The sequence below is a fragment of the Lysinibacillus cavernae genome (genome assembly GCF_009724685.1).
GTDB lineage: Bacteria > Bacillota > Bacilli > Bacillales_A > Planococcaceae > Lysinibacillus > Lysinibacillus cavernae.
The window spans coordinates 57672-111301 of sequence record NZ_WMEF01000014.1; the positions used below are offsets into that span (position 1 = coordinate 57672).

Annotated in this window: 45 protein-coding genes and 1 tRNA gene (1 of these 46 only partly in view); 19 read left to right on the forward strand and 27 right to left on the reverse strand. The window is 37.4% G+C overall.

The window, feature by feature from the left end:
* The 5 genes from GJU32_RS20215 to GJU32_RS20235 all read right to left on the reverse strand — a co-directional run.
* On the reverse strand, positions 1–500 hold the start of the coding sequence (locus tag GJU32_RS20215; RefSeq protein ID WP_155593723.1) for a YcdB/YcdC domain-containing protein. The gene continues 1708 nt to the left of window position 1, outside the view; 500 of the gene's 2208 nt are visible here — the first part of the coding sequence; it begins with the start codon at positions 498–500; the stop codon falls past the left edge of the window.
* A gap of 128 nt (positions 501–628) precedes the next feature.
* Positions 629–1918 (reverse strand): glycoside hydrolase family 18 protein, encoded by a 1290-nt coding sequence (locus GJU32_RS20220; RefSeq protein WP_155593724.1) that lies wholly within the window; start codon positions 1916–1918, stop codon positions 629–631.
* Positions 1919–2020: 102 nt separating this feature from the next.
* Positions 2021–2575, reverse strand: a complete 555-nt coding sequence (locus GJU32_RS20225) for a hypothetical protein (RefSeq protein WP_155593725.1) — start codon at positions 2573–2575, stop codon at positions 2021–2023.
* The gene (locus tag GJU32_RS20230) at positions 2572–3099 is read right to left on the reverse strand and encodes a hypothetical protein (protein ID WP_155593726.1); all 528 of its coding nucleotides are present in this window, start codon (positions 3097–3099) and stop codon (positions 2572–2574) included. The genes GJU32_RS20225 and GJU32_RS20230 overlap by 4 nt, the downstream gene beginning before the upstream one ends.
* The gene (locus GJU32_RS20235; protein WP_196426752.1) at positions 3099–3596 is read right to left on the reverse strand and encodes an RNA polymerase sigma factor; all 498 of its coding nucleotides are present in this window, start codon (positions 3594–3596) and stop codon (positions 3099–3101) included. The genes GJU32_RS20230 and GJU32_RS20235 overlap by 1 nt, the downstream gene beginning before the upstream one ends.
* 166 nt (positions 3597–3762) lie before the next feature.
* Between GJU32_RS20235 and GJU32_RS20240 the strand changes: the two genes are divergently transcribed.
* Positions 3763–4182 carry a hypothetical protein gene (locus GJU32_RS20240; protein WP_155593728.1) on the forward strand — a complete coding sequence of 140 codons (420 nt, stop codon included), beginning with the start codon at positions 3763–3765 and terminating at the stop codon, positions 4180–4182.
* A gap of 13 nt (positions 4183–4195) precedes the next feature.
* A complete protein-coding gene (locus GJU32_RS20245; protein WP_155593729.1) occupies positions 4196–9286 on the forward strand; it encodes a DUF4132 domain-containing protein in 5091 nt (1696 codons plus the stop codon).
* 35 nt (positions 9287–9321) lie between these two features.
* Here GJU32_RS20245 and GJU32_RS20250 read toward each other — a convergent pair whose 3' ends face one another.
* Together GJU32_RS20250 and GJU32_RS20255 are read right to left on the reverse strand one after the other, a co-directional pair.
* Positions 9322–10053, reverse strand: coding sequence for a hypothetical protein (locus tag GJU32_RS20250; RefSeq protein ID WP_155593730.1), 732 nt, complete (start codon positions 10051–10053; stop codon positions 9322–9324).
* The gene (locus GJU32_RS20255; RefSeq protein WP_155593731.1) at positions 10046–11383 is read right to left on the reverse strand and encodes an AAA family ATPase; all 1338 of its coding nucleotides are present in this window, start codon (positions 11381–11383) and stop codon (positions 10046–10048) included. The genes GJU32_RS20250 and GJU32_RS20255 overlap by 8 nt, the downstream gene beginning before the upstream one ends.
* A gap of 151 nt (positions 11384–11534) precedes the next feature.
* On the opposite strand from GJU32_RS20255, the gene GJU32_RS20260 reads away from it, so the two are divergent.
* The 4 genes from GJU32_RS20260 (at position 11535) to GJU32_RS20275 (ending at position 18267) form a co-directional block, all read left to right on the forward strand.
* Complete coding sequence (locus tag GJU32_RS20260; RefSeq protein ID WP_155593732.1) at positions 11535–12023, forward strand: hypothetical protein; 489 nt, start codon at positions 11535–11537, stop codon at positions 12021–12023.
* 540 nt (positions 12024–12563) lie between these two features.
* The gene (locus GJU32_RS20265) at positions 12564–14312 is read left to right on the forward strand and encodes a methyl-accepting chemotaxis protein (protein ID WP_155593733.1); all 1749 of its coding nucleotides are present in this window, start codon (positions 12564–12566) and stop codon (positions 14310–14312) included.
* A 134-nt stretch (positions 14313–14446) separates the two neighbouring features.
* Positions 14447–17614, forward strand: a complete 3168-nt coding sequence (locus GJU32_RS20270) for a non-ribosomal peptide synthetase family protein (protein WP_155593734.1) — start codon at positions 14447–14449, stop codon at positions 17612–17614.
* Positions 17611–18267 carry a 4'-phosphopantetheinyl transferase family protein gene (locus GJU32_RS20275; protein WP_155593735.1) on the forward strand — a complete coding sequence of 219 codons (657 nt, stop codon included), beginning with the start codon at positions 17611–17613 and terminating at the stop codon, positions 18265–18267. The genes GJU32_RS20270 and GJU32_RS20275 overlap by 4 nt, the downstream gene beginning before the upstream one ends.
* 101 nt (positions 18268–18368) lie before the next feature.
* Here the strand turns inward: GJU32_RS20275 and GJU32_RS20280 are convergent, their stop codons facing one another.
* From GJU32_RS20280 to groES, 5 genes are all read right to left on the reverse strand, one after another.
* Positions 18369–19379 carry an ABC transporter substrate-binding protein gene (locus tag GJU32_RS20280; protein WP_155593736.1) on the reverse strand — a complete coding sequence of 337 codons (1011 nt, stop codon included), beginning with the start codon at positions 19377–19379 and terminating at the stop codon, positions 18369–18371.
* 10 nt (positions 19380–19389) lie between these two features.
* Entirely contained in the window at positions 19390–20151 is a 762-nt protein-coding gene (locus GJU32_RS20285; protein ID WP_155593737.1) for an ABC transporter ATP-binding protein, read from the reverse strand.
* Positions 20152–20155: 4 nt separating this feature from the next.
* Positions 20156–21205, reverse strand: a complete 1050-nt coding sequence (locus GJU32_RS20290; protein ID WP_420798394.1) for a FecCD family ABC transporter permease — start codon at positions 21203–21205, stop codon at positions 20156–20158.
* Positions 21206–21776: 571 nt separating this feature from the next.
* The gene (groL, locus tag GJU32_RS20295; protein WP_155593739.1) at positions 21777–23411 is read right to left on the reverse strand and encodes a chaperonin GroEL; all 1635 of its coding nucleotides are present in this window, start codon (positions 23409–23411) and stop codon (positions 21777–21779) included.
* A 130-nt stretch (positions 23412–23541) separates the two neighbouring features.
* Positions 23542–23826 carry a co-chaperone GroES gene (groES, locus tag GJU32_RS20300; protein ID WP_155593740.1) on the reverse strand — a complete coding sequence of 95 codons (285 nt, stop codon included), beginning with the start codon at positions 23824–23826 and terminating at the stop codon, positions 23542–23544.
* A 183-nt stretch (positions 23827–24009) separates the two neighbouring features.
* Between groES and GJU32_RS20305 the strand changes: the two genes are divergently transcribed.
* A complete protein-coding gene (locus GJU32_RS20305) occupies positions 24010–24762 on the forward strand; it encodes a CPBP family intramembrane glutamic endopeptidase (protein WP_155593741.1) in 753 nt (250 codons plus the stop codon).
* 66 nt (positions 24763–24828) lie between these two features.
* On the opposite strand, the gene tatC is transcribed toward GJU32_RS20305, so the two are convergent.
* The 3 genes from tatC to GJU32_RS20320 form a co-directional block, all read right to left on the reverse strand.
* Positions 24829–25653, reverse strand: coding sequence for a twin-arginine translocase subunit TatC (tatC, locus tag GJU32_RS20310; RefSeq protein WP_155593742.1), 825 nt, complete (start codon positions 25651–25653; stop codon positions 24829–24831).
* Positions 25654–25670: 17 nt separating this feature from the next.
* Entirely contained in the window at positions 25671–25856 is a 186-nt protein-coding gene (locus GJU32_RS20315) for a twin-arginine translocase TatA/TatE family subunit (RefSeq protein WP_010857065.1), read from the reverse strand.
* A gap of 166 nt (positions 25857–26022) precedes the next feature.
* A complete protein-coding gene (locus tag GJU32_RS20320) occupies positions 26023–26658 on the reverse strand; it encodes a redox-sensing transcriptional repressor Rex (RefSeq protein ID WP_004224350.1) in 636 nt (211 codons plus the stop codon).
* Between the two features lie 253 nt (positions 26659–26911).
* Here GJU32_RS20320 and GJU32_RS20325 point away from each other — a divergent pair, with 253 nt between their 5' ends.
* Positions 26912–28855, forward strand: coding sequence for an ABC transporter ATP-binding protein (locus GJU32_RS20325; RefSeq protein ID WP_155593767.1), 1944 nt, complete (start codon positions 26912–26914; stop codon positions 28853–28855).
* Between the two features lie 437 nt (positions 28856–29292).
* On the opposite strand, the gene tsaD is transcribed toward GJU32_RS20325, so the two are convergent.
* The 6 genes from tsaD to GJU32_RS20355 form a co-directional block, all read right to left on the reverse strand.
* Positions 29293–30309: a tRNA (adenosine(37)-N6)-threonylcarbamoyltransferase complex transferase subunit TsaD gene (tsaD, locus tag GJU32_RS20330; protein ID WP_155593743.1), complete on the reverse strand. Its 1017-nt coding sequence runs from the start codon at positions 30307–30309 to the stop codon at positions 29293–29295.
* Positions 30309–30761, reverse strand: coding sequence for a ribosomal protein S18-alanine N-acetyltransferase (gene rimI, locus GJU32_RS20335; protein ID WP_155593744.1), 453 nt, complete (start codon positions 30759–30761; stop codon positions 30309–30311). Before rimI ends, tsaD begins: the two co-directional genes overlap by 1 nt.
* Positions 30754–31461: a tRNA (adenosine(37)-N6)-threonylcarbamoyltransferase complex dimerization subunit type 1 TsaB gene (gene tsaB, locus GJU32_RS20340; protein WP_155593745.1), complete on the reverse strand. Its 708-nt coding sequence runs from the start codon at positions 31459–31461 to the stop codon at positions 30754–30756. The genes rimI and tsaB overlap by 8 nt, the downstream gene beginning before the upstream one ends.
* On the reverse strand, positions 31458–31907 hold the full coding sequence (tsaE, locus tag GJU32_RS20345; RefSeq protein ID WP_155593746.1) for a tRNA (adenosine(37)-N6)-threonylcarbamoyltransferase complex ATPase subunit type 1 TsaE: 450 nt from the start codon (positions 31905–31907) through the stop codon (positions 31458–31460). Before tsaE ends, tsaB begins: the two co-directional genes overlap by 4 nt.
* Before the next feature lie 202 nt (positions 31908–32109).
* Complete coding sequence (locus GJU32_RS20350) at positions 32110–32448, reverse strand: hypothetical protein (RefSeq protein WP_155593747.1); 339 nt, start codon at positions 32446–32448, stop codon at positions 32110–32112.
* A gap of 541 nt (positions 32449–32989) precedes the next feature.
* Positions 32990–33065: transfer RNA gene (locus GJU32_RS20355), tRNA-Asp, on the reverse strand.
* Between the two features lie 149 nt (positions 33066–33214).
* Between GJU32_RS20355 and opp3b the strand changes: the two genes are divergently transcribed.
* From opp3b to GJU32_RS20375, 4 genes are read left to right on the forward strand one after another with little or no spacing between them, the layout of a single operon-like run.
* Positions 33215–34144, forward strand: coding sequence for an oligopeptide ABC transporter permease (gene opp3b, locus GJU32_RS20360; RefSeq protein WP_155593748.1), 930 nt, complete (start codon positions 33215–33217; stop codon positions 34142–34144).
* Positions 34141–35151: an oligopeptide ABC transporter permease gene (gene opp3C, locus GJU32_RS20365; protein ID WP_155593749.1), complete on the forward strand. Its 1011-nt coding sequence runs from the start codon at positions 34141–34143 to the stop codon at positions 35149–35151. Before opp3b ends, opp3C begins: the two co-directional genes overlap by 4 nt.
* A gap of 13 nt (positions 35152–35164) precedes the next feature.
* Positions 35165–37156, forward strand: coding sequence for an ABC transporter ATP-binding protein (locus GJU32_RS20370; protein WP_155593750.1), 1992 nt, complete (start codon positions 35165–35167; stop codon positions 37154–37156).
* Entirely contained in the window at positions 37153–37518 is a 366-nt protein-coding gene (locus GJU32_RS20375; protein ID WP_230875105.1) for a DUF3899 domain-containing protein, read from the forward strand. The genes GJU32_RS20370 and GJU32_RS20375 overlap by 4 nt, the downstream gene beginning before the upstream one ends.
* A gap of 534 nt (positions 37519–38052) precedes the next feature.
* On the opposite strand, the gene GJU32_RS20385 is transcribed toward GJU32_RS20375, so the two are convergent.
* Positions 38053–39735, reverse strand: a complete 1683-nt coding sequence (locus GJU32_RS20385) for a peptide ABC transporter substrate-binding protein (RefSeq protein WP_155593751.1) — start codon at positions 39733–39735, stop codon at positions 38053–38055.
* A 137-nt stretch (positions 39736–39872) separates the two neighbouring features.
* Between GJU32_RS20385 and GJU32_RS20390 the strand changes: the two genes are divergently transcribed.
* Both GJU32_RS20390 and rpoN read left to right on the forward strand, forming a co-directional pair.
* The gene (locus GJU32_RS20390; RefSeq protein ID WP_155593752.1) at positions 39873–40937 is read left to right on the forward strand and encodes a M24 family metallopeptidase; all 1065 of its coding nucleotides are present in this window, start codon (positions 39873–39875) and stop codon (positions 40935–40937) included.
* A gap of 177 nt (positions 40938–41114) precedes the next feature.
* Positions 41115–42401, forward strand: coding sequence for an RNA polymerase factor sigma-54 (rpoN, locus tag GJU32_RS20395; protein WP_155593753.1), 1287 nt, complete (start codon positions 41115–41117; stop codon positions 42399–42401).
* A gap of 70 nt (positions 42402–42471) precedes the next feature.
* Here the strand turns inward: rpoN and GJU32_RS20400 are convergent, their stop codons facing one another.
* Genes GJU32_RS20400 through GJU32_RS20420 form a run of 5 tightly spaced genes read right to left on the reverse strand, consistent with a single transcriptional unit; the run spans position 42472 to position 47982 of the window.
* The gene (locus GJU32_RS20400) at positions 42472–43953 is read right to left on the reverse strand and encodes an aldehyde dehydrogenase family protein (protein WP_155593754.1); all 1482 of its coding nucleotides are present in this window, start codon (positions 43951–43953) and stop codon (positions 42472–42474) included.
* 17 nt (positions 43954–43970) lie between these two features.
* The gene (dapA, locus tag GJU32_RS20405; protein WP_155593755.1) at positions 43971–44873 is read right to left on the reverse strand and encodes a 4-hydroxy-tetrahydrodipicolinate synthase; all 903 of its coding nucleotides are present in this window, start codon (positions 44871–44873) and stop codon (positions 43971–43973) included.
* 26 nt (positions 44874–44899) lie between these two features.
* Positions 44900–45772: a proline racemase family protein gene (locus tag GJU32_RS20410; RefSeq protein WP_155593756.1), complete on the reverse strand. Its 873-nt coding sequence runs from the start codon at positions 45770–45772 to the stop codon at positions 44900–44902.
* A 12-nt stretch (positions 45773–45784) separates the two neighbouring features.
* The gene (locus tag GJU32_RS20415; protein ID WP_155593757.1) at positions 45785–46804 is read right to left on the reverse strand and encodes a proline racemase family protein; all 1020 of its coding nucleotides are present in this window, start codon (positions 46802–46804) and stop codon (positions 45785–45787) included.
* A complete protein-coding gene (locus GJU32_RS20420; protein WP_155593758.1) occupies positions 46801–47982 on the reverse strand; it encodes an NAD(P)/FAD-dependent oxidoreductase in 1182 nt (393 codons plus the stop codon). Before GJU32_RS20420 ends, GJU32_RS20415 begins: the two co-directional genes overlap by 4 nt.
* 153 nt (positions 47983–48135) lie before the next feature.
* Between GJU32_RS20420 and GJU32_RS20425 the strand changes: the two genes are divergently transcribed.
* From GJU32_RS20425 to GJU32_RS20445, 5 genes are all read left to right on the forward strand, one after another.
* Positions 48136–49842, forward strand: a complete 1707-nt coding sequence (locus GJU32_RS20425; RefSeq protein WP_230875106.1) for a sigma-54 interaction domain-containing protein — start codon at positions 48136–48138, stop codon at positions 49840–49842.
* 140 nt (positions 49843–49982) lie between these two features.
* Entirely contained in the window at positions 49983–50252 is a 270-nt protein-coding gene (locus GJU32_RS20430) for a (2Fe-2S)-binding protein (RefSeq protein WP_155593759.1), read from the forward strand.
* On the forward strand, positions 50249–50590 hold the full coding sequence (locus GJU32_RS20435) for a (2Fe-2S)-binding protein (RefSeq protein WP_155593760.1): 342 nt from the start codon (positions 50249–50251) through the stop codon (positions 50588–50590). Before GJU32_RS20430 ends, GJU32_RS20435 begins: the two co-directional genes overlap by 4 nt.
* On the forward strand, positions 50580–51800 hold the full coding sequence (locus GJU32_RS20440; protein WP_155593761.1) for an NAD(P)/FAD-dependent oxidoreductase: 1221 nt from the start codon (positions 50580–50582) through the stop codon (positions 51798–51800). Before GJU32_RS20435 ends, GJU32_RS20440 begins: the two co-directional genes overlap by 11 nt.
* A 285-nt stretch (positions 51801–52085) precedes the next feature.
* Positions 52086–53537: an alanine/glycine:cation symporter family protein gene (locus GJU32_RS20445; RefSeq protein WP_155593762.1), complete on the forward strand. Its 1452-nt coding sequence runs from the start codon at positions 52086–52088 to the stop codon at positions 53535–53537.
* Positions 53538–53630 lie beyond the last annotated feature (93 nt).

Sequence of the window (53630 nt, forward strand, 5' to 3'; positions counted from 1 at the left end):
TTATAATTGAAACCATCATCACGGAGTTTATAGTTCTCTGTATTCTCAAATTTTTTCAGGAAATCTTGTGCAATTTTTTTCGCTTCATTCTCTAAATATTTTGCTGGATATACTGCTTCTGCGATATCAGCTGGCTGATAATGGAAGTTTTCTAACTCTAAATCTTCTCCCTTAAATGTAAAACCACCATAAACATCCTTACCATTCACTGTTTTATGGAAGTTTAGATCATAACGGACAGTTGTGTCTTCTCTATAGAAATGACCACCCCCAGAATTAAATTCATTATCAGCAACAAAATTGAACTCTTCAGGGAATAGTGCACGTAACTTTTTAATTAGCATACTTTTTGTAACTTTTATCTCTGAAGCAGCTAACTGTATTTCAATACGCTCTGAAGGTTCTTTAGCATTTGCTGAAGCTTGCGAAATAGGGGCTAGAACCCCAACAGAAAATGCTGTCGTCGTCAAAATAATACCTAAATTTTTAAACTTACCCAAAATATCCCTCCTAAAATATTATTTACCAGAGTTATAATATACTTTACCATAATTAGATATATAATTTACAGAAAATTACCATTTTAAAGAAAAATAGATTGGGTAATCCTCACTTTTTCTTCCTCTTCTCACTTCTTCACCACATCAAAATTGGCACCAATTAATACCCAATTCTGAGGGAATGGTAGCCCCAACTTCCAATAGCCAATACCACGCAAATTGTATTGTTTAATAAGGTTGAATTTCGCTTGAATTGATCTAGCATCTTCAAACCACACCATATGTGCTCTACCTTGTTCATCATAGTATTCAAAAAATGGTGCTTGGGCTCTCCCATCAAACTGAATCGCTGCATTATAACGTTTAGCAATTTCAATGGCCCTTTGTGGACTAAGTGCTTCTGCATATGGTCCACCCTGTACAAAAGGTAATGTCCAATCATAGCCATATAAATTTTGTCCCAACATAATCTTACTTGCAGGCATTTCGCTAATGGCATATTTTACAACTGCCTCTACTTCTGGTAGAGGTGAAACGGCCATTGGTGGACCTGCAGAATATCCCCATTCATAGGTCATCAGTAAAACAAAGTCTACTATTTCTCCATGTGCCTTATAATCATGTGCAGCCGTCCATGGACCCCGCTCACTGGCACTTGTTTTTGGAGCTAATGCTGTGGACACTGTATATCCTTGAGCATGAAATTTTTCAACAGCTCTTCTTAAAAAATTATTATAGGCTTGTCGCTGATCAGCTGGTAGATTTTCGAAGTCAAAGTGGATATCTTTGACGTCCCCCAGTCGCTTTGCTTCTGCAAGAATATTATCAAAGAGTAAATCCTGAACAGCAATACTTTGAAAAATATCTCTTGCTAATTCTCCACTAAAACTAAAATTCTCCAGATTAGAAACGACCATAGCAAGAGATGCTCCAGTATCATCTGCAATTTGTGTCACACCTTGACTTGGTGGTCTCTTTAGAGTTCCATCCCTTCTTGCCTCATAGCTAAATAAAGCCAAATATGTTAAATATGGACCCGCTTCCCTCGCCTGCTCCAATAGCGCATCACTAACAGATGTCCCTCTCGGCTCTAGATATGCTAAGGTTTCAGCCTTTGTTTTTGGCGGTTGAGGAATATACAATCTCATCCCAACAGCTAATGGCTGATTCGGATTAATACCATTTACTTGAGCAAGCGTTAGATAATTAATACCGAAGCGTTGTCCGATAGACCATAAACTATCTCCTGGCTGTACATAATAAAAGCTCCCGACAATTGGAATTACAAGAGCTTGCCCTACAACTAAACGATTTGGCTCTGGTATTTGATTGGCATCTACAATACTCTGAACCGTAGTCCCATACGCCTGCGCAATACCCCATAAAGACTCGCCAGCCCGTACAACATGTATTTGAATGATTTTGCCTCCTTCTAGCTTGATAAAATCATACCTATAAAGCTTATGAAATCAGAAAAGAAAAGATGTCTTTCAACAACTCCACAAAAAAATCCATCGCTCTTATAGCGAATGGATTTTAGGTTTGTTCATTTTCTGTTCATCTCTCTGACTCGCTCTACAATAGTTCATGAATAATATGAAAGCAAATAATTGTAATAGTGAGCCAATAAAATTAACCGTTTTTTGTATGTGTGCATCAATATTGATGGCAAAAGCATGGAAAACAAATCCACATAGCATACATGCCATAAAGATTTGATAGGTTTTAAAGGTTTTCGATTCTAGAGGTTTTTCTTGATGAATATGCAGCAATAACTGAAAAAGGTAATACATAAAAACGATTAATAGGAACTGTATAAACTGTATTCCTATCTCCCAAAAAGTCTTAACTCCAAGCCATTGAGTTAATTCCAGAATAAAGGATACTACGATTAAAATAATGGCAAAATTCTTCGACCAACGCTTTAAGTTGTGAAAGGATGGTAATAAGTAAATGCCATATGCGAAGAATAGATAGCCCATAAAATCTGGTAAAATATCTGGTATACCAAAAAAGCTTAGATCTAGAAATACAAAACACAATCCATTGGATAATTGTGCATAAGGATTTTTCATTGTCCTTCCTCCTCGCCATCCTGTTGTTGGTCTTGTTTCATCATTAATGGATTCACAATTTCATTATCAAAGGTTTCATTATAACCTGATTGTTCAATTGAATCTTCTTTGTGATCATGCTCTGCATAGATTAGATTCCCTACCCATGCTATAAATGACAATGAAAATGTCAAATAAACGAGTCTGCCCTTGGTAAAGCCCTTAAAGTATATAAACGAAATAAATAAGGACAAGCAAAACATAAGAACGATACACATCGTAGTTTCCAAATATTTCTCCTTATCACTTATTAACTGAGCTGCATGTTTTAATCCAATCGATTGTCCTGTGGTCACCATCACTAGAAATACGAAAACAGAAAGTGTGACTGGAATGGTGAGGATTGTTGCCAATGAAGAACTATTGGTTGTATTGTGCTGACGTTTTATGAGTTTTTGCCGTAATTCGGATGAAAACTCCCGATTAGGATCTATATCAGAACGACTTTTTAACTTCTTCAATAAATCATTATAATGTTGCTCCATCAATTATCCCTCCCCACTTTTTTCCGAAGCCTTGTCATCGCTCGGTGAAAATCAACACGCACCTTCACTTCAGAAATTCCCAATATTTCTGCTGTTTCTTGAATAGTGAAATCCTTTAGCATTCGGCAAATGATAATAGTTCTATCATGGGCTTTTAACGTCATTAATGCCCCCTGGATTATTCGCCATTGTTCATGTTGTTCAACAATTTCCAAAGGCTTCTGAACTTCTTTCAAATTAGGCTGCCATTTGAGTTTCTCTAGTAAAAGACGCTTTATTTTTTGCTTTCTATGTATATCTACTGCAGTATTGCGAGCAATAGATAAAATCCAAGTTTTCACTTTTTCTTCATTCTTCAGATTATCTAATTGCTTAAGTATCTTGAAGAATGTTTCTTGTGTAATATCCTCTGCTTCTTCTCTACTATTTGTATAATAAAGCGCAAAATGATACACATCGCGTTGATATTTATCGTACAAATGTTCTATTTTTGACATATCCTTTGGCAAAGCTTCACCCCACTTTCTACCTTACAAATAAGTCGCAGCTCGCTACTTTTTGTTACACTTTTCCCAAAATATTTTACGTAACTAGCGTCATATGCCTTATTCTTTTAATTGTTTCCACTCTTGTATAATGAAATTAATGTAAGGAGGTGTTAGATTGCGTTTATTTTACCAACAAAAAGTAATCGGTAAGAAATCTCGTAAGCTTCAAAAAGTCCCATTTTCTATCGACGAGCCTGTCATGAATTTACAGGATTTACTAATTCAGCTTGTGACACAAGAGGTACAACAATATAACGATAAAATGGTAGCTATGCCACTTCATCTTTGTTTAACAGATCAGCAATTAGAAGACGCTGCCCAGTATGGCAAAATACATTTTGGAGAGAAAAAAAGCGACTCTTTACAGTCAGTTGACCGAGCTATCTCTACAATGCTTCAAGCTTTTAAAGACGAGCTGTTCTTAGTTCTTCAAAATGAGGAGTCGTTAGATTCGCTTACTACACCATTAACCATACAGGAAAACGATGTTTTTACATTTATTAAACTAACAATGCTTGCAGGACGCATTTGGTAAGGAGGGATTTTTTATGACACTTTCACATGAACAAAAAACAAATTTTCAAAGTAAAATCGATACCGCACCAACAGCTATACAGCCACTAGCAACTGCATTACTAAAATATATGGACAATCGAGATTATGAAATTGAACAGCTAATAACTGCGCACAAAAACGAATCGCTTGAAGAGTTATTTAACGGGCCATTATTTGAAATTCTCACATTATTCTCTTCACAGGAACGTGCATTCAAGATTAAGAAACTAGCATTACGTTTTGATGCTACGATGTTCCAAACTGGTGTTTTACGACGATCATTTCGTTCAGCTCAACCCGTCCAAGACCATCTATTTCAATGCTTACAATTAATAGAGGAAATGCTGACATTTGAGGAAATTGATCTGCAGGAGTTATTGGTTAACCATAGTCAATATGAGCATGGTACTTATCCAAACTATAGCTCCTATGTGATGAAAAATGAAAATGTAAAAGTAATGGGCTTTCATGTCTTTGAGCAGCTACTTGCTGAAGAACTATCCTTAGAAAATCCTTCAATTGAGGAGGCAGTGGAGAGCATTTTATTTGATGAGCATCATAGTAGCTTTTTTGGTCATCCACTAATTCGTGGCATTTTCAAATCAAACAATAGCCGTATGCATGAAGCTCTTGGCAAATTATTGGTAGCAGCTGCACGTCAAGAGGGGCTACGACAAGCGATTGTAGAAAATATTGACCATGGCAATCTTGATGCACAAGTCAAAATGATGAAGCTTATTCAAGAACATCAACTAACACGCTTCTCCTCCGTAATCCGAGCAGTCGATACGTGGATGGGACTTGGCTATAATAGCTTTGAAAATCAAAAAGTAACTGAGGAAATTTTGGCTTTAGCCATTCAAGCTATCGAAGAGGACAACTTTGTCGGGCAGCTTCTAAAAAGTGAACGTACAATTGATATTTACGTTGCATTATGGGCGACTTCTACAAAGGACTATACGAGACTAGATGGAATACTTACAGAACTCTTAAAGCGCGACAAACATATACAACTTACAACGCTTGCCTTTTTGAAAAATTTATCTAAAACCTCCTTTACAGCGCCATTTGTGAAGGATTTAATTTTAACGACGAAAGATATCGAGTTGTTTGCCTTTGCATGGGGCAATTTCCTCTATGCAAATCACTATATTAATAGCGAATATGCTAGCGATAACGAATGGGATAAAAACCTTCAAAGTTTCATGGAAGAAAACGCACAGCTACAAGGCATTGAATATCTTTTATTTGAACAGCTTGACTGGGCAAAGAATGAAATCACTAAAGATGGCTTAATCATCACAGGAAAACCCTTATCCTTTGTCTATGTACATTTGTCATTTGAAGACTTAATTTCAACACAAATTATTTTGGCCCATCATGTACAAGACGAGGCTTTATTCCAACGAATTATTGCACAGGCAGATTCCTACTCACCATCAAGTAGAATCGGCTTACTGAATATTTATTGTCTTGACCCAATTACACAAGGTCAACGTGAATTTCTATTTAATTCTTTACGAGATCGAAGCTCGATTAATCGTTCTCTTGCTTTAAAGAAAATCCATTCTCTAACACCAACCGAAGAAGAAATAGCAAAAATTGAAGATCTTTTAGCAAATAAATCAGGGGCTCTTCGTAAAGAGGCGATTTCGCTTTTGAAAGTTCAGCCACAGGACCATATATTGCGAAGTGCTGAAAAGCTAATAAAAGACAGTAAGCAGTTAAAGAGGCTTGGAGGGCTCGAATTATTGTTAGAAGCCTCTAAGGAATGCGACTTAGCTAGTGAACAAGTTATTGCCTTATGCGCCTTACTACCAAAAGTAACAAAAAATGAACAAGTACTGTTAGATCAATTAGTAGCAAGGGATGTCCCAGAGTATAACGAGGACAACGGCTTTGGCTTATATACGCCGCACCCCCCTATTCAATACGATAGCATCGTCGATGGATCCGTTAAAATGAATGGTGAAGAACCTTGGCAGCAGCTTGTTCCGTTATATGTACAGACACCTACGCCATTTGAAAAATTCTTTCAATATGATATTGAAAATCTATTATCAAAGCTTGAGCAACTCATTCAAATACTTGATAAGCATGCTGAATTTGAGTACGAGACATATCAATGGAATGACACACCCATCGCCACTACCTTGGGGCAAAAATATAGTATTATGGCATCTAAAACGGACAGGCAGCGACATGCTAGTTTGGATGTTTACCCTATTCCAGAAGAAATTGTTCAATGGATCAAGATATCATTAGTTAGCAATGAGGACTTAGCCTATTTTAACTTTTATAATAATCTATCAGAATACCCTGCTGCTCATGATCTTTCAGATGCAGCCCATACGCTTATTGAACCTTTTTTCCAATATGCAAAAATCAAAGCACATGTTGCCCAATTTAATTCCTTGAAATATCACGATACGCTTCAACAAATTTTTTCGGTCCTATCGCAAGATATCGAAAATATTTCTGGCGAGACAGCGTTGCATAAAGAAGCATGCTCATTACTTGAAAAGCATGCACCTGAATTTAATAGCTTTGAACAGGCAATTGGTATAATGCTTCAGCTATTCAATCAAATCCCTGCCGATCGATGGCAAATTAATGTTAGAGATAAAGGTTATTATTACTATTCTTCTACGTCTACAATTATTGATTTAGATATTATCGAGACATTTGTTGATCGATGCTGGTCTGATTATTCAACTTATGGTGAATACGTCAAAATGCTAGCCATTAACGAAGAGCTAACAAAGCGCATGCAAAAAGAAAACTATAGCCCAAATCTATACAATTTATCTATGTTCCAATATTTAGATGCAATGAAAGCTGGCTTATTGACACAGGATCATTTATTTGAAGCAATATTTACAAATACACTTGCTTCAGAAATTTTTAATGAGCCAAATAAATTAGTAGAACGCTATCAACAGTCATTTGAAGATTTAACAGGTTTGCTTGCTATTCGTAAACAAGCTTTTGATCGTATTATAGCCATAGAGCTTAAGCGCGGTGATACACCAACTACTGTTACTAAACTCGCAAGTAGCATTTCTTATTTTGAGGGTATTGATTATTTCTTACAAATTCTACAAGCACTTGATGGAGAAAAGCTTGCAAGAGGCTATATTTGGCAGGCAGAAACGAAAAAGGATGTATTCTCTCGACTGCTAACAAGTTGCTATCCTAAAAAAGAAGAAACGGCACAGCAATTAAAAGAAGCGTGGGAGAAAACGGATATTTCCAAAGAACGTTTAATCGAAGCCATGATGTATAACCAGCATTGGATCGACCTTGTTAGTGAGTTAATTGACTGGGAAGGATTAAAAGAATCTGCCTGGTATTTTATCGCCCATACAACAGATTCTTTATCGGACTTTGCCAAAGATCAGATTGCTCTCTTCTCAAGCATAACCGCTGAGGATTTTAGTGATGGTGCATTCGATTTAGCTTGGTTCCAAAGTGCTTACCAGACACTAGGGGCAAAAAAATTCAAAGTTGTCTATGATGCAGCAAAATATGCTTCAGAGGGAGCCAATCATCGTCGAGCACAGCTTTATGCAGATACAGCCATTGGTAAGCTCAGCCCCAAACCATTAATGACAGAAATTCAAGACAAGCGCAATAAAGATAAACTACGCGCACTTGGTCTTATCCCATTAAAAAAATCGGATGATAAAGACGCCCTAACGCGCTATCAATTCATTCAACAGTTTATAAAGGAAAGTAAGCAATTTGGCGCTCAACGTCGTGCAAGTGAAGCACGAGCAGCAAGTATTGCACTAGAAAATTTAGCTCGCAATGCTGGGGATGGAGAAGCCACTCGATTCACATGGCGCATGGAGTTATCAGCATTTAACGATATCAAGCATTTATTTACAGTACAACACATCGAACAAATTACAGCCCATTTACAAATTGAAGAAGATGCCTCTGTTGTCATTATCGTTGAAAAAGATGGTAAGCGTCTAAAGAATATTCCTGCTGCATTAAAAAAGCATGCTGACATTGTAACCTTGCAAGAAGCACGAAAAGATTTACAGGAGCAATATAAACGAGCTCGTCCAGCACTTGAGAAAGCCATGGAATTGGAAACAGTATTTTCAGCTGAGGAGCTCATTAATTTATTAGCCCATCCGATTCTAGCTCCACTTTTACAAAGGTTAGCTTTTATCAGTGATGAGCACATTGGAATGCTTACACCTGATGGCCTACAGTTACTATCATCTGACATTGTGTCACTTACACCAACGTCAGCCATAAAGATTGCTCATCCTTATCATCTTCTTAAAAGTGGTCAATGGCGACAATGGCAAGCCTATTTGTTTGAGCAAAAAATACAACAACCATTTAAGCAAGTGTTCCGTGAGCTGTATCTCATCAATGAAGATGAAAAGGCACAGAAACAATCATTGCGTTATGCAGGACATCAAGTAAATCCGTCACAAACAGTTGCCTTGTTGAAAACACGGGGCTGGCAAATTAGTTATGAAACAGGACCACGTAAAGTCTATTACAAGGAAAATATTGTGGCATCCTTATATGCACAGGCAGATTGGTTTACACCAGCAGAGATTGAGGCACCCGCAATTGAAGGTGTTTACTTCTATGATCGTTTAACAGGCAAAGATATTGTCTTAGATGACATTCCTGCCGTGATTTTCTCTGAGGTCATGCGAGATATTGATCTCGTTGTCAGCGTTGCCCATGTCGGTGGTGTAGATCCTGAGGCAAGCCACTCTACTGTTGAAATGCGTAGTGTCATCGTAGAAGAATTGGCTAAATTATTGAAGATACACAACGTGGAGGTGAAGAAACAGCATGCCCTAATTGAAGGTAAACTAGCAAGCTATTCCTTACATTTAGGTAGTGGTGTGGTACATCAAATGGGTGGATCAATGATTCCGATAATCGCCGTCCCATCTCAGCATCGTGGACGAATTTTCTTGCCAATGGTGGATGATGATCCACGCACAGCCGAAATCATGTCAAAGCTTTTATTGCTAAGTGAAGATACAAAAATTAAAGACCCAGCTATACTAGCTCATATTCGTAGCTATGAGCAAACACGCTAAAATGTAAAAAACAGGTGACATATTGTCACCTGTTTTTATCGTACATCTGTTTTAATCATTTCAAATAATAGCGGTACATTCGTTCCTCGCTGCAATGAATGGCAGCCTTCCATTAAAAATGACCAACTGCTTTTCATTTTTTCTCTATAGGGTAGCTCTGAACTAACTGGGATATATGCTTTTAAATATTCTTCAACCGTACCTGACAGATTGTCCATAAACTCATCTGCCTTTCGTATTTTCTCTGTCGGGATTTCATTGCGTTCATCCCATAAGACATGCTCTAAATTCGTAGAGAAATAAAATAATTGGTAAGGCACTTTCATGCGGTTAATGGTAAAGTGGTCATTGGCGATTAAAGTTTTAGCATTCTTGGCCTTCATTTCATTTCGTTGTTCAATTTGTTCTTTACGCTTATCTGACTTCACTAAAATAGCATCCTCTGTATACAATAAATTTTGCTCAATATTCTCATCCACCTTGACACATTCCGGTGCAATAAAACAACCATCTGCATCTGTGATATGAACGACAGCAGTTAAGTCATTTGCTAAAAACTTATATTTTTTGAGATAGCTCTGAATTACCCGTAATACACTGTTTTTAATGTTTGGTATACGTTTATTAGCATCCCACTTTGTCAAAATATCCTCACGTTGCACATCAAAACGAATCGTTGAATTCGTAAAATAAGCATCTAGATACTCCTCTAAAATGATTTGCTCCGTCTGCCCCTCAACAATGATTAAAAGCACTTTTTTAGTCATGCTGAACACCTGCTTTACGAAAAGCACGCTTAATTTTGAATGTTTTTGTTTCCTTATATACCTCTTCATCCTGTCCACCAAGCTGAATAGCACGCAGATAGACATCCCTAGCATTATTCACTTCTTTTATACCCTTTAACTGCATATAGCGGTGATTTTCATTTGTTGTCGTGAACCATATGTTTTTAATAGCTAGCACCTCTAACACACGTAGATTATGGGATGTAAAAATAAGTTGTCCTTTTCCATCCTCATCTATCACTGTTAACAACTCACCCAACAAATATTCAAAAACACCCGAATCTAATTCATCAATGACTACACAAGCATTCGGATTATTGTATACAGCAATCAGTACACTAAGAACAGAAATAATTTTTAATATCCCCTCTGACTCTGTTCGTAGCGGTAATTCCTGCGCCCCACGCTGTGACAAAAATTCAAAACGAATACCCTGCTCTCCATTATCCATCGTCTGCTTTGTGATGATATTAATTTTTATGGTCAGACCTGGAATAATAGCCGATAGCACTTGGTTACTTTGCTCAATAACTTCACATAACGCATAGAATGCATCCTCCGGTAATAAAGCTGGACCCTTTAAATCATACGGAATAAGACCCCTCGTTTTCTCCAAATGTATACTAAATGGCATCATCCGTTCTTCAAATAATGGCGCGATATTTTGATTATCTACCACATGTAGGTCTCTATTAAAATCAACTGCAATATTTTGAAGCAGCTGCATTTCTTGCTCAGAAAGTCGCTCCTGTAATAAAGGCTTTACATCTTTATGGAATAGAAAAGACATATATTGCTTTCTTGCTAACTGTTGAATGACAAGTAATTGAATACGTGCCTGTTCACTCAAATCAGCTAATTTTGATTTACGGATTTGGACATCTTTCTCTGTCACAGCAATTAAAACCTTTGACCGCTTCCCTTTTTCATTTTCTCGATAGGAAAGACGTTCCAGCGTAGTATATAGTCGATGCTGATCCTCCTGCAACTCCACATAGTAATCCACAAAAAATGTACCAAATTGATTTTCCACTAAAAATTCTACATCCATACTGGCTGTATGCTCGCCTGCCAATATGAGTCGCTTTTCTTGTGGGGGTAGCTTCACTTCAGCAAACCAGCCTGATATAAGTGTCTTCAATAAACCAAATGCATCTACTATGGTTGTCTTTCCTGAGCCATTTTGTCCATACAGCCCAACAACATTCGCTTGTAGAAATGACTCAAAATCCACCGCGAGAACAATTTCACCCTGTCGTACATTTCGTAAATTTTGTACTTTCATTTTTTTAATTTTGATTATCGCCATATGCTAAACATCCTTTTAGCTCTTTTTTCTTATTATAATGAATTTTGTTATATTTTATAACAATTTCGACCTTAAGTAGCAACTAGCCTATAGCCTATGACAATCATAGCAATAGGCATATGTTAGAAAAAATGAAGAAAGGTGTGTTTCATTGGTTTATCCTAGATTAGCTCCTGAAGATTTTAGCAGTCAATTTCGCCCAGGTATGAAAATATGGGTGACACTCCCTACAGGTACTTATTCAGGTACATTGATTCGAACATTTGGAACGGGAGGAAGAACAGCAGAAATCCAGCTAGATAACGGTCAATTAGTGACTGTAGATGTTAGTCAAATAACTGCAGCAGGTACAGGAACACCGCCTGGTAGTTCCTATCCACCACCTTATCCACCACCATACCCACAACCTTATCCACCACCTTATCCACCACCTTATCCGCCGCAACCTTACCCACCACGTCCTTATCCACCACAACCTTACCCACCGCAACCATATCCGCCACGTCCTTATCCACCGCAGCCATATCCACCGCAACCATATCCGCCACGTCCTGGGGGGCAATATCCTGGTTTTCCACCGCCTTTAATACCAGGACTTCCCAACATTTTACCAGGTATTTTTGGTAATCCAAGACCATAGCAACAAGTAGAAAGGCTTTTTCTTTATTCGGAAATGAACAAAGAAAAAGCCTTTTTTTCATTTTATTCCCATAATAAAAATTATGGACAACCATCGTATTTCCTAGCACGCAACACATGACAAAATAAGTAAAAAGAACTAACACAAAATTGAAAAATGGGATTTCAGCCAAAATTTTAATTCAATTGAAATTGACTCTGTTCTGAGCATACTTCTTTTTTATACTATTAATTGTCTGACTTTTTGTAAAAAAACAACTTAAAATACAAAGTAGTTAGACTAAAAAACTAAATTTCTTCACTTATTCTTATAAATCGAGACTTTAAATAGTAAGTTTTTTGGGTTGTGAATCATTTTTTTTGGCAGTATAGTAGTTTATTGTTAGGGGATAAATAGATTACATTGCATTCATAAATATTCAGAACGCATCAAGACTTCTACGAATAACATAACAATCTTCAATGTATAATTCATTGGCTAAATTATCCATTCCACTTCCTTAACTTGAAATATTTGTTATATCATATTAGGAGGAAAAGCATGAAAAGACGCAAGAAGCAGCATATGTCCATTAGTAAAAAATTAACTGCAATAATGGTAAGTATTTTATTATTATTTGGATTAGTTACTTTAGGACTTTCTTATTATATAGTAAGAAACAGTAATTTAACAGACATGGATCAATCGCTTTATGATAAAGGCATGATCTTAGGAAAAACAATTGATATTGATACATTAAAATCGATATTAGATAATCCAACAGCCAACAATAGTGAAGCCCTTCGATTAACGAGTGAAATGGATGCTATCAATGATAATTCTGATAGCATTACCAATCTATTTTTAATTACGGTTAATGGAGAAAATATTAATGCACCTGTTCTTTCATCTAGCATATTAAAACTAGGGGCTGAATATAACCAAGACATGATAGCTATGGGTTTATCTCCTGATTTCCTTGCAAGAATTAAAGAGATTTTTGAAACAAAAAAAGCAACGGCTACCGATATTTATAGCGATGAGTTTGGTAGCTATAAAACAGGTCTTACACCAATTTTAGATGAAGATGGTAACATGTTAGCGGCTTATGCCATTGACTATGATGTATCGATGGTAACTGGTAAAGCGATGTCTGAAGCTCTCTGGACGTTATTAGTGACCGTTATTTTCTTAATCGGTTCGTCTATTGCTGTGTACACCCTTTTAAGAAAAAAATTAACACCAATTCAACAACTTTCTTTACAGTCTAAAAAGGTTGCTGAAGGTAATTTAGAGCTTGAACCATTGCCAGTTACTTCGACGGATGAGATAGGAACACTCACACAAAACTTTAACTCAATGATTGAAAACTTAAAAAATGTCATTAAAAGTACAACGAACGTTTCTTCCCGAGTTTCAAATACGGCCAATGTACTATCTGCAAACATGCAGGAAGCTTCTGATTCTTACAATAATGTCGCTTCTTCCATGCAAGAAATTGCAAGTGGAGCAGATCTTCAAGTTCAAAAGGCAAAAGAAAGTACAATTACAATTGAAGAAATGAGTATTGGTATCCAACGAATTGCCAGCACATCCAACCAAATTTCCGAATCCTCAATCTTAGCATCAGAGGAAGCTGAAAGAGGCAATGAGTCAACAAATAAATCAGTTGCACAAATGAATGCTATTAGTAAAGCTGTTAACCAATCTGCAGCTTCTGTTAAATTGCTTGGCGAACATTCCAATAAAATCGAAGAAATTGTAGGCATTATTACAGGAATTGCTTCCCAAACAAATTTACTTGCATTGAATGCAGCCATAGAAGCTGCGCGTGCTGGAGAAGCTGGTAGTGGTTTTGCAGTGGTGGCTGACGAAGTACGTAAGCTTGCTGAACAGTCTGAAGCATCTGCAAGAGAGATTTCCACACTTATTTCTCATATCCAGCACGATACAAACGAATCTGTAAATATCATGGTTCACGCTGTAGAAGAAGTGGATCACGGAATTGTCATGATCAATGATTCGGAAAAATCGTTTAGTCAAATACTAACATCCATTCATCATGTGACAGGACAAATTCAAGAACTCTCTGCAACAATTGAAGAAATGGCAGCTGGTATGGAAGAAGTAACTTCTGCGGTTAAAGATATGGAACATTTTTCAGTCAATTCAAAAGACAATACAAGAGCAGTAGCAGCAACTTCTGCTTCTCAACTAAATACCGTACAACGAGTTTCCGAAGAAGCTCAAGTATTATCCGAGTTATCTGACGAATTATTGAATGTTGTCAATACCTTTGTAGTGAAATAAAAAATGAAAGGGCTGCCCTTATTAGGAGATTTATGTCCATTAGCCTCTCACAGATTCATTCATTTCTGTGGAACTAATGGCATAAACACTCCTACATAAGTGTCTGCCCTTTTCTAAAATAGGAGTTGTCATGATTGAATACTAAACGAGAATTTGATGTACATCCATCACAGAATAATACGTATCTTTTTGAGCAACAAACTCTATTATCCAATCGTACACAACTGTTGAACGATGAGGATTTATTAGTATATCAAGCTTTAAATCGCACAATGGCCGACTACAATAAAAACACCACAATTCATGAAGTATTTTATCAGGCAGCACAGCAGTTTGCTGAACGAATCGCATTGTCCTATGAAGGTGGCAAGATGACTTACCGTCAGCTAAATGAACAATCCAATCAAGTTGCCCATATGTTAATTGCCAACGGTCTGCAAAATGGAAACTATGTTGCCATCGTTATGGACCGTAGTAAAGAAACCATCATCAGTTTATTAGGTGTCCTGAAAGCTGGCGGTGTTTACGTACCCATTGATCCGAGCTATCCAAAAGAACGTTGTCAGTATTTATTAAACGATACGGGTGCTGCTTTTATCATTACGAAAAACGAACATACAGCATTACTGAATGACTTCATACATAATGATTTCCAAACGCATACAATGTTAACGATAAACCAATCAGAGCAAGGCTATTCACAAGAAAATATACACTGTGCAGTACGTCCATCAGACTTAGCCTATATCATTTATACGTCTGGTTCTACAGGCAAACCTAAAGGCGTTATGCTTAAGCATGAAGCAGTTATTAATTTGATAACAGACAATCAAAGAATCTACCACTCAACTGAAGAAGATGTTTATTCTCAGTTTATCTCTTATAGTTTTGACCCCTCTGTAACAGAGACATTTACAGCTTTCTTTTCAGGGGCAAGACTTCATATGCTAACAAGTATAGAGCGACTATCAATCGAAGCATTCGCTGATATGATTGCTCGTGAACAAGTAACGACTGCCACTGTACCCAACGCTTTCTTTACACAACTAGCCACACACTTACCTGTTGAATACCGAGAAAAATTAACGACACTAAAATACCTATCTGTCGGCGGTGAAGCCCTATTGCCTGCTGTTGTTCAAAAATGGCATGAGAAGTTTGGTCTATTTACAGAAATTATTAACGTTTATGGGCCGACTGAATGTACAGTATTGTCCTCTTACTATAAAGTAAAAAGCCAGATAACCGACACGCAATCTAATATTCCTATTGGAAGACCTATCGCCAATTATGAAATGTATGTTATCAATGCCGATAATCAGCTTTGTCCAGTCTATGAAACAGGAGAATTATGCATTGCAGGTGCTGGTTTAGCAGCAGGCTATTTACATCAGCCTACAAAAACAGCTGAGGTTTTTGTACCCCACCTGTTTAAGCCCGAACAAAAAATGTATCGAACAGGTGATTTAGTTCGCCTATTACCTAGCGGTGTCATCGAATTTGTTGGACGTAAGGATTCACAAATTAAAGTTAGAGGCTTCCGTATTGAGCTTGGAGAAATTGAAACCGTATTAAGCAATCATTCTAGCATTCAAGAAGTCGTAATCATCGCCAAGAGAATGTCTGATGGTAATAACCATTTATTTGCCTACTTTACGGTGGCAAATGGTATGCAGCTAGAGGAAGATGTTTTAAGAGACTACTTGGCAAATCTTTTACCTGATTATATGGTGCCTGAGCGTTTTATTGAATTGCCTGAAATGCCGTTATCTCCTACGGGAAAAATTAATCGAAAACAATTAGCCTCACTGGAAATAACTTCAGCTCGTAGTAATTCATATGTTACTCCAGAAAATGACACGCAACGTATGCTAACTAGAGCATGGGAATATGTACTTGGCATCGAACCAATCGGCATTCACGATAATTTCTTCCACATTGGTGGACATTCATTAAAAGTACTTGAGATTCTTGTACAAGTAAAAAAGCATATACCATTCTTAAAGATTCAAGATTTTTTCCAATATCAAACGATTGCAGAGTTAGATCAATATATTCGTAGCTATCAGCCTGAAGCTGTTGAAGTTCGGGAGCAACCAGCTAACCTTATCTTCAAGAATTTAATGGAACCAAGCCAACTACAAGTCTTACAAGCAGTAAAGCCATTACCGATGTCGAAGGTACTATTAACAGGTGCTACAGGTTATTTAGGTAGCCATGTATTATATGAACTGTTAGTTACAACAAATGCGCATATTTATTGTCTTATTCGTCCAAGCGCACATACATCTATTGAAGATAAGCTATTGGATAGTATGCAATTTTATTTCGGAAATAATATTGCTCGCCAGATAAAAGATCGTGTAACGGTTATCCAAGGGGATTTAGGGAAACAAAGACTTCATCTATCCAATGAAGATGAACAATTATTAATGGAAGAAATCAATGCCATCATTCATTGTGGTGCAGATGTGCGTCATTTTGGTGCAGCTGATCATTTCAATAATGTCAATGTTAATGGTACGCGCTATTTGCTTGAACTAGCAAAACGAAAACCAGGCGTCCATTTCCATTATGTATCGACAATTGGTATTCCAGAAGAGCTAGCTGCCACTCAGTGGGGCCCCAATGAGGCAAAAGGCGACTTTGACTACAATGTGAAGCTTGATAATGTTTATACTCAAAGTAAGCTAGAAGCAGAAAACCTTGTGAGGAATGCTGTAAATGACGCAATCCCTATTTCCATCTATCGTGTAGGAAATTTAAGCTGTCACTCCGAAACAGGTAAATTTCAACGTAATATCGATGACAATGCCTTTTACCGTATGATTAAATCTATGCTTTATTTAGGTAAAATTCCTACAGCACAATGGCATGTTGATTTTACACCAATTAATTATGCTAGCCAGGCACTTGTTTCTCTAGCAAGTCAACCAACAACAAACGGTCATGTCTTCCATTTATGTAATCCTGTATCGCTCACTTATTTAGAATTAATCGAGATGATAAAGGAACTGGGTTATGACTTAACGATTGTGACACCACAGGAATATTCGAATTGGCTATTGAATGGCGAGCATTCTAAAGATGTACAGGAATATTTATCATTAGCTATTGCGCAGCTTGAAGGTGATGGAGCTAGCGACTCACCATTTATCTTCAATTGCAAAAAAACACTAGAATTTTTAGTGAATACGAAGATTGAATGTGCTGCTCCAAACACAGCCTTTATTCATAAAATGATTCAATTTGGCATAGAAACAGGCTACTTCCCTGAGCCAAGACAAGTTAAGATAAAATGATAACACAGGATATTCAACTATTTGCACTGCCTTTAGGGGAACAGTTAACACCGTCAGAATGGGAAGCCTTAATCAGCGTGCTTCCTTCTGATACCTTAAGAAAGATTAAACAATACAAGCTTTGGCAGGATTGTCAAAGAGCCTTGTTAGGTAGCACCCTTATCAGATGGGCACTCCTCCCTTACTGTGCTGAAGTCTTGTTACACATGACTCATGATGAATATGGTCGCCCATCTATTGCAGGTCATCCTCATTGGCAAGGCGATTTCAATCTTTCTCATTCTGGTGATTGGATTGTATTAGCTGTAACAACTACCGGACGAATAGGCATTGATATTGAAGAAATAAAGCCTGTAAATAAAGAAATTATTCACTATGCACTATCCGAGGCAGAACTACAATTGGTCTCTCACCAGCCTCTACATGTTTTTTATGAGCTCTGGACATTAAAAGAAGCATGTTTTAAAACAGGTCTACTGCCAATCCAATCTCCTCATTTGCTTGATACTATTGACATTAAAAGAACGAGGAAAGATCTTTCTACACAGTTAATTTACCTCGATCAACAACATCCTGTTTCCATCTGTTGGAACAATGAATCCACAGCGATTAACGTTACACTATTAACTAGACAGCAGCTTCTACAGCGATAACGAAAAGGAGGAGAAAATGATATTTTCTCCTCCCTTTTTATGAATATAAATGTGCCTTATCGTGTCATTTATTCGACCTATTGCGATAACGCTATAACCTATTATTTAAATAAATCTGGATACATTTCTTTAGCTAAGGCTTCCATTCCATCAATTGTGTTGTAGCCATAACCGAACATGTAATTGTAATCTACAATATACATTTGTTTATTTTTAATAGCCTTCATGCTTGAAAGTTTAGGATTTGCATAAATTTCCTCACGTACTTTTGTAAGATCAGAACCATCCCAATTTGGAAGAATTAATACATCTGGATCTGCTGCAATTAATGTTTCAACACTTACATCGCCTGTCTCATCTTTAAAAATATTATCTAATTTAACCATTTTGAATGCATCATTAAAGAATGTTTCATCGTGTGCCGGATATACAAAAAGCTCTTTTGGATCATTTGTGTGCAAATAAGCAAATGTTTTTTCTTCTTTTATACTCTCTAATTTTGAAGAAATATCTTGTTGGCGCCCTTTTAACTCTTTAATAAAGCCATCAGCTTTATCTTGAACATTAAAAATTTCACCGATATTTTCGATATCTTTGTAAATTGAATCATATGTGCCACCTGTTACTGATGACTCTAAAACATATGTTTTAACGCCCATTTCATTAAGCGAGTCTACTGTCCCTACTCCCCATTCAGCATTATCAAATAAGCCGCCACGACCAAATACTAAATCAGGATCCGTTCCTAATGTAACCTCTTTACCCACATATTCATCACTTAAAATATTTAGCTTAGCGTATTCTTTTTCTACAGATTGATCTACTGCACCGAAGTTTGCACCAACACCAACGATTTTATCTCCTAATCCTAAATGTAATAATAGTTCTGCTGCTGGGCGTGTATTCGCCATAATTCTTTCAGGTGCTTTATCGAATACTTGATCTTTCTTCTCCCATGTTGACCCACCTTCAGCCTTTGTATAGTTTTCAACTGTTAGCGGATAATGATCTTTTGTTTGTGTTTCCTCAGCTGTATTTTTTGATGTGTTGCCGCAAGCTGTTAATGTTAACAAAGCTGCTAAGCCAATTCCTAATAATAATTTTTTCTTCATGGTGTTCCTCCTATAGTCCATATGCAAAACCTAATCCATTCGTCACTGGATTGGTAAACGTTTGACATTTTATTTGATATAAAGCTTCTATTGTTTCTGGTGTCAAAACTTCTTCTGGTGTGCCATGTGCATAGATTTCTCCATCTTTTACCGCATAAAGATAGTCGCAGTAATGTGCTGCCATTTCTAAATCATGAAGCGCTGCTAAAACACCAATGTTTAAATCTTTGACACAAGATAGTATTTCAATTTGATAACGTATGTCTAAATGGTTTGTTGGTTCATCTAAAATCATAAATTTAGGCTGCTGAGCAATCGTTCTTGCTAGAATAACCCGTTGCTTTTCGCCACCAGACAGTGACAGAAAGCTACGACTCTTATATGTTTGTAAGTTCGTGCGTGTTAACGCCTCTTCCACAATATCAAAATCCTTTTGATTATCTGACTCTAGCATTTTTTTATGCGGTGTTCTGCCTAACATCACCATTTGCTGTACAGTTAAATCAAAGTGCATTTCATTGAATTGTCCAACCACACCTAAATGTCGGGAAATCTTCTTTTCAGGGCTTTTCAAGACATCTAAATCATCTAAAAAAACCATCCCTTTTTGTGGCACCAGACTTTTATAAATGCTTTTTAACAAAGTCGACTTTCCGCATCCATTTGGTCCGATTAAACCCACAAATTGCTGCTTATTCACGTGAATGGATATGTTTTTTACAATTTCCTTTTTGCCGATTTTTACTTCTATTTCCTTTGCTACTAATTCCATTGTTCTACCCTCCGAAGTTGTAACCTTTTTTTACAATCATATAGATAAATAATGGTGACCCTATGACAGAAGTAATGATACCAATCGGTAATTCAACATTTTGGATTAATGTTCGAGACAGAATATCTGCCCAAATCATGAAAAGGCCCCCTAAGAGCAATGTTCCTAGCATTAATCGTTTATGGTCTGCTCCAAAAATCCCTCTCGTAATATGAGGAATAATTAACCCGACAAATCCAATCATACCTGCATAAGCGACCATCGTCCCTGTAATTAGCGAAGTAAGAATCATATACAATTTACGATAAGCACTTAAATTGATACCTAATGTGATAGCTGATTCATCCCCAAGTAGCATCGTATTTAGCACACGATGTTGGAAAAGGAATAATGCAGCTCCTAGCACAATCACGATAGTTAAAATCGGTGTTTTGTCCCAGCTAGCAGAGGCCAAACTTCCCATAGACCAAAAAGTAACTGTTTTTATACCCTCAGCATTATTTGCAAAAAAGATGATAAGGCTTGAAAATGAACTACATAAAGCACCGATGACAACACCTGATAACACAAGTTTTACTGATGTCGCTTTACCTCCAATGCTAGATAAGATAAGCACTGCCATAGAGGTAATCATAGCCCCTGCAAAAGCTCCAAAAGCTACTCCAAATTGTGCTAACAAAGCACTACTACCAAAACCAACTAGGATTGCAAAAGTTGCACCCAATGATGCCCCAGAAGAAATACCAAGTATGTATGGATCAGCAAGAGGATTTTGCACAACTGCCTGCATCACAGTCCCACATAATGCAAGTCCAATACCAATCAATAATGCAAAAATCACGCGTGGCATTCGGACCTGTAAAATAATATTTAAGTAGGATTCACTATCCACACTGTCAAGCGAGCCAAACTTCCCATTAGATATAGCATGCAACAAGATATCCATCGATTGCTTGAAAGGAATGCTGACTTGTCCTATTGAAACAGAAAAAACGGCAGATAATATAATGGCACCTATTAAAAGCAAGATAATGACATAATAAATATTGCCCATCCCTATTCTGTTAGCTTCCTGTTTATCCAAGATTTCACCTCTATCTATCAAACTAATTATTAATGATAACGATTATCATTATCATTTTGTATTGTAAGTGATAATCTTTTGAAAAACAACAGGAAAATTTTTATTTATTGAATATCTATACATTTAGTAGATAATAAATCGATATGTGGTGCGATAAATCACTAAAAAAAATTTTTCCATTTTACTTAAAAAATCCCTCAATTCATAAATAAAATAAAGTTATTTCCAGTAATTAAAATACTTTCCTTCCTAACCATGCCTGGCTTTCTAAGCCATCGTCAGAATAGTTTTATGAATAAATATACAAAAAAATATTTATTATACATATATACAGAATTAGGAGCATCAAAATTATGTAACATCTATTAAAAAATAGCAAAATGTGAATTGCTATTGGAATCCCTATCACCTTATCTTTTTATAAGTACTGTGCAGGGTTCCAAATTTAAAATTATTCATAATAAAAAACCACTTTCCATAAGTCTATGGAAAGTGGTCATATTTATAGGTTTTGACATATAAATTTAGTCTAAGCTAAAACTTACATCATTCCTGGCATGCCGCCCATGCCGCTCATATCTGGCATACCTGCGCCAGCTGGTTCTGGAATGTCTGCAACTACTGCTTCTGTTGTTAAGAATAGAGCTGCCACAGATGCTGCGTTTTGTAACGCTGAGCGAGTTACTTTTGCTGGGTCTACTACGCCTGCTTCCATCATGTTTACCCATTCACCTGTTGCCGCATTGAAACCAACACCAATTTCTTCACGTTTTAGGCGATCCACGATGATTGAGCCTTCAAGACCAGCATTATTAGCGATTTGGCGAACTGGTTCTTCTAAAGCACGTAGAACGATTTTCACACCAGTAGCTACGTCGCCTTCTACAGAATCAGCTGTTTTTTCCACTGCTGCATAGACGTTAAGAAGTGCAGTACCACCACCTGATACGATACCTTCTTCAACAGCTGCACGTGTTGAGTTTAAAGCATCTTCAATACGAAGCTTACGCTCTTTTAGCTCAGTTTCTGTTGCAGCACCAACTTTGATAACTGCTACACCACCTGCTAATTTAGCAAGGCGTTCTTGTAATTTTTCTTTATCGAATTCTGAAGTTGTTTCAGCAAGTTGTGCACGGATTTGGCCAATGCGTGCTTCAATTCCGTCTGCACCGCCTACACCTTCAACGATTGTTGTGTTGTCCTTTGTCACAACAACTTTTGCAGCACGACCAAGTGAAGTAATGTCAGCTGATTTTAGATCTAAACCTAATTCCTCTGTAATCACTTGACCACCAGTTAAGATAGCGATATCTTCAAGCATTGCTTTACGACGATCACCGAAACCAGGCGCTTTTACTGCTACAGCATTGAATGTACCACGAAGTTTATTTACAACTAGTGTTGCAAGTGCTTCTCCTTCAACATCTTCAGCAATAATTAAAAGTGGACGACCTTGTTGTACCACTTGTTCTAATAATGGTAATACTTCTTGGATGTTTGTGATTTTTTTATCAGTAATTAAAATGTATGGGTTATCAAGAACCGCTTCCATTTTGTCTGTGTCTGTTACCATGTAGTGTGAAGCATAGCCACGGTCAAACTGCATACCTTCTACTACATCTAGCTCTGTTGTGAAACCTTTAGATTCTTCGATTGTAATAACACCATCGTTACCAACACGCTCCATTGCTTCAGCGATCAGTTGTCCAACTTCATCATCAGCAGCAGAAATAGCGGCAACTTGTGCAATTTCTTCTTTATTGCTTACAGGACGAGAGATAGCGTGTAATTCTGTAAGTGCAGCCGCAACTGCTTTATCAATACCTTTACGGATACCTACAGGATTTGCGCCAGCTGTTACGTTTTTCAAGCCCTCACGAATAATTGCTTGTGCTAATACTGTTGCTGTAGTTGTTCCGTCACCAGCGATTTCGTTCGTCTTAGAAGCAACTTCTGCTACTAATTTTGCCCCCATATTTTCGTATGGATTTTCTAGTTCGATTTCTTTTGCAATTGTAACACCATCATTTGTAATCAATGGTGAACCGAATTTTTTTTCTAATACAACATTACGTCCTTTTGGACCTAATGTTACTTTTACTGCATTCGCTAATTTATCTACACCTTGTAACATTAATGAGCGAGCTTCTTCTGAGAATTTAATATCTTTTGCCATGTGAATTTACCCTCCTGAAATGGAATATTCGTTAAGCTTCTTCAATATATTTATATCAATTTCATCTTATTGTAACTTTCCTTCAGCTTACAATAAGCATTCACCTTCATTTAAGGTGCTTATCATGTTCTTATTCAATAATTGCAAGAATATCGCTTTCGCGTAAAATTAGGTATTCATTACCTTCAAATTTAACTTCTGTACCAGAGTATTTAGAGAAAATAATGCGGTCGTCAACTTTAACGTCAAGCTCTACACGTTGTCCGTTCTCTAATACACGACCTGTCCCAACTGCTACTACTTTACCTTCTTGAGGTTTTTCTTTTGCAGAGTCAGGTAGTACAATACCAAATGCAGATTTCTCTTCTACCTCGATTAGTTCAATTACAATACGATCTCCTAGTGGTCTTAACAAGTGAAACAACCTCCTATTATTTAAATAATTGTTGAAATTTATTAGCACTCTATATCAATGAGTGCTAACACAATTATTATGATAATCAATCACCCTTTTTTTTGCAAGTCAGAACTTCGAAAAATTTTGTTTTCTTTCCATATTCCTCTACAATAGAAAGGAAGCATATGAAAGGAAAGGATTTTGACTGTGACTAATTCTCAAAAAGTAACGAAACATAAAAAAACAGCTCTGTATGTATTACTGATTTATATTGTTATGCAAATCTCAAGCAGATGGCTACTCTTACCGTTTCACAAACTCATTATGAAAATAACAGGTCTAGCTTCTGAACAAGCAGCGCCTATTACTCAAGGTTGGTATATTGCTCTTAGCTTTGCAATTGCGCTCATTTTAAGCTTAATTCTAACATCTCGTGATAAGGCCTTTTGGAACATTTATCAAGGGAAAAAGGAAACAATACCACTCACAATCGTTTGGGGATTTGTAGGCTTCTTCCTAGTGTTCTTTGGTCAAATGATTGGTGCTGCCATCGAGATGGCCGTTTTTGGTATCGAAGGAGGTTCCCAAAATACCGCAGATATTGTCGCTTTAGCAAAAGGCGCTCCCATTGCAATATTAGCGATTGTAGTATTTGGGCCAATATTAGAAGAATTCGTCTTCCGCAGAGTTATTTTTGGATCGCTTGTCCAAACAACGAATTTCTGGGTGGCTGCTATCGTAAGTGCTATCTTCTTTGGGCTTATCCACTTCGACTTCTCACATATCTTACTCTATACAATTTGTGGTTTAATTTTCGCCTTTTTATATCACAAAACAAAGCGTATTTGGACTTCCATTATTGCACACGTTATGCTTAATGGATTTGTGACACTTGTACAATTCTATGCTGAACCTTTGCAAAAGTTTCTTCAAGAACTAGAAAAAATGCAATAATTTTTTGTAAAGTTAAAGTAAAGACACAAAAGCTCGGTACCCAATTAGGGCACCGAGCTTTCTCTATTACTGTTGATTCAATTCTTCTATTTGTCGTCGTTGCTGTTCAAGCGCCTCTTCAATCTGACGCTTTTGCTCAGCTTCTTGTTCTTCTTTTAAACGAATTTCCTCTGATTTAAGATATTTCTTATAACCAATACGTGAAATCATGATGCTAATTTCATAAAGAATAAACAGTGGCACTGAAACCATTAAATGTGACGCCAATTCAGGCGGTGCAATAAGCGCGGCACATACAAATAAACCAAAATATGAATATTTACGAATACGAATTAGTAAATCTGGACTTAATAATCCAATACGCGAAAAGAATAAAACGACGATTGGTAACTGGAAAAGAAAACCAAAAGGTATTGTAAGTTTAAATAAAAATGTAAAATACTCATGTATGCCAATAGTTTGCTGAATTTCCAAATCATTCGATAAATTCATCATGAATTTTATGACATACGGGAATAATAAAAAGTAGGAAAAAGATAACCCTGCAATAAACAATAAAAACGAATACGGTATATAGCTTAAGGTTGCTTTTCGTTCTACTTCTCTTAGTCCAGGGCTAATAAACGACCACAGTTGATACATTAACACCGGCGATGAAAGAATAAATGCAATTAAAAAAACAACTTGAATATAAATGGCAAGTGGTGTTACTACGTCAAATGCATGGAGCTCTATATTGTATTGTGCTCCAGTAGATTGAAGATACTTAACAAGCGGCTTAGCGACAAAAAAGGCGCCCGCCATAGCGAGAACAAAGAAAACGGCAACAATGAACAGCCGTTTTCTTAATTCTTCTATATGCTCAATGACAGTTAGATCTTTTGGATTCATTCCTCAAACATCCTAACTTACTTATCTAGTTCTTTCTTTTTCTTGTCATCATCATCTTCGTCGGCTAAACCTTTAGTAGCATTTTTGAATTCACGTAGTGTTGAACCAAATGCCTTACCAAGCTCTGGTAACTTCTTAGGGCCAAAAATTAGTAACGCGACAATTCCGATAATAATGAGGCTCATAGGACCAATACCACCCATTACAGCCACCTCCTCTTTATATCCATCATTTTAACGCATATTTCGCCATTTTGCTAACTAATTATATGTGAAAGTTTTTCGTCACTCTCACAAATTTTTTACCTCGTTTTATTTAAAATTACTGTTTGATAGAAACGGTGAAATCACTTAAAAATATGTATTAATTTCACTCTTCCTGATTACGAATTAAATAAATAAGCGCTTGCAATTCTACCGATAAATCAATTGTTAAGAGCTGCATTCTATCTGGTACTGTTAACCGCTCTGGCGTAAAGTTTAAAATGCCCTTTGCGTTCATTGCCGCTAAACGATCTGCCATTTTTTGTGCCGAGCGTGGTGAAACGGTTAAAATAGCGAGCTCTGCGCCATATTCCGCATACTTTTCCTCTAACAAATCAGGATGAAAAACAGGAATGTTGCTAATCATTTTGCCATCCTTTGGCGCTTTTGAATCGAATGCTACGACAATATGAGTGTTATGGTTTTTTTGAAAATTATATTTTAATAATGCACTGCCTAAATTCCCCACGCCAATTAACGCCACTTTTGTTGTTTCATGCTGATCGAGCGTCTGACTAAAAAATTGTAATAGATGCTGCACATCATAGCCATAGCCCTTTTTCCCAAGGGCACCAAAATAAGAAAAATCACGGCGTATAGTTGCAGAATCTATTTTCATCGCTTCACTCAGTTCCTTCGACGAAATACGTTCCATACCTTCTTGTGCAAAGTTTTGAATAAATCGATAGTAAAGAGGAAGTCTTTTTGTAGTGGCTTGTGGAATTTTTAATTCTTGTTTCAAACTTTTTCCTCCTTATGATGTACCTCATTCAATTTTACTGTATTTAACTACTAATTTTAATACATACATCCTTAACTATATACAAAATTTTTGCAATCCCTCATGGTATTTCTCTTTAGTTAATGGCGCTTTTAACGCAACTAACTAAAAAGAAATCGTTTCAATCTTACATGACTGCTTGGAATAAGTAAAGCACCGACATTGCATGCAAATCATTCATCCATTACACTAAGGGAGAATTGAGGTGTCAAGAATGATTGTTTTACAGGTCAATCAACTATCTAAATCCTTTCTTGCAGATGAAATCTTAAGTGGTGTTAAATTAGAAGTTCAACACCGTGATCGAATTGCCTTAGTAGGGCGAAACGGTGCAGGCAAATCGACTTTATTAAAAATAATTGCTGGTCAAATGTCTTATGACTCAGGTGATATAATTATCCCTAAAGGTATTCAGATGGGCTATCTAGAGCAGCATGCTGGTTTAAATTCTACACTAACCATTTGGGACGAAATGATGTTAATTTTCGCATCACTATTAGCACAAGAACAGACTCTGCGCTCGCTCGAACAACAAATGGCCGAACCATCTGTTTACGAAGACCCTGCTTTGTATGCGAAAATCATGTCGGAATATGATCAATTACAACATACTTTTAAGGATGCAGGTGGCTACCAATATGAATCGGATATACGCTCTGTACTCCATGGTATGCAGTTCTTTCCTGAAGACTACGACAAACCAATCAGCTCATTATCTGGTGGACAACGCACACGTCTAGCACTTGCTAAGCTCCTATTAAGCAAACCAGACCTTTTAATTCTCGATGAGCCGACGAACCATTTAGATATAGAAACGCTATCTTGGTTGGAATCCTATTTAAAGGGTTATGAAGGCGCTATTTTAATTGTTTCCCATGACCGCTATTTCTTAGACCAAGTTGTTTCCATTGTCTATGAAGTATCACGTCATCGTGTCACAAAATATACAGGTAACTATAGTACTTATTTAGATGAAAAAGCTAAAAACTATGAGCGTGATGTCAAACTTTTTGAGCGTCAGCAAGATGAAAAGGCCAAGCTTGAGGATTTTATCCAAAAGAATATTGCACGTGCTTCTACAACAAAAATGGCACAAAGTCGCCGTAAAATGCTTGAACGAACAGAGTGGATGGAATCACCAGATGGTGATGAGAAATCGGCTAGTTTTGGTTTTACGATTGAACGTCAAAGTGGTAATGATGTTTTATCTGTTGATGATTTAACAATCGGTTATGGCGATCATACAATATCAGGCGGTATTAGCCTTCGTACTTTCCGCGAGGATCGTATAGCCCTTGTTGGTCCAAACGGGGTTGGTAAATCGACATTATTAAAAACGATTGTGAAAGATTTAGCACCACTTGCAGGCGATATTCGTTATGGTACAAATGTTCAAATAGGTTATTACGATCAAGAGCAAGCGAAGCTATCAAGTAATAAGAGTGTCTTAAAAGAGTTATGGGATGAATGGCCACTCCTGAATGAAAAAGATATTCGCACTGTATTAGGGCGTTTCCTTTTTAGTGGAGAGGATGTGGATAAAGCAGTATCCTCTTTATCCGGTGGCGAGAAAGCAAGACTTGCACTCGCTAAATTAATGATGCAAAAGGCTAATTTTTTAATTCTCGACGAGCCTACAAACCATCTTGATTTAGATAGTAAAGAAGTTCTGGAAAATGCGCTAATTGATTATCCTGGTACGCTTCTATTCGTTTCACATGACCGCTATTTCATTAATCGTATTGCAACAAAAGTGGTGGAGTTGTCTGGGACTGGGTCCTTTGAATACTTAGGTGACTATGATTATTATGTGGAGAAAAAGCAGGAGCTATTGGAGCTGGCACAAATGAAGGCTGCCTCCCAACCACAAGTACAACAAGAGCTTGCTGATAAAACATCCACCTCTAAAATTGATAAAGAGGCTAAAAAACGTGAACGTCAAATTAGACGTACCATCGAGGATTTAGAAGGCAAGATGCAAGAAAAAACAGCTGCTATTGCGAGTCTAGAGGAAGCTCTCTGTGACCCAGCGATATTCACAGACCATGAAAAAATTTCACAGCTTCAAGAAGAATTAGCTACTGCTAAAGAACAGCATGAGCAATTGGAATTAGAGTGGCTTGAGTTAAATGAGGAACTTGAAAATATTAATATGTAATTTGATTTATGCCATGTGCCTTGCCACATGGCTTTTTTCTTTACTCACATTCTTTTTTCATATATATTGGTCAAGTGCTATTTTTCGACAAAAAATGCCCACAGTTTTATACACACTTTAAATCTAGTAATATCAACATATCAACAGAGTTTTCCACATTGTCCACAATTAAAAATTATTTTATCCACATTGATTCGTGTAAAATGAGCTACTATATATTGAATAGTCACAAGTTATGCACATGTTATCAACATTTTGTGCATAAGTACGCGTGTTCGCTACTTAGTTCGCTACTTTACCTGTGGATAATTTTCTGAAAAATTTGTCAATTACATTATATATACTAGCTATTCTTTTAGCATGGTTCCTTTTTTATCAACAAATTTTTCGACAATCAAAAAAGGTATCTAAAAAACTTAGATACCTCTCACTTTACACTACACCCAAGATTTTAACTCCATTCCTGGACGTCCATTCATCATTAAGTTTCCTCGCATACCAGCTTCAAACATAGGCATGGCTGCCGCTCCAATCATTGCCGCATTATCAGTGCACAATTTTAGTGGTGGGACAAAAAACGGGATCCCTTCCTCATTAAATACTGCCTCTAAAGATGTACGTAAGCCTCTATTCGCTGCTACACCACCAGCTGCAATAACTTGTTTCACCTGATATTCTCGAGCAGCACGCAATGTTTTAGCTGTCAATACTTCTACAACACTTTCCTGGAAGCCTTTTGCAACAGCTGTTGGCGAAATCTGTTCACCTCGTTGATCCATATTGTGCTTATAATTGATGACGGCTGATTTTAAGCCACTAAAGCTAAAATCATAAGAATCTTCCTCCAACCATACTCTTGGAAAAGGCACAGCCTCTTCGCCTTCATGAGCAAGTTGATCAATACGTGGTCCACCTGGATATGGTAAGTTTAAAACACGTGCAACTTTGTCATAGGCTTCACCAGCTGCATCATCTCTCGTTTCACCGATGACCTCAAAAGAGCCATGTTCCTTCATATAGACAAGCTCTGTATGACCACCTGATACTACAAGCGCTAATAAGGGGAACTCCATTGGCTGAACAAGTGCATTTGCATAAATATGTCCTGCTATATGATGTACGCCGACAATCGGCAAATTGTTCGCAAACGCAAAAGCCTTAGCAGCATTTATGCCAATCAACAACGCACCTACGAGACCTGGACCTTCTGTCACAGCAACCGCATCTAAATCTGCTGGCTTTAAATTGGCTTGTGCTAACGCTTCTTCGATCACCATTGTAATTTGTTCCACATGATGACGTGAGGCAATTTCAGGTACAACACCACCAAATCGCTTATGACTTTCTATTTGAGAAGCAACAACATTCGACACGATTTCTTTACCATTTCGAATAATCGCTGCAGCTGTTTCATCACAGCTCGATTCTATTGCTAATATCATTCCATTTTTCATTATAAATTCACCCACATGACAAGGGCATCCTCCCCGTTATCAGTATAATAGCCTTTCCGTATGCCACCATCTTGAAATTGAAGCTTGCGATAAAGATTTTGTGCAACTGTATTCGTTACACGTACCTCTAGCGTCATAACCTCCATGCCATGTAAACGAGCTATGTGCATCGCCTCACGCATTAATCCTTCGCCTATCCCTCGGCCACGAGCCCCTTCAATAACAGCTACATTCGTAATTTGGGCTGCGTCTATAACCATCCACATGCCACAAAAACCGATAATACTGCCATCTGGGTCCGCAGCCAACACATAATGTGCATACTGATTCTCATGCATTTCATAGTAAAAGGAATCTAACGTCCATGGTACAGGAAATGAAGCAACTTCAATTTCATAGACTGTTGGGACATCGTCAGTAACCATTTTACGATAAGTTACATTCCTACTCATGTTGCTTCTCCTTCTGTTCTTTCAGCCAGTTAGCCTCAGCTTCTGCAATTCTTTTGTATTGTGGGACAAAGTAATGAGTAGCTTCGACATTCGGTAGCTCCTTTTTAGTCGCTACACGAATGACTTCCGTTGCACGTGGCAGGTCAAAACTGAACGGTGCACGTACTGCTTGATCACCAAGTACTTCAACAATGTTTTCCCAAAAAATATCAACATCTGTTCCTACAAATAAAATAGGCACCTCTAATGCCTTTAAACGTTCTAATAAGTCATCAATATGTGCATGATAATCATCCACAATAGCCTCTAATGCCATTCCTTGATAAACAGCCGTATAGACATTGCCTCTTCTTGCATCAAAAACTGGACAAATCATTCCGTTATACAGGACAACATTTGCAGCTAATGCCTGTAAACTAGATACCCCTACTAAAGGCTTTTGCAATGTCCATGCAAGGGTTTTTGCTAGGGTTACACCTATACGGACACCTGTATAAGAACCTGGACCTTCTGATACTGCAATCGCATCCAAATCATTTGGCTTTAAACCTACTCTTGCTAGTATCTCCTCAATAGCAGGCATTGCACCTGCCGAATGCGTCAATTTTATATTTTGTACCATCTCGGCCACCACTTTTCCATCCTTCACAACAGCAACGGAAAGCGGCGTATTCGCTGTTTCTATTCCTAACCAAATCATTTCATTAGCTCCTCACATAGTGCCTCATAGTGTTCCCCACGAGGTATTAACACAAAGCGTCGTTCATTTTCTCCGATTCGGTAAATCTCTATCCCTAAGCGATCCTGTGGCAAATCTTGTTCAATTAAATGTGCCCACTCAACCACTGATACCGCATCTCCAAAAAACAGTTCGTCCCAACCAAGGTCCTCATCACTTTCTGCCAGCCTATATACATCTAAATGATTAAAAGGTAACCGTCCCTCATATTGCTTAACAATTGTAAATGTTGGGCTGTTGACGGTTCTTTTGACACCAAGCCCCTTTGCTAATGCCTTCGTAAATGTTGTCTTTCCAGCGCCCAAATCCCCTTCTAATGTAATCGTATCTTGAGCTTCTAGTAATTTTGCAAGTTTTATGGCAAAGCGTTCTGTATCATCAACTGAATTCATGATTATTTCATACATACTCTTTTTTTCCTCTCATCACTACATTACCTCTAGTTTACCTAAACTAGCGAAAATGTTCAAAGCATCCAATATCAATTTTGGCTTGCTTCATTGTTCCGAACAGCTATATAATCTGGCTGTACTGTTAATAAACCAAGCCCTAAGAATAGTTACAAAATAAAAACACGCCTTCTCTATTGAAGACGTGTCAACGATCTTTCTATCTATTGGAATGGCCTTTTACCGCTATAATCTCTTTACCAATTAATTTATCACCCTTAAATTTCACTACATAAGCCTGTGTCATCAGGATTTCATCATTCCAACGATATTCATTATTTTTGATCTTTTTACCTGCACCGCCTGCTGTTTCTACTACCTCAATATATGACATATCATTTTTTAATTTTTCAAATTCTACTTCACTCATATTTTTTTGCCAGTGATACGCATTCGATTCTTCAATCTCTATAATAGGATCCCCACAGCCTACCATCATTATCATGGAACCAATAAGCAAAGGTAAATAAAGACGTTTAAAGAAATAGTCTTTGCTCATATTAACACCTCCGTAGCCAATCCGATTACTTCTAATTTTTACCCTTACTCTTTATGTTAGAAACATATCTAATTTTACCTTATAGAAACGTCATCATTTATCGGTAATTTTTACTATTTTTAGATAATGTTAAAAATATGCAATAAGTTAGGTTCATTGCAATAATTTGATTGATTTCACTGCGATTAGGCGAATTTCTAGTGGCAATAGAAAAGCTTTTTAGGGCAATAGATGTTATTTTTCTATAAATAATGGGTGGTTGGTCATGAAGTTTTCACAGGATGTAAAGCTTTTAGCCTCAATGTTTCTATATGGTGAAATGGGTCCTCAAGGAGCTATGCATTCACCATTCCTACATATGTTTGAATCAAGTACGCAACTGTGTAATTGCCGTTGACGCTCACTTTCGGTACAAAAATCATCTACTGAATCTAGATGAATCTTGTACCAAAGACCAAATCGGATTAAAGAACCCGATTGAACGCAAAAAAAAGCTCTTATGACTTTAACAAATCATAAGAGCTATAATATCAATTTTAAATGGCGGTCCCGACCGGGATCGAACCGGCGATCTCCTGCGTGACAGGCAGGCATGTTAACCGCTACACCACGGGACCTCTTTAAGACATTTATAAATATATCATAAAGAAAATAGATATGCAACGAATATTTTCATATTTTTTCATTATATGATTTCTTATAATTGGCATCAATCTTGCAAATAAAATAATAGTTTCAACACACTATTTAGTAGGAGGTTGGTGCCATGGTTCGGTACATATTTAAACGAATTGGTTATATGATCATTACGCTTTTTATTATCATCTTACTGTCATTTTTACTAATGAAAGCTTTGCCAGGTTCACCGTTTAATGATGAACGCTTACCCGAAACACAAAAAGAACTACTTTACAAAAAATATGGGTTAGACAAGCCTGTCCCTGTTCAATTTGGAATTTATTTAACAAATCTTGTACAAGGGGATTTAGGCGTTTCATTTGTCTTTGATAATCGTCCAGTGACCAAAATTATTCAAGAGCGTATTGGAGCATCGGCAATTTTAGGATTTCAAGCCGTTACAGTCGGTACAATCATTGGGCTTTTATTAGGAATTATAGCTGCTCTAAGACACAACACTATTATTGACTATGGAGCCACAATACTAGCTGTGCTAGGCATATCTATTCCATCGTTTGTCTTTGCAGGCTTTTTACAATATTGGGTTGGCGTTAAGCTAGGCTGGCTACCTATTGCCTTTTGGAATGGCTTTGAATATTCCATTTTACCAACGATTGCTTTAGCAGTTGGTGTTGTTGCTACAATTGCTCGTTTCACACGCATTGAAATGCTAGAAGTACTTAGTCAAGAATACATCTTAACCGCTAAAGCCAAAGGATTATCAAATCCCTTTATCATTACAAAGCATGGCATTCGAAATGCCATGATCCCAATCGTGACCATTATTGGTCCGTTAACCGTTAATACCATTACGGGCTCACTTGTTATTGAAAAAATATTTAGTATTCCTGGTTTAGGTGAGCAATTTGTTAATTCTATTATTACCAATGATTATCAGCTAATTATGGGGACAACTATTTTTTATGCGGTGCTATTTGTAACTGTTATTTTAATCATCGATATTTTATACGGATTAATTGACCCTCGAATTCGTGTGACAGGAGGCGATAAGGCATGACAACAAAGAATTATTCAAAAGAGTTATTTGAATACGCGCAACAAGCGGATATTACTGATGATATCACCTATCGTCCTGAGCAATCTTTTTGGCAGGATGCGTGGCGTGGTTTGCGGAAAAATAAAGCCGCTATTGTTGGTCTATGTACCATTATCATCGTTATTTTACTTGCTATTTTCGGTCCCTTTATGAATAGCCACGGCTATGATGAACAAAATATTGCGCGCACTAATTTACCCCCAAAAATCCCAGTCCTTGAGAATATTCCTTTCTTAGGCTTGAACGGTGTTGATAGTCGAGGCGTAGATCAATATGAGGCAAAAGGTATTACAGAATATTTTTGGTTTGGTACAGATGAATTAGGACGAGACCTTTGGACGCGAGTATGGCAAGGAACACGAATATCTCTTTATATTGCCTTTTTAGCAGCAACCATCGATCTAATTATAGGAGTTGCTTATGGAGCTGTTTCAGCATTTTATGGTGGTCGTACTGATAATATCATGCAACGTATTATTGAAGTGCTAGTTGGTATTCCTGGACTAATTGTGAATATTCTTCTAATCCTTATTTTAAAACCTGGGATTATTTCAATTACGATAGCAATGGTGATTGTTGGCTGGATCAGTATGGCTCGAATTGTTCGAGCACAAATATTGAAGTTAAAATCATATGAATATGTGCTGGCTTCACGAACACTCGGTGCTAGTAATCAACGTTTAATTTGGAAGCATTTAATTCCCAACACGCTTGGGCCAATTATTGTTGCAACTACATTTACTATTCCAGGAGCCATTTTCACAGAAGCATTACTAAGCTTTATCGGGCTAGGGCTTCAGCCCCCTACTGCTTCTTTAGGAACAATTGTTAATGATTCTTATAAATTACTACGAATTTATCCACATGGCATGATTGTCTCATCCATCGTCATTAGCTTAATCATGATTAGCTTTAATTTACTCGGTGATGGACTGCGTGATGCATTCGATCCAAAAACTCGTAAATAAGGAGGTGCTCTAAATGAAAAAATTATTACAAGTCAAAAATTTAAGTGTTTCTTTCAACACATACAACGGTGAGGTACAAGCAGTACGCAACATATCATTTGATTTATTTGAAGGTGAAACCTTAGCCATTGTAGGCGAGTCTGGCTCAGGAAAATCAGTAACTTCTAAAAGTCTTCTTCGCCTCAATCCAACCGAGACAACGATGTTAAAAAGTGGACATATTTTATATAACGGACACGATATTTTAACTTGCAGTGAGCAAGAAATCCGAGCAATTCGCGGAGCTGAAATATCCATGATATTTCAAGACCCTATGACGGCTTTAAACCCTACGATGACGATTGGTAAGCAAATAGCAGAGAGTATAAAGAAGCATACTACTTTACGTGGTCAACAAATCACTAACCGTGTTATAGAACTTCTGCAGCTAGTCGGCATTAAGGAAGCTGATAAACGCTATAAACAGTACCCTCATCAATTTTCTGGAGGAATGCGCCAACGAATAGTGATTGCAATGGCACTTGCTTGTGAACCACGTATCATTATTGCCGATGAGCCTACCACAGCTTTAGATGTTTCTATACAAGCTCAGATTTTAGAATTACTGAAAAGCATACAGCAAAAAATGAATTTATCAATTATCTTTATTACACATGATTTAGGCGTCGTCGCCAAAATGGCTGACCGTGTTGCTGTTATGTATGCTGGAAAAATAATTGAAATTGGCTTAGTAGATGAAATTTTCTATCATTGTCAACATCCTTATACACAAGGACTACTTGCTGCCATGCCTAATCCAGATATTGATACTGATACGTTGTATGCCATTCCAGGAACACCACCAAATCTGCTTCATCCACCTATTGGAGATGCCTTTGCATCTCGTAATCAACACGCACTGAAAATTGACTTTAAAGAGGAGCCACCTCTGTTTCAAGTTAGCGACACTCACTTTGCAGCAACTTGGTTATTGCATGAACTTGCACCAAAAATAGTACCGATTCATCAACAGCTTGCACAGGTACAGCAAGAGAAGCATAAGGCACCTGCTGTATTTGATAAAGAACATCCATATTTATCGTTAAAGGAGGTCAAACAGCACTTCTCTTTAGGGAAAAACGCTGTTAACAAAGCTGTAGATGGCATTACATTTGATATTTATAAAGGAGAAATTTTTGGTCTAGTGGGAGAATCAGGATGTGGTAAGTCGACAACTGGACGTTCCATCATTGGACTCAATGCGATTACTAGTGGAGAAATTCGTGTTGATGGTCGTAATATCAATGACAATCAAACGAAAAAAGACAAACTTGCCTTTAATCGCAAAGTGCAAATGATTTTCCAAGATCCCTATTCCTCCCTTAATCCGCGAATGAAAATAGCGGATATTATTGCAGAAGGACTAGCCATTCATGGGATACCTAAAAATGAATGGAAGCCTAAAATATATGAACTATTAAATATAGTAGGATTAACAAAAGAGTATGCAAATCGTTATCCTCATGAACTTAGTGGTGGGCAGCGTCAGCGGATTGGTATTGCACGTGCTCTTGCTGTAGAGCCTGAGCTCATCATTGCAGATGAGCCTATTTCTGCATTGGACGTTTCCATACAGGCACAAATCGTGAATCTGCTGAAAAAGCTACAAAAAGAACGTGGCTTGACTTACCTTTTTATTGCACACGACCTGTCGATGGTGAAATATATTAGTGATCGTATTGGTGTGATGTATCGAGGGAAAATCGTTGAGCTAGCAGACAGTCAAGAGCTCTACGATCACCCAGTACATCCTTATACGAGGGCATTATTATCAGCCATTCCATTGCCGGATCCCAAGTTAGAACGAGAACGCAATCGTATTATTTTTAATGAAGCTACTTATCAAGCTAACCGGAATAATGAGAGTGAAAGCTTTATTGAGATAAGACCTGGTCATTTTGTTATGCTGACAGAAGAAGAATTTGATCAATATCAGCTAGCACAAGAAGGAGGCATATTACTTTGAATATTAAAGCCACAACCCTCTTCGCTAGCTTTATAGCCATAGTTTCCCTTGGCTATACTTGGCACCTTCATCAATCAATCACTTTATTAACATTGATTAATAATATCTTCCTAGTATCACTTGCCGTTACAATTGTAGGAGCTTCATTGTTTGTTGTGCAAGGTGGGCTGTTTAATGGTATCACCTATAGCTTTAAACGTTTTTTTGCACGTGTCACTAAAAACGGCGTCTATGCTTTTGAATTAGATGGAGATTTAGAATTTGTACAGGCACCTTCCTATACATTTACTTATCCGCTATTGCTAGCGGGTATACTTGGCTGTACCGCAACAGCCATTTTATCTATAGTTTTCTATCTATAAATGAAAAAAGACGATGTCTATAGCAGAAAAAGAACTTTTGGCAAGGTGAGGGGGTGATTTCCGTTCCCCCAGCGTCCTTTCCAGGGGGCGTCCGATGAGCCGCTAATACGTGGCAAAAGTATCTTTGCCTTATCTTTTATACTAGTCGTAGTGATCAGAATAGCTCATTATTTGTATAATTAAAGAAAGGATAGGCTCTTGGAAAAGTGATTAGTTACAACACCTCTCCATAAAATGAGTAGTGAATACCTACATTTTATTTGAAAACCTTTGCTAAAAAGTGACCATTTTGTAGGTTGGAGTGGAAGGCTACTTGACTCCCGTGGGATAGTGAGACAGGCGAGCCCCTGCACGAGGTAGCGGCTCGGCGATCGCCCACAGGAAGCCTTGCTCTACGCGAAAGCGAAGCGTCAGCGACAAAGCAAGTAGCCTGCAACGGAAATCCATTTTCACCTTTCACAAAAATTCTATTGATTGTTTTGTTTTTCAACACTATGAAAAATGCTGTCCTCTGAAAGAAGAGGACAGCATTTTTTAGTTTGTAATTTCTACCCATTTATAGCTTATATCAGCGGAGAATGGATGCTCATATAAATTTTTTACATATGGTTTTGTTAAACGACTTAACCCTTTTTGGAATGTTGGAGCAAATGCTACGTCTTCCATCATTAATTTTTCGGCTTGCTGCATAAGTTCCCAACGTTCTGTAACATCAGAGGTAGTTTTCGCTTGTTTAATGAGTGCATCAACTTTTTCATTTTTATAATGGGATTGATTATAATAAGCTGTTGACTCAAATAATTCAATGTAAGTCATAGGATCTTGATAGTCAGGGCCCCACCCTCCATAGTCTAAATCAAAATCAACAGCCCCCTCTAAGGCAAGCTTTTGCTTATTGGGTTGCATATTAATTGTTAGCTCCAAACCTTCTAAATTTGTTTCTAATTGATTTTTAATAAATTCAGCAGCTTTCTTAGATTCTGCACGGTCATATGTTAAAAACTCCAGCTTTACTTGGTCTACACCAAGTTCCTTTAAGCCAGTAGCCCAAGCTCCCTTCGCTAACTCTATATCTGTTTTATTCATATCACCGTTTCCATCGCGGAAGTCATTCCCTTTATCATCCGTTGATAATCCCTGTGGTACTAAATAGTAGGCAGGAATAGAGCCATCTTGTAATATCACATCAGCAAAGCCTTGTTTATCCCATGCCATATCAATGGCTTTACGAATGTTTTTATTGGATAAATATTTGTTTTCATGATTCATGCGAATAAAATACGTATTCGGCTTTAAGAACGTTGAATACTCTGGACTGTCTTTATATTGCGCAACATACTCACTAGATAACTCGGCAGTATCTATTTCACCAGCCTCATAAAGATTGACAGCTGTTGCTGTATCTTTGACAATTTTTTGTGTGATTTTAGTAAGCTTTACAGTGTCTTTATCCCAATAACTTTCACTCTTTACGAACGTCCATCCTTGTCCATGTTGCCAAGATTCCATCACAAAAGGACCATTATAAATCATATTAGCCGCTTCTAGCGCATATTGATCACCTTGGGACTCTGTAAAATCTTCATTTAACGGAAAGAACGGTGCGTAAGTTGTTAAGCTTATAAAATAGGGAATAGGCGCATTTAGTTGCACTTCTAATGTTTCATCGTTCAACGCCTTTATACCAATCTCTTCTACCTTTCCATACAGTGGATCCCCTTCTGTTTGAACATTTGCAGCATTTTTAATATCTAGCATTAAGTACGAATAAATTGCTTGTGTCTCTGGATTAATGGCTCTTTTCCAAGCATACTCAAAATCGTGAGCGGTCACTGGATTCCCATTACTCCACACAGCATCTTTACGTATTTTAAATGTATAAACTTTACCATCCTCAGAAACTTCATGTGATTCTGCCATTCCTGGGACTGGTGTATTTTCGGGTCCTATACGGTATAACCCTTCGAATACTGAGTTCATTGCCGTCACAGCAAGTGCATCTACACTCCCTAAAGAGCTCATTGTCGTTAAATCACCTGTTGCAACTAAGTGAAGCTCTTGTGCAGCAGTATTGTCACCTTCATCAGTAGAGGCATTGTCTGTTTCATTACTATCCGTTGTATTGTCAGAAGTACTGTTTTCTTTCCCATAACACCCAACCAATACAACAAGTAGTAGTCCTAACAATACGACAAGCCATTTTGTTTTTTTAGCCATCCTCAAAACCCCTTTGATTTTATTGCACGATAGACATCGCACTATAAAAATCTATGCAATTTCCATGCCGATTTCAAATTTTCATAAAAGTGGCACAGATTTTGCATTATAATTTGACTAAAAGGGGGAATGACAACATGTCAAATTTAGAACAATTACGAAATGCTTTACAAGCACAAGATACGAGCGCAATCATTGTCACAAATGCACAAAATCGACGCTATCTAACAGGATTTACAGGAAGTGCAGGAACGGTTGTAATAACGAATACTCGTGCACTGTTATTGGTGGACTTCCGCTATACACAGCAAGCAACTGAGCAAAGTAAAACTTTTGAGGTTCATGAGATTGATCGCAACCGTTTATATGAAACGATTCAAGAGATTTTAGATCAAGAATCCATCCAAACAGTTGGCTTTGAACAACATCACGTAACTTATTATGCCTATCAATTAATGGATAGTAAATTGACAGCAACATTAAAACCTCTAACTAATATTGTGGAAAACTTACGTATGATCAAGACACCAGAGGAAATTGAAATAATTAAGAAAGCTGCTTGGATTTCAGATGAGGCATTTAAGCATATTTTGACATTCATTAAACCCGGTGTTGCAGAAATCGAAATTGCAAATGAATTAGAAGCTCATATGCGAAAAAACGGTGCAACTGGTGCTGCCTTTGATATGATTATCGCTTCAGGTCATCGCTCTGCTCTACCACACGGTGTAGCATCTTCAAAAATAGTTGAGCAAGGTGATATGCTGACACTTGATTTTGGTGCTTATTATCAAGGTTATCGTTCTGATATGACAAGAACCATTGCTGTTGGTGAGCCGCCTGAGCAATTAAAAGAAATATATCAAATCGTTTATGACTCCTTGCAAAATGCGCTTTCCAATATGAAAGCTGGTATTACAGGACAAAAAGCAGATAGCTATACACGTGACTACATTACAGCTAAAGGCTATGGCAAAAATTACGGTCACGGAACAGGACACGGCATCGGCTTAGACATCCATGAAAATATATTCATGTCGACAGTTTGTGAAGACATCTTAGCAGAGAATATGGTACTTACAGTTGAGCCAGGCATTTACGTCCCACATGTCGGCGGTGTTCGCATAGAAGATGATGTCATCATTACAAAAGACGGTGTGGAAGTGATCACACACTCACCAAAAGAACTCATTATTTTATAATTTTTTACACTTATCCAATAGATGTTTACTTTTTTTACACTTTTTTAAAAACCTTTTATTTCAACATCTTGCTCTTTTATATCGAAATCTTATGATCTATTTCTTTAAACGTGTCAAAATTTCTTGTCACTATATTGTCTAAAGTTAGATAGATTAATAGAGAATCGAGGTTTTATTATGCAACTTTCTATTAAGCAATCACAAGATTTACAAATAGTTATGTCTGCTCAACTTCGTCAAGCAATTGAACTACTTCAATATTCAACACAGGAATTAGAACAATATATACGTGAACAAGAACTTGTTAATCCTTTAATCGAACTAAGTGAACCAATACTTAAAGACCATCTACAGATTCCAAAAACGAGTAGCAGACACCATGATTTTATGCAACATGTCACAAAATGTGAAAAAAATGTTCGTGATGAATTATTTCAACAGGTTAGGCTAACATTTTATAACGAAAAGGACATTCGGCTCTTAAAACATATCATTTATCACTTAGATGACAATGGTTATTATGAGCAACCAACACAATCAGCTTATAATGACTTAGAAATAGAAAAGGGCATTCACTTATTACAAACGATTGGTCCCCTAGGTATTGGTGCACGCAATTTAAAAGAGTGTTTACTATTACAAACCATTTATTATCGTAACAGTCCTGTTCATACAGAAACTGTTATTTCTAATTATCTAGAAGAGCTTGCCAATCAGAAGTGGAAACAAATAGCAAAAGAGTTAGATATATCGCTAAGTGATTTGCAATCGATCTATCGTTTTATACAAACACTACAGCCTAAATTGAGCTCATTATTTCATCAAGAATCGGTACATACGACGATACCAGATATCATGGTTGATATTGTTGACGGTGTGATTACCTTTTCGTTGAACGATTACTATTTACCAAAAGTAAATATTCATGTTGACTATGTTCCCTATATTCAAACTCATTGCTCAGAAAAGAGTTTTTTTAAAAAACATTTAACTGACTACCACTGGTTAGTCAACAGTATTGAACAACGTAGGAATACAATAATCAACCTTATGAAGGCACTTATTGAAAAGCAAAATAAGTTTTTTCTATATGGCTTTGATGCTATTCAACCACTTACATTGCGTGAGATTGCTGACCAAATAGATGTCCATGAATCGACGGTTAGTCGCATTACAACTAATAAGTATGTACAAACTGCTTTTGGCACATTTGAATTAAGAGAATTATTCACCTCTAAATTGTCAACAGCAAATGGTCACAGTGTGTCGCAAATAAAGGTGAAGTCATTGTTGGCAGACTATATAAAATCTGAAAATAAGACAAAGCCCTTCTCTGATCAAAAAATTGCTGAGTATTTTAACGCTGCTTTAGGAATTGAAATATCTCGCCGCACCATAGCCAAATACCGTGAAGACATGAACATTCCTTCCTCTGCAAGACGTAAAGTAATACAATTTAAGTAATGACAAAAGGAGCTATCTATTGAGGGATAGCTCCTTTTACATCTATATAAATTTAAAGGGGACTCAATTATTATTGCTTCATATTGACATATACACTTTTTACCTCTGTATAATTAGACAGACCATATTCGCCGCCCATTTCGCGACCAATACCTGATTGTTTATAGCCACCAAACGGCATCGTTTCCCACTCTAATCCAAAATCATTAATCCATACTGTCCCTGCCTGTAGTTTACTAGCAATATAATGCGCTTTCTTTACATTTTCTGTCCAGATGCTTGCAGCAAGTCCGTACTTACTGTGATTAGCACGTGCAATCACTTCTTCTACTGTTTCAAACGAAAAAATAGACATCACAGGTCCGAAAATCTCTTCTTGAGCAATCGTCATCGTATCTTGTACATCAGCAAAGATAGTTGGTTGTACAAAATATCCTTTTTGGAGAGCTCGATTACCACCCGCCACTAAACGAGCACCCTCCTCTTTTCCTTTCTCAATAAACCAAAGGACTGTGTTTAACTGCTTCTGTGACACAAGTGGGCCCATATCTGTTTCTGGATCTAATCCAGGTCCTACCTTCAATGCTTTTGCTTTTTCTGCAAGTCTTTCAATAAATTGATTGTATAGACTACTATGCACAAATACTCGTGTACATGCGCTACAGTTTTGTCCGTGATTGTACATGGTTCCAGCGAAAGTGCCCTCTATTGCTTCCTCAACATCTGCATCTGGTAACACAATAGCAGGAGATTTCCCCCCTAGCTCCAATGTTATACTTTTCACATCATCAGCTGCCTTTTTCATCACGTGAATGCCTGTCTTTGTTGACCCAGTGAAGGCTACCTTAGCTACACCTTTATGTGTAACAATAGCTTCTCCTGCTTCTCCCGTACCTGGTACAATATTCACTACGCCATCTGGGAAACCAGCTTGTTTCATTAATTGCCCCACATATAATAACGACAATGGTGTTTCTGCTGCTGGTTTAATAACAACCGTACACCCTACAGCTAGCGCAGAGCCAAGTTTCCATGCGGCCATGGCAAGTGGAAAATTCCATGGAATAATTTGACCTACAACCCCAACAGGCTCATGAACAATGTAATTTAAGTAATCCTTAGATACTTGCACGGTTTGTCCTGTAATTTTTGTTGCCCAGCCTGCATAATAGCGGAAATGTTGAACAGTACCGTCCACATCATCTGTAAGAGCCGTTTTATATGGTTTTCCGTTGTCTATTGATTCAAGTTGTGCTAACTCTTCACGATGTTCTTCCAGTAAATCTGCAAATTTATAAATAATTCTTGCGCGTTCAGCTGCCTCCATCATGGACCATTCACCATCAAATGCCTTTTGTGCTGCCCGTACAGCGAGATCTATATCTTCTGCCTGCGCCTCACATACCGTAGCAATGATCTCTTCATCAGCTGGATTTAGAACTTCAATTGTTTTACCTGATTGAGATTGTACATATTCACCATCAATATATAAGCCAATTGTGGACTGTAAAAATTCCTTTACTTGTGGTTTTAATGTCATCAAAGTTTCCATGCTCTACCTCTTTTCCATTAATGATGTTCAACAACCAGTACACCTAAATCAGCCATAATTGCTTTAAGTTGTGCATCTTCTTCCTCTGTTAATGGAAGACGTGGTAGACGACAAGGTCCCCCTGCCCAGCCTTTTAGCTCCATAGCACGTTTAGTGATTTGCACGTATTTACCTGATCCCTCTAAAAATGCACATAAAGGTAATAAACGATCATAAATTGCCCAAGCTGCCTCTAAATTCCCCTCTTTTACTTGGCAATATAACTCCGTGACAAGCTCGGGCACAATATTTCCTGATACGGAAATCCAACCAACAGCCCCAACTAAAAACGATTCTATGGCTAAATCCTCTGAACCACAAAACACTTTGATACCGTCTTGTCCTTGACGTACGATATCACGTGCTTTTCCAATACTACCGCTCGATTCCTTAATGTGGGTAATATTTGGAACATCTCTACCTACTTTTAAAATCGTTTCTAAACCAATATCTACCCCTGAAGTAAATGGATTGTTATAGATCATGATTGGAAAGCTTACAGACTCAGCCACTGATTTAAAATGCAGATAAATTTCCTCATCTTTTGGGTGAGCGTAGTAGGAATTAATCAATAAAGCTGCATCGCCTCCAGCTTGTTCAGCCTGTTGTGTATAAGTAATTGCCTCTGCTGTTGTCTCAGCAGCTGTACCAACGATTAATGTAATTCGACCTTTTATTTGATCGACAGCTACTTCTACTGCTTTAAAGCGTTCTTCTTTTGTTAAACTTACGAATTCTCCCGTACTACCATTAATAGCAATACCTGTGACACCAGCTTCAATAAAATGTTCAATATTTTGACGGAAACCATCCCAATCAATGTCAGTTTGATTTAACATAGGCGTTACTAATACTGGAAATACACCATTCAATTTTTTCATCTTTTATCCTCCTTCATCATCTTTCATTACACAATGACAAACCCTTGTTGTAATGGATCCTCACGATCCACAACAAATTGATGGATTCCTGTAATATATCCTGTTAATGCAATTTCGTAGCCAATTTCATGTTTTTGTATAATTTCAATGCTGCTACCAAAAATACTGTCATTTTTTTTGACAGTTTCGTCCCCTAAAACCGCTATTAATGCCAGGGTACTGTCTACTCCTGGAGAACGTAGTATATAGCCATCTCGCTCAAAAGTAACCGACCGTACTGAGCTGTCTAGTTGTTCATATAGTATGACACCATCAGCTGTACTATATTTCTCACTTTCCAGTAATCCCCATGTACTGATTTCTGCTAATTCTTCTAAAGCAAGTGCCTTAAATTGCTGAGGTTTTTCTACCACAATGTAGCGTCGCTCATTATCTATGATCACTTGCTCGCCCTCTATATGTGCTGGCCTTATTGTCAAATGAACTGACAACACGGTATCTTTTTCTTCAGAAAGTTTTACAGAGGCTTCGTATACACCCTTTACTGTTTCAATAGAGTAACTATTATTCTCTGAAAGTTCTATTGTTCCTTGTTCTATTAACACTGTCATTGTGGCTACGAGGGCCTCATATTTGAAGTCTGTAGAAGCCACATGCTGGAAAAATAATAGTCGACAGGTTGCAATAGCTGATGGTAAGACAAGACAGCCATTCATTCCACGATGTCCTCTAGGCTCATTCAAAAGCAATTGTTTAGTATTTTCAAATTGCGTATTTAGGGCAGAAGCCGCTTCCGTAATATTTTCATGTGCAAGCATGATTGGTGATTGCACAACAATGCGAAAGGCTTCTCCAACCACTTGTGTATCTATCGTTTGAAAAGACTTATGAAAATTCATGTTTATCCTCCCTTAGTGATCCATTGGCGGAATCAGTAAATAGCCCTCTTTTAGTGGATCCTGATCATTGTAAAAGAATCTATGCATCCCCATAACCCAGGCAGATCCAGTTACCTCTGGAATAACAGCTGTTAAGCCACCAACAGCTACTTCTTCTAATACACGTGCTTTAAACAATGTCCCGACAATACTTTCATAGACAAAGGATTCATTGAGAGCGAGCTCATTTTTAGAATAGAGTGTAGCAATTTTTGCCGAAGTACCTGTTCCACAAGGAGAACGATCAATCCCTCCTGGTGGTACAACAACTGTATTTTTTAAATTTGCTAATGGATTGACCGGATCTGTATAAAACTCAATATGTGTCAGTCCATGAATAAATGAAAACTCCGGATGGACAATATTTTCTTCAGCATTCACAGTGTTGCGTAGTCGAATAGCTGTGTTAATAATCTTCGTCGCATTGTCTACAGTCAAGTTGAGTTTGATTTTTTTAGCGTCTATAATGCCGTAAAAGTTCCCTCCATAAGCTATTTCACATTCAACTACGCCCAGCTCGGGATCTTTTATTTCGATCGTTTTTAATAGAAAGGATGGTACATTTTTAAATGTCACTTCCTTAGCTACGCCATCCTCTACTTTAATCTGAACATCTATTAAACCTGCAGGTGTGTCCAATTTTATGTTTGTATAAGGAGTATGAGCTTCTACTAAATTTGCTTCAATAAGTGCTGTGCAAACACCAATTGTGTCATGTCCACACATTGGCAAATAACCACCTGTTTCTATATATATCACTCCAAAGTCTGCATCAGGGTGGCAAGGATCTGTAATAATAACACCAGACATCACGCTATGTCCTCTTGGTTCATTCATAAGAAATTTCCGAATCCAGTCAAAATTTTCTTGCATAAATAACATTTTTTCAGACATTGTTTTGCCTTCAAGCTTAGGCATACCACTTATTAATGAGCGTGTTGGATTCCCACCAGTGTGAGTATCAATTGTCGTAAAAAGCTTTTGAAATTTCATTTGTGAAGTACTCCCTTCTGAAATCGACTAAGATGAACTGGTTCAGTAGGAATGCACGTATCTTTGTGCTGTAGTAATTCTTGGATTAGTTTTCCTGTAACGGCTGCCAAGCTAATTCCATCACCTTCGTGACCTGCCGCAATATAGAAGCCTGGTACCTCTTCTACCTCACAAATGATGGGTAAATGATCTTCTGTCCATGGTCTTAGCCCTGCATATGTACGAATAATCGACATATCGGCGATTTTTGGATAAAAACGTACAGCACGTCTAGCAATCATTTTTACCACATCATGATTTACCTTCGTATCAAAACCCACAAATTGGCGACTACTACCTATTAAAAAATTTTGTGCTTCTGTCGGTTCAAACACTAAAGCAACCCCGTACTTTTCAATATCCGCATCCACCTTACGTTCTCCACCAAATTTTGAAATTAAATAACCAAATTCCATAACTTTTCTTAGCCCTACTGGTTGCTGACGTGATGCAACAAGAATATGTCCTTTGCGAGGTTTAATTGGAATATCAACACCAAGCATTTGTCCAATAAACGGTGCCCAAATTCCACAAGCATTAATTACTTTATTTGCTGTTATCCACCCCTCATTTATTTCAAGCAAAAATGCACCATCTGGCTGTTTCGTAATATTTTTCACTTCTGTATGTTTTTTTATCTTCGCACCAAATTTTTCAGCTGAGTGAAACATAGAAAATGTCAGCATATAGGGGTTTACTGTTGAATCGGTTTTACATTCCAACCCGCCGTATAAGTCATCTGCAAAATATTTTGACTCATTCCGCAAGTCCTCACGATCTAGCATAGTAAACTCTAAACCTGCCTCTCGCTGGCGATTAACCCATTGCTGAGCAGCTTCCATCTCTAGCTCACTTTCACAAACAAGGATGCTTCCAGGATTCCGATATTCAAAGCTCATTTCTAATTCTCTATCTAACTCATGTACCAATTGTTGACTGACTAAAGACATTTGACTGTCAAAGCCAGGATCTTTATCAATAGCTAAAATATTGCCATCGCAACGTGAAGAAGTACCACTCGCAAGTTCATTTTTTTCAAGTATCGTGATATCAAGACCCGCTTTTGCACAATAATAAGCAATTGCTCCGCCAATGATGCCACCACCTATAATTACGATATCATGATGAGATTTCTTCAAGCCTCTCCCCTCCTTTTCTATTCATGACTGTTTGATGCAAAAAACATGCCAATCTATCAATTTTGAATTTGTTTGATAAACTAGTCACTATGTGTCAAAATTATTTATATTATTCAAAAGAATTGGACAAATGAATAATGAGGGGGATTTACAGTGCATCCATATCATTTAATGATGAATAAAATGTTAAAACGTAATTTTGCTTTTATTCCTACTGACGATATTGTGTCCAAACTAAACGATGACAACAAACAATATTTTGTAATTGAAAATGACAAGCCTTATGCGGTGATTCGCGGTAAAAGAAAAATGGATGTTGACTATATTGCTTGTCATACCATCCAGTTGGATTGTCCACTCAAAACAGCTATTGACTATATGAAGGAATATGAATTTTTACTAGTTTGTAATGAGGAGAAACAATATGTAGGTTATTTATGGAAAGAATCCTTAGTATATGATCTTGCGTATGAATTAGAATGCGGAAATGCTTATTTACAAACAATTTTAGAAACAATTAATGAGTCATGTACTGTCATTGATGCAGAGCAAAATGTTGTTTATTGGACAAAGGGAGCAGAAAGCATTTTTTCTGTATCGGGAGAAAATATTATCGGAAAGCCAATCACCCATTTCTTCAAAGAAGATCAACTAGAAATTTTACATACATTACAGCATAGAAAGTCTGTTTATCAACAGCAGCACTTTCCTCGTGAAGATCTAGTCGTCATGATCAATTCAAATCCAGTTATGCTGCATGATAAGACAATTGGAGCAGTCGTTGCTGAGACAGATATTACCCATGTCAAAAAATTAAACGAAGAGCTTCATATTACATCTGAAAAATTATTGAATTTAGAGAAACAGATGAATACCAATGGCTTAGCCTACGACCCTTTCACACTTATTCGTGGCAATAGTCCAAAGCTGAAAGAAGTATTAGAAAAAGTTAAGAAGGTAGCCGAAACCGAGGCAAATATTTTAATTTATGGAGAGAGTGGTGTTGGTAAAGAACTATTTGCACGTGCAGTTCATGCCATTCGAGAAAAGCCTGACGCACCATTTGTCGCCATCAATTGTGGTGCCATTCCTAGTGGCTTATTTGAAAGTGAGATATTTGGTTATGAAAAAGGAGCCTTTTCTGGAGCCCATCAAAAAGGAAAAAAAGGAAAAGTTGAGCTTGCACGAGGAGGTACTTTATTTTTAGATGAAATTGGTGAAATGCCGCTAGAAATGCAAGTAAAGATTTTACGACTGCTACAGGAAAAAACGTTTTATACAGTTGGCGGTACAAAGGAAATGGACGTTGAATTTAATTTAGTAGCTGCAACTAATAGAGATTTGAAGCAGTTAGTAGCAGAAGGAAAATTCAGAGAAGATTTATATTATCGGCTAAATGTAGTGAATTTCACAGTTCCCCCGCTTCGGGAACGAGCATCAGATATATTAGAAATTAGCAATTATTTCTTATACGAAAAATCGATTAAATATAATCGTCCTATCCAAGGAATCCCAACAGAAATTGCAAATGTGCTTTTACAATACCAATGGCCAGGCAATGTGCGTGAATTAGCTAACGTTATAGAGCGACTTGTTGTATTTTCTGATGAAGGAGCTATTCATACAGAAGACCTACCAGCGGATATTTTAGCAGTTGTACCAAAAGATGAAAAATTTGAAGATAAGAAGGATTTTCCTTTGGGGACAGAACTCAACAATCAACTTGAACATTATGAACGGGAAATAATTTTAGAACAGCTTGCTCGAGTAAATGGTAATAAAAAAATATGTGCTAAGAACTTAGGTATTACTCGTGCGACTTTATACAATCGATTAAAAAAATTAAACATAGATGTCTAATTTCTTATAATTAGTGTAAATATTTTTATACACTATTTTCTTATATATCTTTAAAATCTAATTTAATCGATTTCTATTTTTCTGGCATAGTTTTTGCATTATCTAGTATGTAAAGTATTTTATATAGTAGAGGTGGAACTATGCAGAATAAATCTATGATTGTATGTCGCTGTGAAGAGGTTAGTTACGATGAATTAGTAGAAAGCGCGTCAAAATATAAGTGCTCAGCACGAGAACTAAAATTACGAACGCGTGCAGGTATGGGCTATTGCGGTGGCCGTACATGCCGTACTATGGTAGATAATATCGCCCATCTCCATCATCCGCGTACAAGTGATGAAATTACATTAAAACACCAGGCACCCATTCGACCAGTGCGATTTGCCAATTTAGGGGAGGTTAAATCATGACAGAACGTATTATGAGCCACCCAGTATTGGGAAACTTAATTCTAAAAGAAAAAGTAACTTTTACTTTTGATGAACAAGTGTTTGAAGGTTACGAAGGGGAATCCTTAGCTGCTGCATTGCTAGCACAAGGAATCCGCACTTTACGTTTGCATGAAGAGACTGGGCAACCTCGAGGCATCTATTGTAATATTGGACATTGTTTTGAATGCCGTGTCAATGTAAATGGCTTAGAGGGCGAGCGAGCATGCTTAACCCCTATTTCAGATGGGATGGTTGTAAAAAGTGGACAGACACTTCCTACGTCAGTAAGGGACTGGAGGAAGAACCTTGAACAATAAAGTAATAATAATTGGAGCTGGTCCTGCCGGGCTTTCTGCGGCAATTACATTAGCAGAAAAAAATATTGCCGTCCTTGTTATCGATGAATATTTATATGCTGGTGGGCGGTTACTTGGACAACTATACGAAGAAAAGCCAGGGACATGGTGGAATGGTATTGTAGAATCTGAACGTTTATTGGAACGAGCAAAATCACTCGAGGTTGAATTTTTACTGCAAACAAGTGTATCCGATTTAGAAAAAGTGGATCAAACTTGGCTCATCCATACAACCAAAGGTATTTTCCGTACCCGACATCTGCTATTAGCTACGGGAGCTGCAGAATCGCCATTCCCAATTCCAGGTTGGACTCTACCAGGTGTAATGTCTGTTGGGGCAGCACAAGTAATGACAAATGTGCATCGTGTGAAGCCTGGTAAACGTGGCGTCATTATAGGGGTCAATGTACTATCTTCTGCTATTGCGATGGAATTACAATTAGCTGGGGTTCAAGTAGCAGCTATAACATTACCTCACGCTAATTTGTTAACGAAGGGTAATAGCAATCCTTTAGAGGTTATGAACTCATTATTACATGTGGCTCATATGGCTCCCTCCCCTCTTGTTAAAATTGGCAGTAAATTGATGAAAAATGACTTTATGAAAAAGCTTGGCATTAACTTTTATCCAAAAAATGGTGTTAAAATGTGGGATATACCTATTATGTTGCGTAAAGCAGTAGTTGAAATCGTCGGTAAAGACGAAGTTGAAGGGGTCATTTTAGCAACAATAAATACAGATGGCTCAATTGTTAAAGGTAGCGAAAAACGAATTAAAGCAGACTTTGTTTGTATCGCTGGCGGACTATACCCTTTAGCAGAACTTGCCTCTTTAGCTGGTTGTCCATTCCATTATATTGAACAATTAGGTGGGTTCATTCCTTTACATAATGAACAAATGGAAACTAACTTAGAGGGATTGTATGTCGCAGGAAATATTACGGGGATTGAAGGGGCCAAGGTCGCATTAGCACAGGGAAAAGTTGCTGCCCTTACAATTTCCCAACGACTAAATGCTGGAGCATCGCAGCATGACATTAAACTAGCCATCCAAGATGTTGAAAAAACAAGAGCCACTGCACATATTCAATTTCATCCTGACATCTTAGCCGGCCGTCAACAGATGAAACAAATTTGGGCTGAATCTGTTGTACCTCTTGCTACTCATTAAAAATGCATAGTAAAGAGTAAAGGTCTTTTTCTCATTTTTATGAGTGAAAGGCTTTTTTGCTTTATGGCATAAAACATGCAATACATATGATGTAGTCACAAATCTTGAAAGGAGGTTTTTTTATTTCAACAAGCATCTACATGAAAGCTATACCTGTACACTTCCCTAATATTGAATGACTGCTTTGTGTGACAAGATGAGCATGGTGTGTAGGACACAATTTCTTGGTTGGTAGTAATTTCGGATTCTAACTTAAGAAAAAGATGTTTTAAGGGGGAAAAAATTATGGAGACAATCGTTAATACATTGGTCGATTATATTTGGGGGAATGCACTCGTATACTTAGCTTTAGGTGTAGGTCTTTACTTTACCATCCTGACAAAGGCTGTTCAATTTCGTTATATTCCTGAGATGATTCGATTATTAGGTGAACGTAAAGAATCAAAAGAAGGAATCTCTTCGTTCCAAGCTTTTTGTATGGCATTGTCTGGCCGGGTTGGTGTTGGTAATATTGCAGGTGTCGCCACAGCGATTGCTGCTGGTGGACCAGGTGCAGTATTTTGGATGGGTGTCATGGCATTTCTAGGCGGTGCAAGTGCTTTTATAGAATCTACACTCGCACAATTATATAAAGAAAAAGCTGATGATCAGTATCGTGGTGGTTCACCATATTATATCGAAAAGGGTTTAAGACTAAAGGGTTTTGCTATATTTGTTGCGCTTGTTATCTGTCTCTCATATGGTGTTCTAGTGCCAGGGATACAAGCGAACACAATCGCTACTTCATTCCATACTGCCTTTAATATTCCGCCATTTATAACAGGTACAGTAATTGTTATACTTTTAGGATTAATCATATTTGGTGGTGTTAAGCGAATAGCTCGTGTTGCTGACAAAATTGTTCCTATTATGGCGCTTGCCTACGTCATTTTAACACTAATAATTTTAGGGGCTAATGTCAGTGAAATTCTAAGTATGTTTAAACTTATTATTACAAGTGCTTTTGGAACTAATGCAATCTTTGGAGGTATCGTTGGTACTGCAATTGCTTGGGGGGTTAGGCGTTCTGTATTTTCAAACGTCGCTGGAGCTGGTGAAGCTACATTTAGTTCTGCTGCCGCTGAAGTATCGCATCCTGCTAAACAAGGTTTAGTTCAAGGTTTCTCAATTTATATCGATACAATCATTGTTTGTACAGCTACAGCTTTAATGATTCTCATTACAGGCATGTATAATGTTACACCTCCTGGAACAACCACACCTTTAGTTGAAAACATTCCAGGTGTCGTGGCAGGTACTGCTTATACACAAGCAGCAGTATCAACAGTATTCAGTGATTTTGGAAGTGGATTTGTTGCCATTGCCATATTCCTCTTCGCATTTACCACTTTAATGGCATACTACTATATTGCAGAAACAACAATTGTCTATTTAGATAATAAGTTACGTTTCCCTATTTTGAAGTTAGTATTAAAAATTATCTTCTTACTAGTTGTTTATGTCGGAAGTGTTCAATCTGTCAGTCTTATGTGGGGGCTTGGAGACATAGGATTCGGAAGTATGAGTTATTTAAACTTTATTGCCATTGTTTTATTAAGCAAACCAGCAATTCAAGTTTTACGAGATTATGATCGTCAAAAAAAGGCTGGTCTCGATCCTATTTTTGACCCAAGAGAAGTTGGAATAAAAAATGCTGAATTCTGGATAAAATATAGTGACAATCATAAACGGACTTAATGATAAAAAAAACAGTCAGCACACAGCTGACTGTTTTCATTGCTTAGCGACGTCCTACTCTCACAGGGGGAAGCCCCCAACTACCATCGGCGC

Excerpts from the sequence above, each read along its gene's own strand:
- GJU32_RS20225 (WP_155593725.1), bottom strand. The coding sequence starts at position 2,575 with ATGAAAAATCCTTATGCACAATTATCCAATGGATTGTGTTTTGTATTT.
- GJU32_RS20230 (WP_155593726.1), bottom strand. The coding sequence starts at position 3,099 with ATGGAGCAACATTATAATGATTTATTGAAGAAGTTAAAAAGTCGTTCT.
- GJU32_RS20235 (WP_196426752.1), bottom strand. The coding sequence starts at position 3,596 with ATGTCAAAAATAGAACATTTGTACGATAAATATCAACGCGATGTGTAT.
- GJU32_RS20245 (WP_155593729.1), top strand. The coding sequence starts at position 4,196 with ATGACACTTTCACATGAACAAAAAACAAATTTTCAAAGTAAAATCGAT.
- GJU32_RS20250 (WP_155593730.1), bottom strand. The coding sequence starts at position 10,053 with ATGACTAAAAAAGTGCTTTTAATCATTGTTGAGGGGCAGACGGAGCAA.
- GJU32_RS20255 (WP_155593731.1), bottom strand. The coding sequence starts at position 11,383 with ATGGCGATAATCAAAATTAAAAAAATGAAAGTACAAAATTTACGAAAT.
- GJU32_RS20265 (WP_155593733.1), top strand. The coding sequence starts at position 12,564 with ATGAAAAGACGCAAGAAGCAGCATATGTCCATTAGTAAAAAATTAACT.
- GJU32_RS20275 (WP_155593735.1), top strand. The coding sequence starts at position 17,611 with ATGATAACACAGGATATTCAACTATTTGCACTGCCTTTAGGGGAACAG.
- GJU32_RS20280 (WP_155593736.1), bottom strand. The coding sequence starts at position 19,379 with ATGAAGAAAAAATTATTATTAGGAATTGGCTTAGCAGCTTTGTTAACA.
- GJU32_RS20285 (WP_155593737.1), bottom strand. The coding sequence starts at position 20,151 with ATGGAATTAGTAGCAAAGGAAATAGAAGTAAAAATCGGCAAAAAGGAA.
- GJU32_RS20290 (WP_420798394.1), bottom strand. The coding sequence starts at position 21,205 with ATGGGCAATATTTATTATGTCATTATCTTGCTTTTAATAGGTGCCATT.
- groL (WP_155593739.1), bottom strand. The coding sequence starts at position 23,411 with ATGGCAAAAGATATTAAATTCTCAGAAGAAGCTCGCTCATTAATGTTA.
- tatC (WP_155593742.1), bottom strand. The coding sequence starts at position 25,653 with ATGAATCCAAAAGATCTAACTGTCATTGAGCATATAGAAGAATTAAGA.
- GJU32_RS20315 (WP_010857065.1), bottom strand. The coding sequence starts at position 25,856 with ATGGGTGGTATTGGTCCTATGAGCCTCATTATTATCGGAATTGTCGCG.
- GJU32_RS20325 (WP_155593767.1), top strand. The coding sequence starts at position 26,912 with ATGATTGTTTTACAGGTCAATCAACTATCTAAATCCTTTCTTGCAGAT.
- tsaD (WP_155593743.1), bottom strand. The coding sequence starts at position 30,309 with ATGAAAAATGGAATGATATTAGCAATAGAATCGAGCTGTGATGAAACA.
- rimI (WP_155593744.1), bottom strand. The coding sequence starts at position 30,761 with ATGAGTAGGAATGTAACTTATCGTAAAATGGTTACTGACGATGTCCCA.
- tsaB (WP_155593745.1), bottom strand. The coding sequence starts at position 31,461 with ATGATTTGGTTAGGAATAGAAACAGCGAATACGCCGCTTTCCGTTGCT.
- tsaE (WP_155593746.1), bottom strand. The coding sequence starts at position 31,907 with ATGTATGAAATAATCATGAATTCAGTTGATGATACAGAACGCTTTGCC.
- GJU32_RS20350 (WP_155593747.1), bottom strand. The coding sequence starts at position 32,448 with ATGAGCAAAGACTATTTCTTTAAACGTCTTTATTTACCTTTGCTTATT.
- opp3b (WP_155593748.1), top strand. The coding sequence starts at position 33,215 with ATGGTTCGGTACATATTTAAACGAATTGGTTATATGATCATTACGCTT.
- opp3C (WP_155593749.1), top strand. The coding sequence starts at position 34,141 with ATGACAACAAAGAATTATTCAAAAGAGTTATTTGAATACGCGCAACAA.
- GJU32_RS20370 (WP_155593750.1), top strand. The coding sequence starts at position 35,165 with ATGAAAAAATTATTACAAGTCAAAAATTTAAGTGTTTCTTTCAACACA.
- GJU32_RS20385 (WP_155593751.1), bottom strand. The coding sequence starts at position 39,735 with ATGGCTAAAAAAACAAAATGGCTTGTCGTATTGTTAGGACTACTACTT.
- GJU32_RS20390 (WP_155593752.1), top strand. The coding sequence starts at position 39,873 with ATGTCAAATTTAGAACAATTACGAAATGCTTTACAAGCACAAGATACG.
- rpoN (WP_155593753.1), top strand. The coding sequence starts at position 41,115 with ATGCAACTTTCTATTAAGCAATCACAAGATTTACAAATAGTTATGTCT.
- GJU32_RS20400 (WP_155593754.1), bottom strand. The coding sequence starts at position 43,953 with ATGGAAACTTTGATGACATTAAAACCACAAGTAAAGGAATTTTTACAG.
- dapA (WP_155593755.1), bottom strand. The coding sequence starts at position 44,873 with ATGAAAAAATTGAATGGTGTATTTCCAGTATTAGTAACGCCTATGTTA.
- GJU32_RS20410 (WP_155593756.1), bottom strand. The coding sequence starts at position 45,772 with ATGAATTTTCATAAGTCTTTTCAAACGATAGATACACAAGTGGTTGGA.
- GJU32_RS20415 (WP_155593757.1), bottom strand. The coding sequence starts at position 46,804 with ATGAAATTTCAAAAGCTTTTTACGACAATTGATACTCACACTGGTGGG.
- GJU32_RS20430 (WP_155593759.1), top strand. The coding sequence starts at position 49,983 with ATGCAGAATAAATCTATGATTGTATGTCGCTGTGAAGAGGTTAGTTAC.
- GJU32_RS20435 (WP_155593760.1), top strand. The coding sequence starts at position 50,249 with ATGACAGAACGTATTATGAGCCACCCAGTATTGGGAAACTTAATTCTA.
- GJU32_RS20445 (WP_155593762.1), top strand. The coding sequence starts at position 52,086 with ATGGAGACAATCGTTAATACATTGGTCGATTATATTTGGGGGAATGCA.